The sequence below is a fragment of the Prosthecobacter sp. genome, from assembly GCF_044232965.1.
Lineage (GTDB): Bacteria > Verrucomicrobiota > Verrucomicrobiia > Verrucomicrobiales > Verrucomicrobiaceae > Prosthecobacter.
In genome coordinates this window covers 1-55215 of sequence record NZ_JBIIKX010000027.1, presented here as the reverse complement: position 1 = coordinate 55215, position 55215 = coordinate 1, and the positions used below count along the sequence as shown (strand labels likewise).

55 protein-coding genes and 1 tRNA gene (1 of these 56 only partly in view) are annotated in these 55215 nt (G+C 59.6%); 31 read left to right on the top strand and 25 right to left on the bottom strand.

Annotated features, from left to right (window positions below; genetic code table 11):
• Window positions 1-85, top strand: partial view of a DUF3313 family protein gene (locus tag ACILSI_RS13310; protein WP_395722371.1) — the end only. Its footprint begins 728 nt before the window's first position; 85 of the gene's 813 nt are visible here — the last part of the coding sequence; its start codon lies off the left edge, out of view; its stop codon occupies window positions 83-85.
• 321 nt (window positions 86-406) lie between these two features.
• Here the strand turns inward: ACILSI_RS13310 and ACILSI_RS13305 are convergent, their stop codons facing one another.
• Entirely contained in the window at window positions 407-751 is a 345-nt protein-coding gene (locus ACILSI_RS13305; protein WP_395722386.1) for a DMT family protein, read from the bottom strand.
• Between the two features lie 110 nt (window positions 752-861).
• On the opposite strand from ACILSI_RS13305, the gene ACILSI_RS13300 reads away from it, so the two are divergent.
• The 6 genes from ACILSI_RS13300 to ACILSI_RS13275 are packed head-to-tail and all read left to right on the top strand — an operon-like array spanning window position 862 to window position 7601.
• A complete protein-coding gene (locus ACILSI_RS13300) occupies window positions 862-1575 on the top strand; it encodes a hypothetical protein (RefSeq protein WP_395722370.1) in 714 nt (237 codons plus the stop codon).
• A complete protein-coding gene (locus tag ACILSI_RS13295; protein ID WP_395722369.1) occupies window positions 1572-3092 on the top strand; it encodes a hypothetical protein in 1521 nt (506 codons plus the stop codon). Before ACILSI_RS13300 ends, ACILSI_RS13295 begins: the two co-directional genes overlap by 4 nt.
• A complete protein-coding gene (locus ACILSI_RS13290) occupies window positions 3089-3826 on the top strand; it encodes a hypothetical protein (protein WP_395722368.1) in 738 nt (245 codons plus the stop codon). The genes ACILSI_RS13295 and ACILSI_RS13290 overlap by 4 nt, the downstream gene beginning before the upstream one ends.
• Before the next feature lie 5 nt (window positions 3827-3831).
• Window positions 3832-5151, top strand: coding sequence for a polysaccharide deacetylase family protein (locus tag ACILSI_RS13285; protein ID WP_395722367.1), 1320 nt, complete (start codon window positions 3832-3834; stop codon window positions 5149-5151).
• Between the two features lie 27 nt (window positions 5152-5178).
• Window positions 5179-6624, top strand: coding sequence for a signal recognition particle protein (ffh, locus tag ACILSI_RS13280; RefSeq protein WP_395722366.1), 1446 nt, complete (start codon window positions 5179-5181; stop codon window positions 6622-6624).
• Between the two features lie 20 nt (window positions 6625-6644).
• Window positions 6645-7601 (top strand): Gfo/Idh/MocA family oxidoreductase, encoded by a 957-nt coding sequence (locus ACILSI_RS13275; RefSeq protein WP_395722365.1) that lies wholly within the window; start codon window positions 6645-6647, stop codon window positions 7599-7601.
• A 19-nt stretch (window positions 7602-7620) separates the two neighbouring features.
• Here ACILSI_RS13275 and ACILSI_RS13270 read toward each other — a convergent pair whose 3' ends face one another.
• Complete coding sequence (locus ACILSI_RS13270; RefSeq protein ID WP_395722364.1) at window positions 7621-7869, bottom strand: hypothetical protein; 249 nt, start codon at window positions 7867-7869, stop codon at window positions 7621-7623.
• 138 nt (window positions 7870-8007) lie between these two features.
• Here ACILSI_RS13270 and ACILSI_RS13265 point away from each other — a divergent pair, with 138 nt between their 5' ends.
• The 5 genes from ACILSI_RS13265 (at window position 8008) to ACILSI_RS13245 (ending at window position 11519) form a co-directional block, all read left to right on the top strand.
• Complete coding sequence (locus ACILSI_RS13265; protein WP_395722363.1) at window positions 8008-8310, top strand: hypothetical protein; 303 nt, start codon at window positions 8008-8010, stop codon at window positions 8308-8310.
• A gap of 125 nt (window positions 8311-8435) precedes the next feature.
• Window positions 8436-9776: an MFS transporter gene (locus tag ACILSI_RS13260; protein WP_395722362.1), complete on the top strand. Its 1341-nt coding sequence runs from the start codon at window positions 8436-8438 to the stop codon at window positions 9774-9776.
• A gap of 46 nt (window positions 9777-9822) precedes the next feature.
• Window positions 9823-10287, top strand: a complete 465-nt coding sequence (locus ACILSI_RS13255) for a hypothetical protein (protein WP_395722361.1) — start codon at window positions 9823-9825, stop codon at window positions 10285-10287.
• A 19-nt stretch (window positions 10288-10306) separates the two neighbouring features.
• Complete coding sequence (locus ACILSI_RS13250) at window positions 10307-11005, top strand: CDP-alcohol phosphatidyltransferase family protein (protein ID WP_395722360.1); 699 nt, start codon at window positions 10307-10309, stop codon at window positions 11003-11005.
• A 70-nt stretch (window positions 11006-11075) separates the two neighbouring features.
• Window positions 11076-11519, top strand: coding sequence for a thioredoxin family protein (locus ACILSI_RS13245; protein ID WP_395722359.1), 444 nt, complete (start codon window positions 11076-11078; stop codon window positions 11517-11519).
• Window position 11520: 1 nt separating this feature from the next.
• Here the strand turns inward: ACILSI_RS13245 and ACILSI_RS13240 are convergent, their stop codons facing one another.
• A complete protein-coding gene (locus ACILSI_RS13240) occupies window positions 11521-12525 on the bottom strand; it encodes a phosphodiester glycosidase family protein (RefSeq protein ID WP_395722358.1) in 1005 nt (334 codons plus the stop codon).
• Window positions 12526-12630: 105 nt separating this feature from the next.
• On the opposite strand from ACILSI_RS13240, the gene ACILSI_RS13235 reads away from it, so the two are divergent.
• Complete coding sequence (locus ACILSI_RS13235) at window positions 12631-13908, top strand: acetylxylan esterase (protein ID WP_395722357.1); 1278 nt, start codon at window positions 12631-12633, stop codon at window positions 13906-13908.
• A gap of 7 nt (window positions 13909-13915) precedes the next feature.
• Here ACILSI_RS13235 and ACILSI_RS13230 read toward each other — a convergent pair whose 3' ends face one another.
• Together ACILSI_RS13230 and ACILSI_RS13225 are read right to left on the bottom strand one after the other, a co-directional pair.
• Complete coding sequence (locus ACILSI_RS13230; protein ID WP_395722356.1) at window positions 13916-15124, bottom strand: hypothetical protein; 1209 nt, start codon at window positions 15122-15124, stop codon at window positions 13916-13918.
• Between the two features lie 189 nt (window positions 15125-15313).
• The gene (locus ACILSI_RS13225) at window positions 15314-16750 is read right to left on the bottom strand and encodes a DUF1501 domain-containing protein (protein ID WP_395722355.1); all 1437 of its coding nucleotides are present in this window, start codon (window positions 16748-16750) and stop codon (window positions 15314-15316) included.
• Between the two features lie 140 nt (window positions 16751-16890).
• Here ACILSI_RS13225 and ACILSI_RS13220 point away from each other — a divergent pair, with 140 nt between their 5' ends.
• From ACILSI_RS13220 to ACILSI_RS13210, 3 genes are read left to right on the top strand one after another with little or no spacing between them, the layout of a single operon-like run.
• Window positions 16891-17649 carry a hypothetical protein gene (locus tag ACILSI_RS13220; protein ID WP_395722354.1) on the top strand — a complete coding sequence of 253 codons (759 nt, stop codon included), beginning with the start codon at window positions 16891-16893 and terminating at the stop codon, window positions 17647-17649.
• Complete coding sequence (locus tag ACILSI_RS13215) at window positions 17646-19151, top strand: NAD(P)H-hydrate dehydratase (RefSeq protein WP_395722353.1); 1506 nt, start codon at window positions 17646-17648, stop codon at window positions 19149-19151. The genes ACILSI_RS13220 and ACILSI_RS13215 overlap by 4 nt, the downstream gene beginning before the upstream one ends.
• A 10-nt stretch (window positions 19152-19161) precedes the next feature.
• Window positions 19162-19581 (top strand): secondary thiamine-phosphate synthase enzyme YjbQ, encoded by a 420-nt coding sequence (locus ACILSI_RS13210; protein ID WP_395722352.1) that lies wholly within the window; start codon window positions 19162-19164, stop codon window positions 19579-19581.
• A gap of 299 nt (window positions 19582-19880) precedes the next feature.
• Here ACILSI_RS13210 and ACILSI_RS13205 read toward each other — a convergent pair whose 3' ends face one another.
• From ACILSI_RS13205 to rpmJ, 5 genes are all read right to left on the bottom strand, one after another.
• Window positions 19881-20171, bottom strand: coding sequence for a gamma-butyrobetaine hydroxylase-like domain-containing protein (locus tag ACILSI_RS13205; protein WP_395722351.1), 291 nt, complete (start codon window positions 20169-20171; stop codon window positions 19881-19883).
• Window positions 20172-20292: 121 nt separating this feature from the next.
• A complete protein-coding gene (rpsD, locus tag ACILSI_RS13200) occupies window positions 20293-20907 on the bottom strand; it encodes a 30S ribosomal protein S4 (RefSeq protein WP_395722350.1) in 615 nt (204 codons plus the stop codon).
• 30 nt (window positions 20908-20937) lie between these two features.
• On the bottom strand, window positions 20938-21483 hold the full coding sequence (rpsK, locus tag ACILSI_RS13195; RefSeq protein ID WP_395722349.1) for a 30S ribosomal protein S11: 546 nt from the start codon (window positions 21481-21483) through the stop codon (window positions 20938-20940).
• Window positions 21484-21516: 33 nt separating this feature from the next.
• Entirely contained in the window at window positions 21517-21891 is a 375-nt protein-coding gene (gene rpsM / locus ACILSI_RS13190; protein WP_395722348.1) for a 30S ribosomal protein S13, read from the bottom strand.
• Window positions 21892-21921: 30 nt separating this feature from the next.
• Window positions 21922-22035, bottom strand: coding sequence for a 50S ribosomal protein L36 (gene rpmJ / locus ACILSI_RS13185; protein ID WP_133796336.1), 114 nt, complete (start codon window positions 22033-22035; stop codon window positions 21922-21924).
• A 192-nt stretch (window positions 22036-22227) separates the two neighbouring features.
• Here rpmJ and ACILSI_RS13180 point away from each other — a divergent pair, with 192 nt between their 5' ends.
• From ACILSI_RS13180 to ACILSI_RS13165, 4 genes are all read left to right on the top strand, one after another.
• Window positions 22228-22884, top strand: coding sequence for an SGNH/GDSL hydrolase family protein (locus ACILSI_RS13180; RefSeq protein ID WP_395722347.1), 657 nt, complete (start codon window positions 22228-22230; stop codon window positions 22882-22884).
• Entirely contained in the window at window positions 22881-23906 is a 1026-nt protein-coding gene (locus ACILSI_RS13175; RefSeq protein ID WP_395722346.1) for a quinone-dependent dihydroorotate dehydrogenase, read from the top strand. Before ACILSI_RS13180 ends, ACILSI_RS13175 begins: the two co-directional genes overlap by 4 nt.
• An 88-nt stretch (window positions 23907-23994) precedes the next feature.
• Window positions 23995-24234, top strand: a complete 240-nt coding sequence (locus tag ACILSI_RS13170) for a CDGSH iron-sulfur domain-containing protein (RefSeq protein ID WP_395722345.1) — start codon at window positions 23995-23997, stop codon at window positions 24232-24234.
• Between the two features lie 106 nt (window positions 24235-24340).
• Window positions 24341-26185, top strand: a complete 1845-nt coding sequence (locus tag ACILSI_RS13165) for a cytochrome c biogenesis protein CcdA (protein ID WP_395722344.1) — start codon at window positions 24341-24343, stop codon at window positions 26183-26185.
• A 70-nt stretch (window positions 26186-26255) separates the two neighbouring features.
• On the opposite strand, the gene ACILSI_RS13160 is transcribed toward ACILSI_RS13165, so the two are convergent.
• Window positions 26256-27563, bottom strand: coding sequence for a DUF1501 domain-containing protein (locus ACILSI_RS13160; protein ID WP_395722343.1), 1308 nt, complete (start codon window positions 27561-27563; stop codon window positions 26256-26258).
• 28 nt (window positions 27564-27591) lie between these two features.
• Entirely contained in the window at window positions 27592-30075 is a 2484-nt protein-coding gene (locus ACILSI_RS13155; RefSeq protein ID WP_395722342.1) for a DUF1549 domain-containing protein, read from the bottom strand.
• Between the two features lie 135 nt (window positions 30076-30210).
• Between ACILSI_RS13155 and ACILSI_RS13150 the strand changes: the two genes are divergently transcribed.
• Window positions 30211-31515: a S8 family peptidase gene (locus tag ACILSI_RS13150; RefSeq protein WP_395722341.1), complete on the top strand. Its 1305-nt coding sequence runs from the start codon at window positions 30211-30213 to the stop codon at window positions 31513-31515.
• Here the strand turns inward: ACILSI_RS13150 and lnt are convergent.
• Window positions 31505-33202, bottom strand: a complete 1698-nt coding sequence (gene lnt, locus ACILSI_RS13145; protein WP_395722340.1) for an apolipoprotein N-acyltransferase — start codon at window positions 33200-33202, stop codon at window positions 31505-31507. The genes ACILSI_RS13150 and lnt overlap by 11 nt on opposite strands.
• Window positions 33203-33349: 147 nt before the next feature.
• On the opposite strand from lnt, the gene ACILSI_RS13140 reads away from it, so the two are divergent.
• From ACILSI_RS13140 to ACILSI_RS13130, 3 genes are all read left to right on the top strand, one after another.
• Window positions 33350-36079: a PVC-type heme-binding CxxCH protein gene (locus ACILSI_RS13140; RefSeq protein WP_395722339.1), complete on the top strand. Its 2730-nt coding sequence runs from the start codon at window positions 33350-33352 to the stop codon at window positions 36077-36079.
• Between the two features lie 32 nt (window positions 36080-36111).
• Window positions 36112-37530 carry a DUF1501 domain-containing protein gene (locus tag ACILSI_RS13135; protein WP_395722338.1) on the top strand — a complete coding sequence of 473 codons (1419 nt, stop codon included), beginning with the start codon at window positions 36112-36114 and terminating at the stop codon, window positions 37528-37530.
• A gap of 119 nt (window positions 37531-37649) precedes the next feature.
• A complete protein-coding gene (locus tag ACILSI_RS13130) occupies window positions 37650-38123 on the top strand; it encodes a redoxin domain-containing protein (protein ID WP_395722337.1) in 474 nt (157 codons plus the stop codon).
• Window positions 38124-38190: 67 nt separating this feature from the next.
• Here ACILSI_RS13130 and ACILSI_RS13125 read toward each other — a convergent pair whose 3' ends face one another.
• The 3 genes from ACILSI_RS13125 to ACILSI_RS13115 form a co-directional block, all read right to left on the bottom strand.
• On the bottom strand, window positions 38191-40380 hold the full coding sequence (locus ACILSI_RS13125) for a polysaccharide biosynthesis tyrosine autokinase (protein ID WP_395722336.1): 2190 nt from the start codon (window positions 40378-40380) through the stop codon (window positions 38191-38193).
• Between the two features lie 190 nt (window positions 40381-40570).
• The gene (locus tag ACILSI_RS13120) at window positions 40571-41284 is read right to left on the bottom strand and encodes a polysaccharide biosynthesis/export family protein (RefSeq protein WP_395722335.1); all 714 of its coding nucleotides are present in this window, start codon (window positions 41282-41284) and stop codon (window positions 40571-40573) included.
• A gap of 80 nt (window positions 41285-41364) precedes the next feature.
• Window positions 41365-43056 (bottom strand): hypothetical protein, encoded by a 1692-nt coding sequence (locus ACILSI_RS13115; RefSeq protein WP_395722334.1) that lies wholly within the window; start codon window positions 43054-43056, stop codon window positions 41365-41367.
• A gap of 452 nt (window positions 43057-43508) precedes the next feature.
• On the opposite strand from ACILSI_RS13115, the gene ACILSI_RS13110 reads away from it, so the two are divergent.
• The gene (locus ACILSI_RS13110; RefSeq protein ID WP_395722333.1) at window positions 43509-43985 is read left to right on the top strand and encodes a deoxycytidylate deaminase; all 477 of its coding nucleotides are present in this window, start codon (window positions 43509-43511) and stop codon (window positions 43983-43985) included.
• A gap of 7 nt (window positions 43986-43992) precedes the next feature.
• Here ACILSI_RS13110 and ACILSI_RS13105 read toward each other — a convergent pair whose 3' ends face one another.
• Window positions 43993-45114: a Gfo/Idh/MocA family protein gene (locus tag ACILSI_RS13105; RefSeq protein WP_395722332.1), complete on the bottom strand. Its 1122-nt coding sequence runs from the start codon at window positions 45112-45114 to the stop codon at window positions 43993-43995.
• 26 nt (window positions 45115-45140) lie between these two features.
• Window positions 45141-46151, bottom strand: a complete 1011-nt coding sequence (gene gmd, locus ACILSI_RS13100) for a GDP-mannose 4,6-dehydratase (protein ID WP_395722331.1) — start codon at window positions 46149-46151, stop codon at window positions 45141-45143.
• A gap of 131 nt (window positions 46152-46282) precedes the next feature.
• On the opposite strand from gmd, the gene ACILSI_RS13095 reads away from it, so the two are divergent.
• Complete coding sequence (locus tag ACILSI_RS13095) at window positions 46283-46486, top strand: DNA-directed RNA polymerase subunit omega (protein WP_395722330.1); 204 nt, start codon at window positions 46283-46285, stop codon at window positions 46484-46486.
• A 77-nt stretch (window positions 46487-46563) separates the two neighbouring features.
• A complete protein-coding gene (gene smpB / locus ACILSI_RS13090; protein ID WP_395722329.1) occupies window positions 46564-47031 on the top strand; it encodes an SsrA-binding protein SmpB in 468 nt (155 codons plus the stop codon).
• Window positions 47032-47050: 19 nt separating this feature from the next.
• Here the strand turns inward: smpB and ACILSI_RS13085 are convergent, their stop codons facing one another.
• The 7 genes from ACILSI_RS13085 to ACILSI_RS13055 all read right to left on the bottom strand — a co-directional run bounded on the left by ACILSI_RS13085 (window position 47051) and on the right by ACILSI_RS13055 (window position 52282).
• Window positions 47051-47956: a DUF4159 domain-containing protein gene (locus tag ACILSI_RS13085; RefSeq protein ID WP_395722328.1), complete on the bottom strand. Its 906-nt coding sequence runs from the start codon at window positions 47954-47956 to the stop codon at window positions 47051-47053.
• Between the two features lie 44 nt (window positions 47957-48000).
• Window positions 48001-48087 (bottom strand) — tRNA-Leu (locus tag ACILSI_RS13080).
• Between the two features lie 20 nt (window positions 48088-48107).
• Window positions 48108-48716 (bottom strand): hypothetical protein, encoded by a 609-nt coding sequence (locus tag ACILSI_RS13075; protein WP_395722327.1) that lies wholly within the window; start codon window positions 48714-48716, stop codon window positions 48108-48110.
• A gap of 23 nt (window positions 48717-48739) precedes the next feature.
• Window positions 48740-49750, bottom strand: a complete 1011-nt coding sequence (gene floA / locus ACILSI_RS13070; protein ID WP_395722326.1) for a flotillin-like protein FloA — start codon at window positions 49748-49750, stop codon at window positions 48740-48742.
• A 36-nt stretch (window positions 49751-49786) separates the two neighbouring features.
• Window positions 49787-50257, bottom strand: coding sequence for an NfeD family protein (locus ACILSI_RS13065; RefSeq protein WP_395722325.1), 471 nt, complete (start codon window positions 50255-50257; stop codon window positions 49787-49789).
• Between the two features lie 66 nt (window positions 50258-50323).
• The gene (locus ACILSI_RS13060) at window positions 50324-51751 is read right to left on the bottom strand and encodes a hypothetical protein (RefSeq protein WP_395722324.1); all 1428 of its coding nucleotides are present in this window, start codon (window positions 51749-51751) and stop codon (window positions 50324-50326) included.
• 111 nt (window positions 51752-51862) lie between these two features.
• Window positions 51863-52282 (bottom strand): hypothetical protein, encoded by a 420-nt coding sequence (locus tag ACILSI_RS13055; RefSeq protein ID WP_395722323.1) that lies wholly within the window; start codon window positions 52280-52282, stop codon window positions 51863-51865.
• A gap of 189 nt (window positions 52283-52471) precedes the next feature.
• Between ACILSI_RS13055 and cysC the strand changes: the two genes are divergently transcribed.
• The 4 genes from cysC to ACILSI_RS13035 form a co-directional block, all read left to right on the top strand.
• A complete protein-coding gene (gene cysC, locus ACILSI_RS13050) occupies window positions 52472-52999 on the top strand; it encodes an adenylyl-sulfate kinase (RefSeq protein ID WP_395722322.1) in 528 nt (175 codons plus the stop codon).
• Window positions 53000-53088: 89 nt separating this feature from the next.
• Window positions 53089-53352 (top strand): 50S ribosomal protein L31, encoded by a 264-nt coding sequence (gene rpmE / locus ACILSI_RS13045; RefSeq protein ID WP_395722321.1) that lies wholly within the window; start codon window positions 53089-53091, stop codon window positions 53350-53352.
• A gap of 110 nt (window positions 53353-53462) precedes the next feature.
• Complete coding sequence (gene prfA / locus ACILSI_RS13040) at window positions 53463-54542, top strand: peptide chain release factor 1 (protein WP_395722320.1); 1080 nt, start codon at window positions 53463-53465, stop codon at window positions 54540-54542.
• 193 nt (window positions 54543-54735) lie between these two features.
• A partial coding sequence (locus ACILSI_RS13035) for a transposase (protein ID WP_395722319.1) occupies window positions 54736-55215 on the top strand: 480 nt, incomplete at its 3' end.

The following is a 55215-nucleotide window of genomic DNA, read 5'->3' as shown; positions in this document are numbered from 1 at the left end:
GGCTGTGCAGTTCGAGCAGATGACGCGGACCCCGAGCGGGCTGAGAATCAAGGACTCAAGCTCCATCACGCTGCGGCCGAATTGAGGGCCATCCGAGGAGTGATTGCGGCCTCTGCCGGGTCACACAGACGCGGCGACTGTCCCCTCACCTAACCTTTCGCTTCGCGGCGCTGCGCTAGCCCCGCAACCGATGGCAAAGCAAGCGCATGCACTAAGCGGGGAGAGGAACTAACAAGCATGCCTTGTGGCCTGAGCGCCCGCTTTTCAGTCCCTCTCCCCGCTGTGGATGACCCAAGCTCTGTAATGACCGGGCGGGGAGAGGTTAGGTGAGGGGCGCTTCGCCGTGTCGTTTGCTCCATGCATGCATCCACTCCCTGGATGAACCCGACTGAGCGGCTGGCAGAACTTACTTGCGGAAAACGAAGTACACCGCGCCGCACATGCAGAGGGCGGCCCAAAGGTAGTCCCATTTCAGCGATTCCTTCATGTACAGCACCACAAAGGGCACAAAGACCATTAGCGTGATGACTTCCTGGACGATCTTGAGCTGGGGCAGCGTCAGCGCCGTGCTGCCGATGCGGTTCGCCGGCACCTGTAGCATGTATTCAAAGAACGCGATGCCCCAACTGATCAGGGCGGCGATGAACCACGGTTTTGCCCTCAGGTCCCGCAGATGCGCGTACCAGGCGAAAGTCATGAAAATGTTCGACGTCACCAGCAGCCCGACGGCTTTGATCACAGGCCAGTTCATCGGCGCATCAGAGCGCGGCTTCCACATCGTGCCAAGCCTGACTTCGGGCTTGTTTCGCAGGTGGCTGCGGCTAGCATCCGGCGACATTTTTCTTCCTTCATCCTCACAGTGTGAAACTCGGTCTCGTCCTTGCATGCGCGTTCGTTTTTGCGGGGCCTGTTTTTTCGGCCCCGGCGGAGGAGCCGCGTGCAGACGATCCGGGTGCCAGCCCGGAGATTTCCCTGCTGCGCCTCGGCTACGAGCGCGGCCTCATTGAATCCAGCCTGGCTCCGGTCAAGCAGCAGATCACCACCCTGGCCATGCTGGAAAAACAGTTTGCCGCCGCACGCGACTACGATGCCGCCATCACCGCGCGTGACGAGCGCAAGCGCCTCCAAGGTGAGCTGACGCGTCTGGACAAGGATCTGTTGCTGCTGCAAACCCGTGAGCAGGCTCTTAAAACCGCCCTGCTGCCAGACCGGGTCAAGCTGCCGCTCGAATCAGCCACCTTGAAGGAACTTCGTTTTGAAGGTGGCGCGATCACTGGCTGGTCGAAGACCGGCGCCGCCGCCACCTGGAAGCTGCCGTCGCTGCCCGCCGGTGGTTACGAGGTGCTCCTGCGTTACCGCTGTGGAGCGGCGGAGGGCGGCACGCTGCTGGTCAAAGAAACGCGCTACAGCCTGACAGCCACCATCGAGTCCACGCTCAAAGGCCCGGAGGAGCGGAACGCGGGCACGCTCAAAATCAGCGATGGCTCCGGAACCTTCACGCTGGTGGTGGAGTCGCTCGTCACCAACAACCTCATGCAACTGCTGGCCGTGGAACTCGTGCCTGCGTCGAGATGATGAACTGCCGTCTGCCAATCTGGATCGCCGCTTTGCCTGCCTGGGCCTGCCTGGGCCTGCATGCCCAGACGCCCCTCCCCGCCCCGCCACCGGAGCCCGCCACGCTCATCACTCTTCGATCCGCGCTGCTGCGCCAGATCATGACTGACTCACAGCTCCTGACCGAGCAGTATGAGCGTGCCCTTGCCAAAGCGGAGACCGAAGTGGCGGCCTCGGGCGACTACGAAGAGGCGAGGGCCATTCGTCAACGTCGTGAGCAATTGAAGGCGCTTTACACCGGCACGGCCTCCAGCCTCGCCACGCCGCTGCTATTGTCCCAGGCGCGTCTGACGGGTTCCGCGCAATCCTCCGGCGAGATGCTCAGCGGCTGGCGTTCCAACGGCAGTGGTGCCGAATGGTTGAACTTCCGCCTCGTTCCAGGACGCTACCACCTCGAATTCGAGGCCAATATGAGCGACGCCCCCGTCGCGGGCAGCATCTACGCCTCCTCCAAATTCCAGCCGCAGCAGACCGCCATGTTTGAGTTTAACGAGGTCAACCTCCTCGGAGTCTCCTCGGAAAACCGCCGTAGTTTTGAGGTCGCTCGCAGCGCGGATGAGACGACCTTCACCACGGTGCGCGTCGGCCCGCTGACGTTTGCCCGCAGTCCGGTCACGCTGCGTTTCACCAGCACCGCCGGCTATCCTGCGAACATCATCCGCCTGCGCAATTTCCGCCTCGCTCCCATCACGGAAGAAGCCGCCGCCTCAGTGCCCGCGACCACGACCACGGCCAATGTGAGCGCCACCTTGCAGCAGGCCACCGCCCAGTTGCGCGGCTCTCTCGAATCCGTCCGCAAAACCGCCACAGACACCTATCTGGCCGATTTGCAGAAGCTGGCGGCCGACAAGCCTGCGCTGAAGGATCAGGCCGAGGCTGAGTCACGTCGCATTCGTCGTCTTTTGGACCAAAAAAGCGGTCCCACGGGCGTTCGCGCCATCGCCACCGCCGCCAGCGGGCTCAACGGCTTCGAGGACATCTCCGACGCACGGCTGGCCGATGCCGAGCCTGTCTCCGGCGACCGCTTCAAGGTCGTTCACGAAGGGCGTGAGCTGTCCATCCGTCTGCTGTGGGTCAAATGCGCCCCGCCGGATGAAAAAGACGCGGGCATGAAAAATCTCGCCCGCCACTTCAAGATCGCCGACGAGGATGTGATCTCCATCGGCCGCTTTGCGCGGGAGTTCACCTCTGGATACTTGCGTGACAAGTCGCTGCGCCTGCTCGTCCGCCCGGATCGTGACAAAGACGGCACGCTGGCAGCGCTGTTGTTCCTGCCAGATGTCGGTCTCTATCAAAGCGTGCTCGTCGATCACGGGCTCGCCGCCGTCGTCCCGCCGCCGCGTGATCTCAAGCGCAACGCCACGGAGAAGGCGCTCATCTCCATGCTTGAAGCGCGTGAAAATGACGCAAAACAGCGCAAGCCGCCGCCCGGAGCCTGGGCGTTGCAACCCGAAAACGCGGAAGGAGGCAGGCCATGACACCCCGCATTCTCGGCATCGTTGTCTTGCTGCACTCTGCGGTTGTTTGGGCGCAGCAGCCCGCCGCTCCCGCGGCCGTCTCGCGACTTCAGCAGATGGAAAGCATCTACCAGAAGGAATTGAGCGCGCGCCACATCCCGCTGCTGGGCAAATACCTCACCGAACTGCAAAGGCTGGCTGCCACGGCGGCAGATCGAAAGCTTTACGACGCTGAGATCGCCCGCATTCAGCAGGTCATCAGTTCCGGCGGTGCCCTGGATCTCATCGCCCTGCAAAAATCTCAGTCAGGAGAGATGCCCATGCCGGCCCCCGCGCCGATGGCTGTGCCGCTGGAGCGCAAAGAGGCGCTTATCGCGCTCTCCCCCGCTCTTGCCCAGAGCCTTGTGCCTGCCGCACCGCCCGACGCGGTCGCCGCCACGCTCGGGGAGGCGGAATGGCGCATCGCCGCCATCAATGCCGGCACCTATGACGTGCTGCTCCATTATTCCTGCGAGGAACTCGCCACACCGCTGGCCCTCAGTGTCGAGTTTGCCGGGCAAAAGATCGAAAAGACCTTGGAGTCGGACCGCGCCACCAAGGACGGCCAGACGTTTCGCATCTTGCGTCTCGGCAGCCTGACCTTGACCGGGGATCATCGCGGCGAAACACTGCGCTTCACCGCCGGTGACAAAAACGCCGCCAAGCTCGTCCTCAAAAGCCTTCTCATCACCAAACCTCGCCCGCCCGCGAACTGACCTGCATGCGCCACCTCACTCTCATCCTCCTCGCTGTCTTCGCCTTGGGCGCTTTGCCTGGCTGCAAGCGCATCGAGGACAAGTTGCGCCGCCTTGCCGAGCAGAGCGGTGTCACACCCAAACCACCACCGCCCAAGCCGAAGCCTGCCGAACCCGTTTTGACCCCGGAAGAGCAGGCCATCGAAAAGAAGCTGCAGGAGTCGGCCATGCTCACCGCCGCCGTCCCGGAGCCGGATGTGCCCAAGGCACCTGTGTTCGAGCTGAACAAATCCGCCGTCGTCTCCATCCTCGGCTATCACGACTTTCGTGACCGTGGCGGCAGTCCCATGCTCATCGCGGCCTCCAAGTTTCGCGAGCAGATGCAGGCCATCAAGGACTCCAAGATTCCCGTCATCACGCTCAGCGATGTCATGGCCTGGAAGAAGGGCGAAAAGAACATCCCGGAAGAATCCATTGTCATCACCATGGACGACGGCTGGGAAGGCGTTCACACCTTCGCCTATCCTGTCCTGCGTGACTTCGGCTTCCCCTTCACCATCTACCTCTACAAAAAGTATGTGAACATCGGCGGCCGTTCGCTGAGCTGGGATCAGATCAAGGAAATGATGCAGAACGGCTGCGAGGTCGGCAGCCACAGCGTCTCTCACGAGAGTCTCAAAAAGCGTCCCAAAGGTGCCAAAAACGACGCTGACACTCAGCAGTGGATATTGGCTGAGCTGAAGGACTCGCGTGAGTTTCTGGAGCAGAACCTCAAGATCAAATGCACCTCCTTCGCCTATCCCTTCGGCATTTTCGATGAGGCCGTCATGGAGACCGGTTTGCAGATCGGCTACGAGTCCCTCGTCACCGTCAACGGCCAGAAAGTCACCTGGGACACGCCGAACGGCAAACTCGGCCGCTACATCATCCATGGGGACAGCGACACGAACTTCAAGCTCGCCACCAGCTTCCGCGGCCGCGGCGATGTCGGCTCCAACAAGTTCCTCGTCGCCGACGCCAAGAACGACAAAGGCGAGCAGCTCATCGACCTCAGTCCCAAGCCCGACGCGGTCACTGCCAACCGCATGCCGCTCATCGAGGCCGGTTTGAAAAAGCTCGGCACCGTCGTGCCGGAGAGCATCAAACTGCGCGTCGCCGGCCTCGGCACCGTGCCCGCCACCTACGATCCCGCCACCATGACCGTGCGCTATCAGTTCCCCTACAAGCTGCGTCACGAGGAATGCGCCCTCAGCCTCAGCTTCCAGCGCGATGCCGCCCAGCCCGCCGAAGTCGTGAGCTGGCGCTTCAAAATCGACCTCAAAGCCTCCTATCTCCCGGCGCAGTGACGCCGAATACTTTTCTCATCAGTCCTCATGTTCTCCTCCCTCACCGAAAAACTCGAACTCGCCTTTAAAAAGCTGCGCGGACAGGCCCGCATCAGCGAATCCAACGTCTCCGACGCCATGCAGGACATTCGCATGGCCTTGCTGGAGGCGGATGTGGATTTCAAGGTGGCGAAGGAACTCGTCGAGGCCGTTAAAACGCAGTCTGTCGGCGCGGAGGTGCTGCGCAGCGTTTCCCCCGGCCAGCAGATCGTCAAAATCTTCCACGACGAGCTGGTCAAAATCCTCGGCGAGGCGGTGGCGCTCAATGTCGATCCGCCGCAGCGCATTTTGATGACCGGCCTCAATGGCGCGGGCAAAACCACCACTTCCGCGAAGCTCGCCTCCTGGCTCAAGAAGCAAGGCCGTCGCCCGCTGCTCCTGGCGCTCGATTTGTACCGCCCGGCGGCCATCAAGCAGCTCCAGGTGCTCGGCCAGCAGCTCAATGTGCCGGTGTTTGCTCCGGCGGAAGGCGAGACCGATCCGGTGAAGGCGGCGAAGGCCTCACTCATTTGGCTGAAGGAGCAGGGCAGCGGCGTGGCCATCTTCGACACCGCCGGTCGTCAGGATCTCGACGAGGAACTGCTCGCCGAACTGAAAAAAGTCCGCGAGATCGTGCAGCCGAACGAAACCCTGCTCGTGGCCGATGCCGCCACCGGCCAGCAGGCCGTGAGCGTGGCACAGAAGTTCAACGACGCGGTCGGCATCACCGGACTGATCATGACGAAGCTCGATGGCGACGCGCGTGGCGGCGCCTTGCTCTCCATGCGCCAGGTCACGGGCCGTCCGGTGAAATTCCTCGGTGTGGGCGAAAAGATCGACCAGCTCGAAGTCTTCCACCCGGACCGCATGGCCCAGCGCATCCTCGACATGGGCGATGTGGTCAGCCTCGTCGAAAAAGCCGCTGAGGAGATCGACGAGAAGGAGGCCATGAAGCTGGCCGAGCGCATGCAGAGCAACAAATTCGACTTCAATGACATGCTCCAGCAGATGCGCATGATGAAGAAGCTCACCTCCGGCGGCGGCATGGGCGGCCTGCTGGGCATGCTGCCCGGCATGAGCAAGATGAAGGATGCCATCGGCCCGGATGCCGACAAAAAAATGAAGCACACCGAGGCGCTGATCCTTTCCATGACACCGAAAGAGCGCCAGCGCCCGGAGATCATCAACGGCCAGCGCCGCAAGCGCATCTGCAACGGCGCGGGCCGCCCCGTGATGGAGATGAACCAGCTCCTCAAGCAGTTTGAGATGATGAAGAAGATGATGAAGAACCAGGGGGCGATGATGCAGATGGCCAACGCGATGATGGGCGGCGCGGGTGGCGGCGGCGGCATGGGCGGCATGGGCGGCCTCGGCAGCCTGCTCGGCGGCCTCGGCGGTGGCGGCGGCAAGATGCCGAAGCTGCCGCCAGGCATGAAGTTCCCAGGCAAATTCTAATTCATCTTCACGAGACCCACATGAGCAACACACCCTTTCGCATCGGAGTCGCCGGCGTCGGCGCCATTGGCAAAAATCACGCGCGCATCATGGCGGAGATCGCCGCGAACAGCGATGGCGCGATCACTTTCGCCGGTGTGTATGACGCGGACCCCGCCCGCGCCGCCGAGTTTGCCGCCCAGTATCAAACGCATGCCGCGAGCGACCTGGAGGACTTCGCCCAACGCGTCGATGCGGCCACCGTGGCTGTGCCGACCATCTTCCATCGCAAAGTGGCCGAGCCGCTGATGCAGAACGGCATTCATGTGATGGTGGAGAAGCCGATCAGCGAGTCCTATGCCGAGGCGCAGGCATTGATCGAGCTAGCCAAGGCCAAGAGCGTCATTTTGCAGGTCGGGCACATTGAGCGCTTCAATCCGGTGCTGCGCCAGCTTGAGGAGCGCATGGACAATCCGCGTTTCATCGAGGCGCACCGCCTTTCGCCCTTTCCGAACCGCAGCATCGACATCGGAGTCGTGCTCGACCTGATGATTCATGACATCGAGATCGTGCTGCATCTGGTGAAGTCCGAGCTCATCCAGATCGATGCCGTGGGCATTCCGGTGCTGACCAAGCGCGAGGACATCGCCAACGCGCGTTTGAAGTTTGCCAACGGCTGCATCGCCAACATCACCGCCAGCCGCATCAGCCCGGAGAAGATGCGCAAGATTCGCGTCTTCCAGAGCAGCAGCTACCTGAGCCTGGACTACCAGGAGCAGAGCGGCTGGATTTACCGCAAGGACGGCATGCAGATCGTGCGTGAGGAGGTGGAGGTGGAGAAAGGCGAGCCGCTAAAGCTCGAAATCGCCGCTTTCGTCGAATGCGCCCGTCATGGCCGCCGTCCGGTCGTCACCGGCCAGGAAGGCGCGGAGGCGGTGCGCATCGCGCTGGAGATCACGGACCAGATTGAACGCAACGCCTCGCTGGGAACGAAGTGAGCCGCGAAATGGGGCGGCCTTACTTTGGTGGCGTGGTGGCTTCCTTAGCCGCCGCCTCCTTCAATGCAGCGGCCTTGAGGAGTGCCGCTTCATTTTGATCCGCGATGATTTTGTCTGCCGCAGCCCTCACCGCGATGGCTTTTTGATCCGCTTCATGCTGCGCGGCAGTTTTAGCTCGGGCCTCCGCAGTCTTTTTGCCGCATGAGGTGACGCCGCAGGCGAGCAACCCGAGGAGCAGCAGCAGGAGGATGATGGTGTGTCGTTTCATTAGTGAGGGCATCATCATGCGATGGTTTCACGCTGGATGACAGGTGGGTATTCACCCCATGGCGCGGGCCGGCCGCATGGCGCAATATCCTGCTGCGCGTTCCATCACTGGGTGAAACCGCACCAACCCAAGCACACCATGAAACTCACCGCCTTCGCACTCCTCGCCCTCACCACCCTTGCTGTCAGCAGTTGCAACAAACAGAAAGCCGCCATCGACGCCCGTGCCGACGCCACGCAAAACGCGATCGATCATGAAAAAGAGGCCGTGGACGTTGCCGCCAAAGAGGCTCTGAAGCAGACCAACACCAATGCCGAAATCGACAAGGCCAACATCGAGGCCGGCAAGGTCACTGACCAGGCCCGGCTCGACGCTGAGAAAGTGAAAGTCGAAGCCGAGGCGGCCGCCGCCAAGGCGCGTGTGGACGCTGAGAAGAAGTAGCCGCCGCGTTCGCGCTGACCTGCGCCTGCTGATGCGCCAGCCTTTTTTGAAGGCAGACAGTGCATCAGCAGGCTTCATTCTTGGCATTTCTTGCCCGGAGTCTTTTCCAGACGTATTCACGCGTCATGTCCGAGCATTCCAACGCGCGCCTGTTTGTCTGGTTCCGCATCCTGTTCAACTGTCGGTTCTATTACCCGGTGTTCACGATTCTGTTTCTCGACCTGGGGTTGAGCATCGGAGAGTTTGCGGCGTTGAATGTGGTGTGGGCGTTGACCAGCGTGGTACTGGAGGTGCCGTCAGGAGCGCTGGCGGACCGGTTTGGCCGCAGGCCGCTGGTGGTGGCGGCAGGTGTGCTCATGGTGTTGGAAATGGCAGTGCTCTGCGCCATGCCGCCGGGCCGGCATGACATCGTGCTGTGGCTGTTTGTGCTGAACCGCGTGCTTAGCGGCGCGGCGGAGGCTTGTGCCAGCGGAGCGGATGAGGCGCTGGCGTATGACTCGCTGCCCGAGGCGGAGCGCTCAAAGTTGTGGCCGCAGGTGATGGCGAGGCTGTCACGCGGGATGGCGCTGGGCTTTGTGGTGTCCTCAATCACCGGCTCCGTGGTCTATGATCATCACAGCCTGACAGCCGCGATGCAATTCCTGGGCTTGAATGTGGTCGTGGCGAAGAACGTGGCAATCAAGTTGCCGCTGTTTTTATGCCTGGGCACGGCGCTGGCCTGCCTCATGGTGACTTTGCGAATGACGGAGCCGCGCGTTCCCGTGGTGGCAGCCTCTTTTTGGCAAAGCGTGGGCGAGACCTGGGCCTCGATCTTGAAAACAGGCGGCTGGATCTGGCGCACGCGGGCGGCGTTCGCGCTGCTGCTGTTCGGCGTGGTGTTTGACAGCGTGATCCGGCTGTTCCTGACGGTGGCGAGCAATTTTTACCGGCTCGTGGGCATCGAGGAGGCCTGGTACGGCGTGATCGGTACCGGCGTGTCGCTGCTGGGGCTGGTGACGGCGGGCTTGATGGAGAAAAGCACGCGGGTGATGAACTCGTGGCAGAATCTCCTGTGGCTGGGCGTGGCAGTGTTCGCTGGATTGATGGCGGCGGCGCATCCGCAACCGGGCTGGGCGGGCATCGCGCTGGTGGTGCCGTTGTTCATGAGCATGCGCTTTTTGCAGTTCTTCCTCTCGCATTACCTCAATGAGATCGTGAGCTCGGAGCAGCGGGCCACGGCTCTGAGCTTTCGCGGACTGACCACGAATCTGGCTTATGGCGTGCTGACGCTGCTGTTTGGCTGGCAGACGAGCTGGGTGGGCGGGAATCTGGGCCTCAGCGCGGATGATCCGCAGGTCTTTGCCAAAGCGCTGACGCTTTGGCCGTGGTGGTTTGTGGGTACACTGGTGGTGGCAGGCCTGTGGCTGGCCCTGCGGCAGTTTTCCTCTGATGCGGATGAACAACCGGAGGGCCATGGCCGTCAGTAGCTTTACTCGACAGTTGTCAGTTTCACGACGTATTAAGGACACAACCATGAATCATTCGATCCTCCGCTTTTTCACAGGCCTTGCGGCTGTCGTGCTGCTTTCGCAGTGCGCTGTCGGTCCACAGAGCCGCATTGAACGCAATCCGCAGATGTTCAACCAGCTTAGCAGCCGCGAACGCGAACTCGTGACCAGCGGCGTCATCCGCGAGGGCATGAACCGCGACGCGGTCTTTCTGGCCTGGGGCAGGCCGGATCAGGTCTCGGTGGGCACCAGCCGGGGCAAGGAAATCGAGTCCTGGACCTACCTCGGCGAGCGCCCGGTGCGCAGCTACAACATGAACATGGGCTTTGGTTTTGGAGGCTGGGGTTACGGCGGCTGCGGCCCGTATGGCTGGGGGGGCGGCTATCCTTACATGGGCGGTGGTCCCACCGTGATGTATGTGCCCTACACGGCGGGTGTGGTGGAGTTTACGCGGGGACGCGTGACGCACTGGAGCGCGTCGCCACGCTGAAGCCTCTCTCGCATGCTTCATGAGCGTTCCTGAAGAGCATCTGGCCTCACGTCGTGCGCTTAAATCCCGCGACACACGCTGGGCGCATGCGCTGGCTGGAATGCTGGCGCGATCAGGCCAGTCTCCAAACGTGATCTCGGTGTTGAGCGTGCTCTTTTCCGCTGGCGCGATGGCTTGCTTCCTCGTGGCAGGAGATCAAACGAGCACGGCTGGCATTCTGGGCGTCTGGCTCGGAGCTATCGCCTGCATCCAAATGCGTCTGGTGTGCAATCTGATGGACGGCATGGTGGCGGTGGAAGGTGGCAAAGGATCGCCCGTGGGCGCGATCTACAACGATGCACCGGATCGTGTGGCGGATGTTTTGATTCTGGTCGGCGCCGGTTACAGCGGCGCAGGTGATCCAGGTGTGGTGAAGCTCTTTGACGTGATCCCGCTGGGCTGGTGCTGCGCCGTCGTGGCAGTGTGGGCGGCCTACATTCGCGTGCTGGGCGCTTCATTGACCGCGAAGCATGATTATCGGGGGCCGATGGCGAAACAGCATCGCATGGCGGTGCTTTGTGGCGGCGTTTTGATCGAAATGATCCAGCATCTCGCGGGATGGGACCGAACAGGCATTCTGATAGCGCTGACACTCATCTTTTTCGGCGGCTTGTGGACCTGCTGGCGTCGTCTGGCTGTGCTGGCGCAGGAGTTGTGTTCGAAGTCAGCGGCAAATTGATTCCCACTGGAATAATTCACGGCACGGCGCGTCTTAGTCCTGCCCATGCGGCGTTTAGCTTTTGCACACCATGAAAAAAACCCTCCTTATTCTCGCCACTGCCTTTGCAGTCACTCTCCACGCGGCTGATTTCCCCGAAGGCAGCCCGAAATTCGCCACTGCCAACGATGTCGTGACCAAGGCGGCCAAGGAAAACGGCAAGCCCACGATTCTAGTCTTCTCCGCCTCCTGGTGCGGCCCGTGCCAGGAAATGAAGAAGGAAGTCTATCCCAGCGCGGCGGTGAAGCCCTTCCATGACAAGTTCAACTGGGCCTACCTTGACATCGATGTGGATGCCAACCTGAAGCTGTTCGAGAGCCACAAGCTCGAAAGCGTGCCGCACCTGCTGTTCCTTGATGCGAGCGGCAAAACCATCGACCAGCAGGAAGGCGGCTCTTCTCCGAAGGAATTCGCCAAGAAGTTGGAGAAAGTGCTGAAGAAGGTCGAGCCTGCCAAGACCGCGAGCGCGAACTGACTCAAGGCGTGCCGGTGACAATCAGTGGTGCCTTCCGGCGCGCGCCGATGTACACCGGCGAACGCTGCCTCTCCAGCCACTTGTGCTGGAAGGGCAACTCGGTGTTAAAGGCATGAAAGTGCCACGGTCCGTCGTCGGTGCGGATCGAGTATTGCAGCGCACGTCCTCCATCCAGCAGCGTGGCATGCTGCACATCGAGCTTGCGGGCGATTTCGGTGACCTCGCTCACATTCATCACACCGCCGTCACCGGAGAGCACGAAGACGATGGTGCCGTCCTTGCGCATGCCGCCGAGGGCACGATAGCTGATCTTGGAGCCGTCAAAGAACTCATCCGGCTTCATCTCCACATAGGAAAAGGTGGTGTGGTTTTTCATGACGGAGGGATAAACCTGTGATCCTTCCTGAATCAGGCCGGGCACTTCATTGAGCAGCGATTTCGGTCCGAACCACGGACGGCCGTCTTTGACAAAAAAACAGCCGCTCCAGTCGCCAAAGGGCGAGTTGACCTGTTTCCCTTCGTGATAGACCCAGCCCATGGGCCGCCCCTTGGGATCGCGAAAATTGGCCGTGATGGCGAACCACAGGTTTTCCTCCCCAATGCGCTCACGGGCCGTGGTGAGCGCGAACTTGGGCAGGAAGGTGGTCATGAAATCAAAACGGTCGGGCGCAAGCGTGACCACATGCACCTCCGCGCCGAACACACGCTGTGCCATGTCCGCGAAGGAGCCGCCAGTGCGCCGCACTTTGAGTGTGTTCCAGCTCATGCCGGGTTCATCGTGCCGTTTGATCATCGCGGCGGCGAGGTCGGCGGTGGTCAGGGCGTTGGCGGATTTCCACTCGCCGCGTTTGGAGAGGATTTGCAGGGGTTGGGTGGAGTTCCGCACGCTCAGGGCCACCAGATTGCTGTTCACATTGAAAAACACCTCGGCGACAAGCCACACCAGCAGCAAGCTGAGTACAGCGAGCAGCAGCAGCGTTTTTAAGCATCCACGTTTTCCAGCCATGATGAGGGTGGGGCAGAATGGAGCACTCAGAATGACGATCAAGCGCGATATGTCCGCCCGCAGATGAAGATTGATTCATTCGTCACTTTGTCCGAGCATCGCCTCATGATGAAGACTCTCGCCGCCGCTCTCTTTCTCGCCGCGTTCAGCCTGCATGCGCAGACACCTGTTCTCACGCTCAAGGCCGCCACGGATCGCCCTGACGCGCTCTACAAAACTGGGGAGACAGTCACGTTCACCATCGAGGTGACGCAGGACGGCAAGCCGCTGGCAGACGGCAAAATCTCCGGTGTTTTGTCCAAAGACGGCGTGCAGCCCCAGCCGCCGCAAACGCTGAATGTGAAGGGCGGGAAGGCGACAATCATCGGCAAGCTCGACGAACCCGGCTTCCTGCTGCTGCGTGCAAGCAGTGGCAAGACATCGGCGATGGCTGCCGCAGGTTACGATCCGCTGCAACTCAAGCCCAGTATGCCGGTGCCGGAGGATTTTGACTCTTTCTGGGCCGCGCAGAAGGCCGCGCTCGCCAAGGTGCCGATGAAATCAACGCTCACGCCTGTGACAACGACGGTGAAGGGCGTGGACGCGTTTGATGTGCAAGTGGATTGCCTCGGCAAACCGGTTTCCGGCTATCTGGGCCGCCCGAAAAACGCGAAACCAAAGTCGCTGCCTGCCATTTTGCACGTTCATGGCGCGGGCGTGCGCAGCTCAGGCCTGGCCAGCGTTTCCTGGGCAGCGAACGAGGGCGGCATGCTGTCGCTGGACATCAACGCTCACGGCATTCCGAACGGGAAGCCCAAAGAGTTCTACGACGCGCTCACAAATGGAGAGCTGAAGGGCTATCCGCAGTTTGGCAACAAGGACCGCGAGCAGTGCTACTTCAAAGGCATGTTCCTGCGCCTGATCCGCGCCATCGACTTTCTCACCGCGCAGCCGGAGTGGGATGGGAAGACGCTGATCGTTTATGGCAGCAGCCAGGGCGGCTTCCAAGCCTTTGCCGCAGCAGGACTCGATGGGCGTGTGTCGTTCATCTGCGCTGGCGTGCCTGCAGGCTGCGATCACACCGGCAGCCAGGCCAATCGCATCAGCGGCTGGCCGAAAATCGTGCCGAATGACGCCGAGGGCAAACCGGACGCCGCCGCGTTGCAGGCGTCACGTTACTTCGATTGCGTGAATTTTGCCGCGAAGGCGAAATGCCGTGGCGCGGCTGTGACCGTCGGCTTCATCGACACGACCTGCCCGCCGACGAGTGTCTATGCGGCCTACAACGCGCTGACGATGACCAAGTCCATCCACCCCGATGTTCTAGCCGGCCACACCAACACACCTGCCGCCTCCAAATTCATGCAGGAGTCGGCTTTCAAGCATGTGCGGTCAATGAAGTGAGTATCGCCTACTTTTCCTGACCGGAGGCGATGGGCATGATGCCGAGCTCACGGGCGTCAGAGATCGAGATCAACTGTATGTTGGGGTCTTCCTCGCTCTCAAATGCCTCCGCATGCTCTTCCAGAGCCTCGTTCCCGGTCTCGACCGCGCTGCTGAAGGTCTTGTAGGAAGCCTGGAACTCCTTGAGGCGGGCTTTTTGCGGCAGCTTGGGCAGGTCTTTCACGGGGTTGAGCTCATTGTCACCCAGCATGGTGGTTTCGAGGCCGATCGTCTGGGCGTCCTCGCCCTCGCCTGTATCGAAGGCCAGGAAGCAATGGCCTGGAACCATGACGAGGTAGGAGTTGATGCCGATCTTCTGCAGGATGGAGGACATCAGCACGGAACCGTCCACGCAGTTCGCCTGGGTGGCCGCGACAGAGTCATCGATGAACCGTACAGTCTGGCTGACGACGAACTTGCTCGGCGTCGTGGTGGAAACGTCGCTGTACTTGATGCCTCGGCGTTGCAGCACATTCCAGATGGCAAAGACCTGCATCATCACTTCCTTGGGATCATCGGACTGATAGCCTGTGAAACCCGACACGAGCCCGCTTTGCAGCGCTTCTTTGAGGATGCTGTCCACCAGCGGGTGGTTCTCGTTCACATAGGCGGCGAAGAGCCATGAGAAGTCGTCGAAATCCTCGCCATCCTCATCCATCAGCACATAAAACGGGCATTCGTTGATGGACTTCAAAATACAGGTCTCAGTTTGATCCGGCAGCTCCTCGCCGTTGACCTTGACCTTGAAGATGACATTCACCGGGCGCTGCTGACGCACCTTGAGCAGGGCCTCGTAGTCCCAGGCGGCTTTGGGGAAAATAAGAGCCTCACCATCGCGGGTGGTCTTGCTGACCGTGCCTTTCCACTTTGACGGCTTCATGTAGCCATCGACAGCGATCTCCACCTCGACCGCCGCCCCTTTCGGCAGACCGGTCATTTCCACAGCGAGCCAGGCGTTTTCATCACCATAAATCGGAGTTTCCTGCTTTTTGAGCTTGGGGTCCTCCTCGGTTTTTTTATCCTCCGCGTTTTCTTCATCTCCATTCCAGTCCACCGTGGCGGTGGAAATGATGGCGCTGGGGAAAAGATCTTTTTCCGTGTAGGACCAGGGGACAAAAACAGGCTCAGCCGAAAGCAACGAGGCTGAAAGTAACAGCAGGGAGGTGGGGATCTTCATGTCGTGATTGATTGGGAAAGCACGTTCAACGCTGACCGTGAGAGTGCGTCATAAAGCCCTGATTGGGCGTGGAGTAAACAAGCAACAAGCTTGAATGCACAGGAGGCCATGGAAATGCCAAATCGTGGCGAGGCTCAGCTATCGCGGCATCAAATCTGCGCTCGATAACCAAATGTGCCTCGCAGAATGTCACGCCAGGATCTCGCTCACCACCCGGGCTTGCGGGTTTTCCACGAGGATCTGATCGACGCCGTTGCGCTTGTAGCTGAGCTTTTTCGGATCGAGGCCGAAGAGGTGAAGCAGCGTGGCGTGGTAGTCGTAGTGGTTGACCACGTCTTTGACGGCGTGGTGGCCGAATTCGTCGGTCTCGCCGTGCATGTGGCCGGCTTTGAAGCCGCCGCCAGCCACCCACATGCTGAAGCCGTAGGTGTTGTGATCGCGGCCGACGGACTTGCGGTCCTTGGCACCGGCGCGGTTTTGAATCACGGGCAGGCGGCCCATCTCACCGCCCCAGTGAACGATGGTGGTGTCGAGCAGGCCGCGCTGCTTCAAATCCGTGACGAGGGCGGCAGCGCCTTGATCGACGTAAAGGCAGGAGGCGGGCAGCGAGGAGAGAATGCTGGAGTGGTGGTCCCAGGTTTGATTCCCGGTGAACAATGACACGCAGCGCACGCCACGCTCGACAAGACGTCTGGCGATGAGGCAACGCGTGCCGAACTCGGCAGCGGCGGGATTGTCGATGCCGTAGAGCTTCTTGGTGGCGGCGCTTTCTTGAGAAATATCGAGCGCCTCCTTCGCGGCAGTCTGCATGCGGGCGGCGAGTTCAAAAGACTGGATGCGGGCTTCCAGATCAGCCTCGCCGGGGCGGGCTTCGAGGTGCTCGCGGTTGAGGCGCTGCACAAAGTTCAGGTAGCGGGCCTGAGCATCGCCTTTGAGGCTCAGAGGCGCGTCGAGATTCGGAATACGCGGTTCTTTGGGGCGGATGACGGTGCCCTGGAAGAGCGAGGGCAGCCAGCCGTTGCTCCAGTTGTCCACACCGAGCACGGGAACGCCGCGTGGATCGGTGAGGGCGACGTAGGCGGGCATATCCTGGTTTTCGGAGCCGAGGCCGTAGGTCAGCCAGCTTCCGAGCGTGGGGCGACCGCCGGTGACCTGTCCGTTGAGCAGGGCGTAGATGGACTGGCCGTGATTGTTCACGCCGGTGTGCATGGAGCGAATGAGTGTGACGTCATCCACGATGCGGGAGAAGTGCGGCAGCAGTTCGCTCACATCCATGCCGCACTGGCCGTGCTTCTTGAACTTCCATTGCGGCCCCATGACCTCGCGGCTGGCACCGGCGGCATCGTCGTATTTGACCTCGCCGGGAAATTCCTTGCCATCGAGCTTCATCAGCTCGGGCTTCGGGTCAAACAGGTCCATGTGGCTCGGCCCGCCCTGCATGAACATCGAGATCATCGCCTTCGCCTGACCGAAACCGTGCGGCATCTTCGGCTTGAGGTCGAAATGCTGCGCCGCGGCGCGTTCCGAAGTCGCCAGCAGACCTTGCTCTTGCAGCAGCGTGGCCAGGGCAATGCCACCGATGCCGTAGGCGGAGCGATGAAGGATGGAGCGACGGGTTTCGAGCATGGGTTGTTTACGCGGGATGGAACGTGAGTTTTGCGAAGCGTCGCAGGGAAGAAGGTTCAAAGGCTCAGAATCACGGACTTCTCACGCCTCCCATCTTCGCCCTTCGCTTTCTGCCGAATCTTGCTATGAGGTGAGCGACCATGACCGAAGCCACCCAACCGAACACCGCCCCTGGACGCTGGATTCGCTTTGCCCTCGTCATGCTGCCGCTGGGCACGATTCTTCTGGGCATCGCGAGCTTTGGCATCTGGCAGTGGAAGAAGGACCAGGCGGCGGATCGCTCCTTCAAGTATGCGATGGCGCTGCGGCGCACGATCAGCCTCGAAGGCATCCAGAGGCATGCGGGCATCATCCGCGAGGCATTGGGCAAAGAGGACCGACATCTGAGCATCCCTGGCTATCTCGAATCGACCATGGGCGCGGAGAACATGGGCTACACGGTGCGGCGGGCGCGCTTCGGGGCCGAGCAGTCGAACATCGACGCGGAACTCACGGGCAAGACGCGGCCGCGCGAGATCGTGATGGCGCTGGCGCTTTACGACGCGGACAAGACGCGGCTCGAAAGCAGCACGCAGGCCATCGCTGAGCTGCTCAACGTGGCGCATGAAACCACGGGCGAAGCGGTGGCGAGGTCATTGCGCTACGCGGTGATCCCGAATAGCGAGGAAGCGCTCAAGCAACTGAAGGAAGGCATGCGGAACGAGGAAGAACGTCTGATGCACCTGCTGGTGCTAGGTTCTCCCAACGAAGCCACGCTCAACCAAATCAACACCGTGCTGGAGACGAAAGCCCGAGGCACGCGTGTGCTCCCCTGCCCTGCGGGCGAGAACGCCGAGGCCACGCTCACCCACGCCCGCACACTCAAAGAAATGCTGCTGCAAGCAGCCGAACGGCCATGATCACCACCTGCCGCCAGATGCAGCAATGCGAGGAGGCCGCGTTCACACGCGGCGTGAGCGCGGCGGCATTGATGGAGGAGGCGGGGCGAGGCATCGCGAACGTGGTGCGGCAGTTTGCACCGCGACCAGGATCGCTGGTGCTGTTTCTCGGCAAAGGAAACAACGCGGGCGACGCGCTCGTCGCGGCGCGGGAACTCATCGCGGATGGTTGGAAGTTGCACGCGCGGCTGTGCTGCGCACCGGAGTCGATGAAGGAGCTGCCGCGTGAGCATTTCGCCGCGCTGGGAGGCCGACTGCGCGTGGTTGAAGACGCGACGACCTTTGATTTCCCTGCCGGACCGCTGGTGAGTCTTGATGGCCTTCTCGGCATCGGCGCGCAGGGACCGATGAAAGCGGAACTGCAGGTGCTGGCGCGTGAGATGAACGCACTGCGTGAGCACAAGCACGCGCTGACCATCGCGATGGACATTCCCTCCGGCCTCGACGGTGATCATGGCGATGCCAGCCAGGACGCAGTGGAGGCAGATGTGACCGCCGTGGTGGCGCAGATCAAGGCGGGCCTGCTCGAAGACGGCGCGGATCACCACGTCGGCCGCATCGCGCTGGTGCCGCTGGCAGAATTGTCGAAGTGCGAGGGCGATCCGACGGCGCTGACGCTCACACCGAGTGTTTTGCGCACCTGGCTGCCGCGACGAGCGAATGACATGCACAAGGGCGAGGCCGGACGAGTTGGCATTCTGGCCGGATCACGCGGATTTCTCGGCGCAGCGGAACTGGCGTGCCGAGGCGCGATCCGAGCGGGCGCGGGCCTGGTCACGCTGCTGGTGAAAGAGGGAGTTTATCCGCTCATCGCGCCGCGTGTGCCTGCGGAGGTGATGGTGATGCCGGTGGATGATTACCGCGACGTTTTAGACATGCGCTTCGACGCACTCGGCATCGGCCCCGGACTGGGCTTTGATGACGAGAAGGAAATCATCGAGGTCTTGAGGCAGTCGAAGACGTCGACTGTCGTCGATGCGGACGCGCTGACGATGCTGGCCCAGCATCCCGAGGTACTGGACCAGACGGCCAAGCTGCCGCGCCTGCTGACGCCGCATCCCGGCGAGTTGGACCGCCTGCTGCGCAACTTTCCCGGCTGGCACGGCATGAGCCGCCGCAAGGTCGTCGAATCACTCACCGACCAAGCGTCCGGACGCACGCTGTTGCTCAAAGGTGCGCGCACGGTCATCGCCACCTGCGGCCAGCCGACGCTGTTCAACACCACCGGCCACCCCGGCATGGCCAGTGGCGGCATGGGCGATGTTTTGACCGGTGTGTGCGCCGCTTTCGCCGCCCAGGACGTGCCGTTGCATCGCGCCGCCGGTCTTGCCGCGTGGTTATGCGGTCGTGCGGCTGAAATCGCGCTTATACGCGATTTCATCGCCGCCGAGGCCGTCTGCGCGAACGATGTGGCGGCCCATCTCGGCGCCGCGTTGCTTGATTTAAAAGAAGGCCGCTTCTAACACTGCCCCCATGGCCGCTAACGCCGATTCATTCACGATTCCGACCCGAGGCAAAGGCACTTACGAGATCACGGAGCGCTGCCAGCAGATCGTGAAGGCCAGCGGCATCCGCACCGGGACCGCCACCGTCTTCGTGCAGCACACGAGCGCGAGCCTTGTGATCTACGAGAATGCCGATCCGTCCGCGCGCACGGATCTGCACAGCTTCTTTGATCATCTCGTGGCGGAGGACACGCCCTACTTCGTCCACACGCATGAAGGCCCGGACGACATGCCGAGTCATCTACGCATGGCGCTGACAAGAACTTCGGAGGTGATTCCGGTGGTGAACGGACAACTCGCGCTTGGCACCTGGCAGGGCATTTTCCTTTTCGAGCACCGTCGCGCTCCGCACACGCGGAGCATCGTCGTCAGCGTGGTGGGAGAGTGATCACGGAGGGATCAGAAGATGGTAGCCAGGGGCAAGTCTGCGAAGCAGATGCCGCCCCTGGAACATGGCAAAACATTCGCCCGGTGATGCCCGCATGCCGGAGGCATGCGAGAGGCGTTCATGAATCATTCGAGAACGAAGAATCGTTGGACGCTTCTTGCATTCCTCCGGGATGCGACCTTGAACAAGGTGTGGCTTTTTCGTACTCTCCAGGGGTGGAGCTCGCTGCGCGAGCTTACCCCTGGCTAATTTCTCTGATCCCTTCGGGATCAACATCACAACGTGAAGGCATGGCTTGTTCAGCCGAGCGCCTTCAGGTAATCAAACGTGTACAGGCCGGTGTTATGGCCGTCGCTGAAGTCAAACTGGATGGCGTAGCCGCCGACCATGCGCCAGTCCTTCACGGTGACGCCGGGGAAGGTTTTCTGGTTGGTGCCGCCGATCTTGTTGCCGAGGAGATCGCGCTCGCCGGTGTTTTCGGCGCTCGGTGAGGCAGCGCGGAGTTTTTCCATGGCGATGTACTGCTCCGAGCCGTCACTCCAGACGATGGCGACTTCGGTGCCGATGAGTTCGAGACGTGTTGGGGACATGACGGAGTGAGATGTTAGAGGTGAGCAGTTAGATGTTCCGATCGACGAATAACGAGGCTGAAAAGCAAAAGGGACGCCTTTGGAGCGTCCCTTTTGAAGATTTAAGCTGATCCGTGAAGGATTAGCGGGAGTAGAGTTCGACGACGAGCTGCTCGTTGGCGATCGGGTTGATCTCCTCGCGCACGGGGACGCGATTGACGACGCCGCTCATCTTGTCGCGATCAACAGTCATCCAGTCGGAAGCCGGGGTGCCCTGGGTCATTTCGAGGAAACGACCGATGAGCTGCTGGCTGCGCTGGCTGGTAGTGCGGGCGGCGACGACGTCACCGGGCTTGCACTGGAAGCTGGCGATGTTCACGACCTTGCCGTTCACAGTGATGTGGCGGTGGCTGACGAGCTGGCGGGAGGCGAAACGGGTGTTGGCAAAGCCCATGCGGTACACGACGTTGTCGAGACGCAGTTCGAGCATTTGAAGGAGGTTTTCACCGGTCACGCCCTTGCGGCGCTGGGCTTCGGCGAAGAAGCGGCGGAACTGCTTCTCCATGAGGCCGTATTGGAAACGCAGCTTCTGCTTTTCAGCGAGGGCGGTGCCGTATTCCGAGGTCTTGCGGCGGGTGTTGCGCGCACCGTGCTGTCCGGGCGGGAAGTTGCGGGTTTCGAGAGCCTTGGAGGGGGCGAAAATAGCAATGCCGAAGCGGCGGTTGATTTTTTCGCGGGGACCAGTGTAGCGAGCCATAGTGAGTGAGTAGAAAGAGGCTGAAAAAGATTAGACGCGGCGGGCTTTGGGCGGACGGCAGCCGTTGTGCGGCACAGGAGTCACATCCTTGATGGTGGTGACTTCGACACCAAGGGCCTGGACAGCGCGCACGGCGGACTCACGACCCGAACCTGGGCCACGAAGACGAACTTCAGCCTCGCGGAGGCCATGTCCCATAGCTTGACGGCAGGCGTCCTGCGCCACGACCTGGGCGGCGTAGGCGGTGCCTTTGCGTGAGCCACGGAAACCCATCTTACCCGAGGTGGACCAGCCGATCACGCCGCCATTGCGGTCAGTGATGGTGACGATGGTGTTGTTGAACGTGGCGTAAACGTGAACAATGCCAGCCGAGACGTTCTTGGAACCCTTGGCCTTGACGACCTTTTGCTCGGCGGCCTCGCCACCGATTTCGAGCCAGACGCTCTGGGAAACCTGCTTGTCACCGCTGGTGGAGGGACGCTGGTCTGCGGGTGCGGCAGGGGCGGCGGGGGTAGCAGGCGCTGCAGGGGCGGGGGCCGCTGCGGCAGGTGCGATGGGGGTCGTTTCGTCAGCCATAGTAGGGGGAACGGATCGTTGCGTGAATTGGAATTACTTGGCCTTCTGGGCACCGACGGTCTTGCGCGGTCCTTTACGAGTGCGGGCGTTGGTGTGGGTCCGCTGGCCGCGCACAGGCAGGCCACGGCGATGACGATGAGCACGGTAGCAGTTGATGCCAAGGATGCGCTTCATGTGAATCTGAATCTCACGACGAAGGTCGCCTTCGATCGCGATCTTCATGCCCTGGATGGCCTGCGTGATGGCGGAGATCTGCTCGTCGGTCAGCTCGCCCGCACGGATGTTAGGGTCGATGTTGGTGGCAGCAAGAACTTTGCGGCTGAGGGAAAGACCGATGCCATAAATGTAGGGCAACGAGTATTCGATCTTTTTTTCGTTCGGGATTTCGACTCCAAGCAGGCGGGCCATAATTCAGTATTAGGTGGTGAGAAAAGTGGATTAACCCTGACGCTGTTTGTGGCGTGGGTTTTTGCAGACAACACGGACAACGCCTTTGCGGCGGATCACGCGGCAAAGTTCGCAGAGGGGTTTAACGGAGGTACGGACACGCATACTTAGGAGGTAAAGAAGGTGAGTCTGGGGGAACTCAAAACCCCGCTTTGGCGGCGGGGGGCGTGATGTCTAACACAGTCGAAAACTCGCGCAAGCTGGATTTTTGCAGTTTTACACCGGTTTTTGAGGGCCTTCTGAACAACTGCGGAGAGCAGTTGCCGTGCATGCGATGAACGGCATCATAGGCGCTTCATGAAAAACATCCTCTGCTTCGGTGACTCAAACACCTGGGGCTTCATCCCTGAAAGCATCACCGCCCCCTTCCCTGTCCGCCACCCGCATGATGTGCGCTGGACCGGAATTTTAGGCCGCGAACTTGGCCCGAACGCGCATGTGATCGAAGAAGGTCAGAACGGTCGCACTACCGTGCATGACGACCCTTTTGCCACCGCCCGTAATGGCAAACTCGTGCTGCCGGCGATCCTGGAAAGCCACAAGCCGCTCGATCTCGTGGTGCTCATGCTGGGCACGAACGATTTGAAGAATGTCTTCGGCGTCTCCCCAGGTGAGATTGCGATGGGTGTTAAAATTCTGGCCCAGATGATCCTCGGCAGCGATGCCGGACGTGCGGCGAAGTCACCGAGGCTGCTCCTCCTTTGCCCGCCCGCCATCGGCCAGCAGAATCACCTGCCAGACATTGCGGCCAAATTCCCGAACGCCTTCAAAGACAGCCGTGAGCTGCCCCGGCACTACGAGGCGCTCGCCGCCGCACTCGGCTGCGCATATTTGAACACGCAAACACTCATCACCGCAGGAAGCGACGGCATCCATCTCGACGCGACGGCGCACGCCATCCTCGGCAAGGCGGTCGCCACGGCGGTGAAATCCCTGCTCCCACCCGACGCATGACCTTGATCGAAAAATTCTACCCAGTGATGAAGCCCTGGCTATTTCGCATGGATGCGGAACGTGCCCACACGCTCACGGTGAAGATGATGGTCATCGCTCATCGTCTGGGCATGCTCAAAAGCGTGGTCAGCACGCCGCAGCAGCCGCGCAAGGTGATGGGCCTGACGTTTCCAAACGTGCTCGGCCTCGCCGCCGGCATGGACAAGTCCGCCAGCGCTGTCGATGCCTGGGGTGCGCTCGGATTTGGCTTTGTCGAGGTCGGCACACTCACACCGCGCCCGCAGCCGGGAAATCCCAAGCCACGCCTGTTCCGCCTGCCAGAGCACGAGGCTTTGATCAACCGCATGGGCTTCAACAACCCCGGCATCCACTCCGCCGTCAAAAAACTCAAGAGCCGCCGAACGAAGGCCGTGGTGGGCGTGAACATCGGCAAGAACTTCGACACGCCGAACGAGAAAGCGGTGGACGACTATCTGCACTGCCTCAAGGCCGCGTACGCTGTGGCCGATTACATCGCGGTGAACATCTCCTCGCCGAACACGAAGGGACTGCGTGATTTGCAAGCCGAAGGAGCCGTGCGGCAGTTGATCGCTGAGTTGAAGAAAGAGCAGGCCTCTTTGCAGAAGGAACATGGCAAAACCGTGCCGCTGCTCGTCAAGATCGCCCCGGATCTCAATGACATGCAGATCGAGGCTCTGGCCCGTGTCTTCAACGAGCAGAACATCGACGGCGTCATCGCCACCAACACCACCATCGACCGTGAAGCTGTCACAGGTCACGCTTTGGCCCAGGAAACCGGCGGACTTAGTGGCGCTCCGGTGCGCGAACGCTCCAATCTCGTGCTCCAGGCCTTCCGCATGCTGTTGAAGGAATCCGTGCCCCTCATCGGCGTCGGCGGCATTCTGAGTGGTGCTGACGCGGTGGAGAAAATGAAGGCAGGGGCCGCATTGGTGCAGGTTTACAGCGGACTCGTTTATCGCGGCCCGGGTTTGGTGCGGGAAATCTTGGGACAAGTTAAGTAGTCAAGGATTCGTCAAGGACTGTTCAAGACGCACGCCATCACCTCTTGACCACCTTGACGCTTCACTCATCTCTGCCAAACTCGCACCCATGGAAACACTCCCCAAAATTCACGAGAAACAGCCCGTCGCCGTCGAACTGCCAGCCGGAGACCATTGGTGGTGCGCGTGCGGCCTGAGCGGTCACCAGCCCATGTGTGATGGCAGCCACAAGGGCACCGGATTCGGCCCGAAGAAGTTCAACCTGCCCGAGGCCAAGAAAGTCTGGCTGTGCAACTGCAAGCACAGCAAGAACCCGCCCTTCTGCGACGGCTCGCACAAGGCGCTGTAAACAAGCCCTGACATCGCCTCGCCGGCACACAATCACGCTGAACGCGTCGTGATGGGAATATCCCGCACGACGCGTTCTCTCATCCGCACTTCAAAGCCTGTCTGATATGAGTTTCCGATCCTTCCCCGTCGCCCTTGGCCTTTTCCTGGCCGCAGTTTCATTGAATGCGCAATCCATCGGCCTGCCGGGCCTGGATGACGGGCCAAAGACTCAGGTCAGCGCCTCATTGCTCTCGGAGGTCAGTGCTGCCGCGCCGGGCGAGGCATTTCGTGTGGCCGTGAAAGTGGTGCATGCGGCAGGCTCCCATACTTATGGCAAGGTTCTGCCACCAGAGATCATTGGCAAACCCACCAAGCTGATCTGGATGCTGCCGGAGGGCTGGAAGATGGAGGAACTGCCCTGGCCTGCCGTGCATCCGTTCAAGGGGCTCGATGGAACGGCCAGCGAGGGCTATGAGGGCACGGTTTATCTGCCAGCGAAGATCATTCCGCCTGCCAATGGTGCCATCGGCTCAACCGCAGAACTTCAGGTGAAGGTGGACGGGCTGGTGTGCGATGACAAAAGCTGCATGCCCTTCAAACAGGAGGCCAAAATCAATCTTGCCCTTGCCGCCATGCCGCAGGTGAACGCGGAACAGGCCGCGATCTTTGACAAGCTGCCAGCCTTGGAGAAAACGGCTGCTGAAACACCTCCAGCGAAAGCAGCCGGCGGCGAAGCAGCGGCAGCAGTGCCTCCGACCTTTCTCTTCATCATGTTCTCCGCCTTTGTGGGCGGTTTGATCCTAAACATCATGCCCTGCGTGTTTCCCGTGCTCGGCATCAAGGTCGTCGGCGTCGTGCAGCAGGCAGGCGAGGACCGCAAGCAGGTTGTGCTGCACGGCCTCGTGTACACGCTGGGTGTCCTGGTCATGTTTTGGGCGCTGGGCGGCCTCGTCGTCGCGCTGGGCAAGGGCTGGGGCTTTCAGCTCCAATCCGCCGGGTTCAATTACGCCCTCGCCGCGTTCTTCCTCATCTTCGGCCTGAACATGGCCGGCGTGTTTGAGATCGGCGCGTCCGCCGTCGGCGTGGGCGCGAATTTGCAGGCCAAGCACGGGCTGGGCGGCTCGTTTTTCTCCGGCCTGCTGGCCACGGTGGTCGCCACACCATGCTCCGCGCCATTTCTCGGCACCGCGCTCGGCTTCGCGGTGAAACTGCCAGCGCCACAGGCCATGCTACTGTTCAGTTTGATCGGCCTCGGCCTCGCCAGCCCGTTCCTGCTGCTCTCGGCGTTTCCCAAGCTCGTCTCCGTGCTGCCACGGCCCGGCGCATGGATGGAAAGCTTCAAGCAGGGCATGTCCTTCCTGCTCTTCGGCACCGTTTGCTACATGCTGTGGGTGCTGACAGGCATGGTCGAGGGACTGCCGATGCTCTGGCTCATGCTTAGCCTGGTGCTGGTGGGCCTCGGCTGCTGGATCTACGGGCGCTGGTCGCTGCCGCACAAGCCAGCCCGCACACGACTCATCGCGGTCCTGCTGGCGCTGGCGGCGATTGGAGGCGGCTTGCGGCTCGGCTGGCCGCACATCGAAAAACAACCCGCCGGAGCGCATGGCGCGAAGTTTGAAAATGGCCTGCTATGGGAGCCTTGGTCCGAAGCCAAGATCAAGGAACTCACCGCCGCAGGCAAGCCGGTGTACATCGACTTCACCGCCAAGTGGTGCCTGACCTGCCAGGTGAACAAGCGCGTCTATCCAGACGCGAGGATTCAAGAACTCTTCAAGAAGTACGGTGTGGTGGCCGTCAAAGCCGACTACACCAACGAGGACGAGCCGATAAAGCAAGCCTTCACCGCCCTGGGTCGTGGTGCCGTGCCAGTGAACGCGTTGTACATTCCCGGCGTGAAGGAACCCCTCGTCCTGCCGGAAATCCTGACCGTGGACAACTTGTCCGAGGCTCTGGGCAAGCTGCAGAAGTGATCTGTACGCAAAAAAACACACGACGCTGGTGAGGCGTCGCGTGCTTGTGGTGAAGATTAAGTTCCGTCGCTTACGCGAAGAGTTTGGTGATCGGCTGGCCCTTGTCGGCAATCGTGAACGGACGCTTGCTGGGGCTGTAGATGACCTGATCGAGCGGCAGACCGAGGGCGTAGGCGATGGAGGCGTTGAAGTCCATGATCTTAACCTTGTCCTCGACGACTTCGCGACCTTCCTTGTCGGTCTTGCCATAGGTGAAGCCACCTTTGACACCACCACCGAACATGACGCCGGAGAAAGCCTTCGGATAGTGGTCGCGACCAACGTTCTGGTTGATGTCTGGTGTGCGGCCGAACTCGGAGGTCAGCACAATGAGGGTATCCTCCAGCAGACCACGGTTGTGCAGGTCGCTGACAAGAGTGGCGAGGCCCTTGTCGAGGGTTTCGCAGCGCTCAGGCACGGCGACGAAGTTGGCGTTGTGCGTGTCCCAGCCGCCAAGAGAGACTTCGACGAAGCGGACACCACGCTCTACGAGACGACGAGCGAGAAGGCAGCCCTGGCCGAAGGCTTCGCGGCCATAGGCAGCGCGGAGTTCGCCGGGTTCCTCGGTAAGGTCGAAGGCCTTGAGGTCTTCGGACTTCATCATGGCCATGGCATCGTCATACATGTCGGCGTAGGCTTTCACGTTGCGATGCGGGAAGGTGGTGCGGAAATCCTTGTCGAGTTCATCGGCAAGCTTCATGCGGGCCTGGAATTTGTCCTCAGGAGCGCCGTTTTTGATGTTCTTGAGGCCGTTCTCAGGATTGCTGACGAACAGCGGTGCCTGCGCGGCGGGGAAGAAGCCCGCGCCGGGATGGCGGCTGTCGTTGCCGATGAAGACGAAGTTTGGCAGGGTGCTGTTGCCACCGCCCTGGAACACGTTGAGCCAGGCTCCCATGGCAGGATGACGGATGGTGCCACGCAGCTCGTAGCTGGTGTGCATCATGTAGTTCCCTTGCTCATGCGCACCCTGAGTGGAGGTAAGGGAGTTGATGACCGTGGCGTGGTGCATCTGCTTCGCGGTGAGCGGCAGATACTCGGAGATGCGGACGCCGTCGGCGCTGGTCTTGATCGGCTTCGTCGGACCGGCAGTCTCGACGCCTTCCTTGGGATCCCAGGTGTCCATGTGGGACTGACCGCCGCTCATGTAGAGGTAGATCACGTTTTTCGCCGTGGCGGCCTGCTTGAGCTTCGAAGAGCCTTCAAAGGCCGCGAAGGACTTGCTGGTGAGCGAGTTGCCGAGAAGGCCCACCCCGAGGAGGGAACTGGCGGTTTTGGCGGCGAAGTCGCGGCGGGTGATTTCGCCGGAACGGAGGAGTGAGGATGCGAGTTCCTGTTTCATGGATGCGCGTGGTGTTGTTGGTTGTGTCTTACTGAATGAAAATGAACTGCTGGGTGTTCAGCAGGGAGAACACGAGGTCTTCCATCGTGTTGAGACCGCTATCCTGGGCCTTGAGCCAGACTTCCTTCTCACGCGCGGAGGGCTTGCGGGACAGGATCGTCTTGTATATCGCCTCGACCTTGTCATCGGGATACTGGGCCTTGTTCACCGTGAGCATGAGCTGGCTGTAACGGCTGGTGATCTGAGGAAGAAGGCTGCCGTTCATCATCGCAAGCGCCTGGGGCACGCTGGCGTCGTTGTTGGCGTTTTCGATGGTCTCACGATCGCTCTGGCCGAACTCACGGAGGTAGTGGCCGCGTGGAGCGGGGCTTTCAAGCTCGGCGGCACGCAGCGTGCTGCGGGCGACCTGCTCCCGGGCGTTGATGTAATTTTTGCGATCTTTGCCTTCGGGAATGCCAAAGTACTCGGCCTCCTCGGCATAGGCGGCGCGGGCTTTTTCCGCCACGGCCTCTTTTTCCTCCTTGGTCAGCTCCTTGCGGTCGTAGCCGGGGATGTTGATCTTTTCCGTTCGGACGCCGCTGGCCATCATCATCATTTCCCCACCACTCATCATGGCCGGAGCGCCTGCTGAACCGCCAGAGGTGTTCATCGCCACAGTCTGGTAGGGTTTTCCGGTGACTTTCTCGAAGAGCTTCTTCTGACCGCTGGTGATGACCTCGGCGTAAGTGACGCGACGACCTTCGTTCTGGATGCGGTTCACCTCACTGCGGATGGCGTCGGATTTTTTCTTCAGTTCGTCCGCCTTGGTCATGGCTGCCACCTTGGCAGGGCCGTCGGGCATCGCGTCAGCGGCATCACGCGCATCTTTGGCCGCGGTGCGGGCTTCAGCGTAGAGCTTCTGCTGCACTTCGGTGCGCTCACGATTCTTGCCATAGATTTCCGCGGCTTTCTTGAGACCCACGAGAGCTTCCTCAGGGCTGAGAGCATCCACACTATCGGCAATCTTCTTGGCCTGAAGGATGCGCTGCTCCATCTGCTCGCGATTGGCCTGATTGATCATGTCCGGGCTGGGATTGATGAGCGTGACGAAGGAATCCCACATCTGCTCGGCACTCATGCGGCGGAGCATCGGCCCGGTGAAGTGATAGACATTGCCAGGGGAGTGCTCCTGGCGCGTGGCCTGTGCTTGATAGGTCTTGGTGTTGTAAAGCACGCGGAGGACGGCCTTCATGTCGTATTTCAGGTCCACCACGAGCTTTTCGAGATGCTTCTCCATCTCAGGAATCATCGGCACGGTCGTGTCCATCAGCTCGTCCAGCGGCTCGATGAGCGCGAGGCCGAAGACACGCTTCCAGAGGCGGTTGGCAATCACCGTGGTGAAGCGTGGGTTTTCAGCGCTGGTCATCCAGCGGGCGTAGGCCTGCAACGGAGTCTCGCCGGGCTGGGTGATGCACTCGTGTCCCATCATCGCTCCGGGTTCGACGGCGGAACGGGGTTTAGCGTCGCTGTATTGATAATCATGCGGCAGGCTCGGCTTGCGGTCACGGCTGCTGACGGAAGTGTAGCGCATCGTGTCACGCACATCGTTCATCGACTCTTGGTAGCCGCGCTGCTCACGGCGAATCTTCTCACGCGCCTCGTTGCGCTGCTTGTTCACCAACTTCATCTGCTCCTCATAAGCCTTCTGCTGGCGCACATATTCCTGCTCGGCCTTGACCCTTTCCTCCTTGGTCATTTTGCCATTGTTCTTCAGGCGTTGCGGTCGCTGTGGCTCTTTAAAGGAGGTGCGGATTGCTTCTTCTTGCTCGCGGAGCAGGTCACGCACCCCCGTCATCGTGCCGCCATAATAGTCCTGCGTCTCAACGCCGTAGGTGAAGGCCGCCATCTTGTAGAACTGCATCTGCGTCCACTTGTCGAAGGGGTGGTTGTGGCACTGGGCGCACTCGATGCGAGTGCCGAGGAAGACACGCACGGTGTTCGCCATGTTGTCCAGAGGCATGCCACGGTCGCGCATGTAGTAGCCGATCGCCCCATTGTCCCAAGCTTTGCCTTGGGCGGCGACCATCTCGCGGACAAACGCGTCATAGGGCTTGTTCTCGCGCAGGCTTTCCTTGACGAATTCCGCATAAGCCGCGCCGGTGATCGGACCGGTCTGGTTCCCGGCCGAGGTCACGCGCAGCACATCGGCCCAGTAGTTGAAGAAATGCTGCACATAAGCCTCGGAGGCGAGCAGCTTGTCGATCAATTTGGCGCGCTTGTCGGCGTCCTTGGATGCCAGGAACTCATCCGACTCACGCGTCGTCGGGATGCGCCCGATGATGTCGAGGTAGATGCGGCGCACGAAGGTGTTGTCATCCGTGGCAGGATTGCCCTGAAGTTTGTGTTTCTGCCAGTCGGCCTCAAGAATAGAGTCGATCTGACGTGCGGACGAGGTGATGTCCGTTTTGCCAGCAGCACGCGCAGAGGAGATCAAACACAGCGCAAGCAGAGGGTAGGCGAAGAGGTTCTTCATGGGCGCACAAACGCCATGGAAAGGAGCCTTTTTCACAATCCATGCACAAAAATCAAAATAGCCTAACCGGCCGGCACAGGAGATTTGCCTAACCTTGGGGTGCAAAGAACGCTCGCTGTGTTAAATACCGCGCTCATGAAACGCCGACTGCCATGGATCATCTTCAGCGCCTGCTTTGTGCTCATGATGACATCACTCGTCTGGCTCATGGTGGAATCGCGGCGCTCCCCTGCCCTGGTTGTCACGGCTTCGCCTTCCATTTCACGCAAGCCCCCGGCCACCACCCAGATGCCGCAACCGAGGCCCTTGTCAGTGCCCAGACAGCCAGACGCAGCACCGGCCGGGGCATCCGCCGCTCCCGCCATCGCCACGCTCAACGTTCCCGGTTCTCTGCCGAACGAAGCCTTGCTCACCTTCCGCACGCCAGAAGCACTCGCCGCGTTTCGTGACCGTGCCTCCGCCCTCGGGCTCGAAGTGCTCGGTTACGATCTCAAACTGCGTAGCGCACGCATCCGCTTTCGCGACACCAGCGGCCTGGAGAGCGATCTGAACGCGCATGCCGACGATTACACCCACGTCGGCCCGAATTACCTCGTTCGCATCCCCGGTCTGCCGGAGCCGACCGCACAGCCCGACACCGCCAATGCCGGAGGCCGTGAGCCGTTGAGAAGCCAGGGCCTCGACATGATCGGAGCCGCTGCCAATCGCTCCGGCTGGGGCCAGGGCATCACGGTTGCTGTCATCGACTCCGGCATTGCAGCCCATCCTTCGCTCAAAGACGCGCAGATCACCCACATCGACCTCGTGAACGACGGCAGCGCGATGAACGGCCACGGCACCGCGATGGCCTCGCTCATCGCCGGAAACAGCGAAAGCGTCGGCGGTGTCGCTCCCGCCGCCAAGCTGCTCGACATCCGCGTCGCCGACACCCACGGCGACAGCAACACCGCCCTGCTCTCCAGCGCCATCGTCAAGGCCACCGATCTCGGTGCTCGTGTCATCAATATCAGCCTTGGCTCCGCAGGTTCCTCACCCGTGCTCGAAGAAGCCGTACGCTATGCGCAGAGCCGCAACGTGCTGATCGTCGCGGCGGCGGGAAATGAGCAGCAGAGCAGCCTTTCCATGCCCGCAGGCATGCCTGGTGTCCTCAGCGTTGGTGCCGTCGATGCCACCGGCACCCAGGCGTATTTTTCCAACTCCGGCCCCGGCCTCACCCTCGCCGCCCCAGGCGTCGGCATCGTCTCCGGCTACGCGGAAAACAAGCTCGTCATCGGCAGTGGCACCTCCCAGGCCACGGCGATCACCAGCGGTGTCGTCGCCTCACTTCTCGCACGCGGCTATTACGGCCCGAACATCATCCCTCTGCTCACGCGCACAGCAAAGCCGCTCAGCGCTTCCAAAGAAGCCGTGGGCGCAGGCTTGATCCAGATCACAAAGTAGCTTTGCGGGCAAAACGTGCCACCAACCAAGCGGCGGCGCAGCTCACCGACATCGTCAGCGCGAACCAGTCTCCAAACCGCGCATAGAGTGTCAGCTTGCCAGAGCGTGGCACACTCACCTCTCCGGGTAGCACGCCTTCGAGAAACGAGGTGCCGGTTTCAGGATCGTTGAGGCGGGAGGTGATGCGACCGTGCGTGTCGATGAAGCAGGTAACGCCGCTGTTCGTGGCGCGGACCATGGGACGACGCAGTTCGATGGCGCGGAAGAGCGCGTTAGCCAGATGCACCTCGGTTTCGATGCTGTTGAGGAACCAACCGTCGTTGCTGAGGTTCACGATCATCTGCGGCGCTTCGCGCACAAATTTCCGCGCCACGCGGCCCACCGTGTCTTCAAAGCAGATGAGCGGGATGAGTTGTACCTCGGGCTTGATGAGTTGCAGTGGCTCGGTGCTATCGCCAGGAGTGAAGTCGCCCGGCAGCACGCCTTGCAGCAAAGAGAACGGCGGAATGTCGCGCAGCGGCAGGTATTCGCCGAACGGAACGAGGTGAACCTTGTGATGCTCCTGCCGGTTCGCCGCATGACCGTGAAACAACACGGCGGACACATGGCTCTTGCCATCGTCACGCAGGATCTCGGTGCCAGTGAGCAGGCTGAACTCACCGCTGTGCAGCAGATCGTCAAAGTAGCGTGTGTGCCAGCCCTTCGGCAATTGCTCGAACTTGTCATGCAGGTTCACCGGCAGGGCGCTCTCAGGCCAGATGACGAGATCGACGGGACTCTTGCCCTCCCGCGCCGAGGCATACATGCGGGTGAACTTGTTCAGCCGCTCGTAAATCTGCTGCGCCAGCCTGCCGGTCCACGCGTCCGCCTGCGCCACATACGGCTGCACCAGCACCGTGCGCACCTTGAGATCGCCTTTGCTGCCTTCCGTCAGCTTCAGCATGCCATACCCGGCCGTGACGAGCATGAGCACCAGCGCCACCGTGAAGTCGAGCCGCGTCTTGCACGTCCCTTCCCCGCGATACGCGAAAACGAGGCGCATGAGCGTGTTCCAAGCCGTACAGGCCGCGAACACAGGCAGAAACGACAAACCCATCACGCCCACCAGATCCGCCGCCTGGATGAGGACCAGATTGCGATGCATCGCCGTGCCGAGACCGTTCCAGCCGAAGCCGGTGAAGACCGTGGTGCTGCGCAGCCACTCGCACGCCACCCATGCCGCCGCCGCAAGGAAAGCGCACTTCAACGAATGCATCACACTCACCTGCCACAGGTCCTGCGTCAGCGTCTTCACATTGGGCCGGGCAAAGCGATGCGTGAACCAAGCCCACAGGCCGAAATACAACGCGCAATAGCCCGACAGGCCGATCACCGCGCCAAATCCCATCAACTCCGGCCCCCACCCCACCCACGAGTCATCCACCGCGCCGCCGATCACACGCGAGGAATGCCGCACCCAGAACAGATTCGGCAAAAAGAACGCCAATCCCGCGAGATACCCGCGCCAAAACGGACGCACCTGCACGCCCTCCGCATCCCGCCACGGCCACAGCACCGCAAGCAGAGGAAAAAGCCAGACCCACATGGCCAGGTCGGAATTCCAGCCTGGAAACGCAAAGACCAGAATGATCCCGCTGAGCAGCGGGGCGAGGAACAGAAACAGGCGCAGTTTTTTCGAGTCGGTCACGGGCTGGGACGATGCCGTCATCACCCGAAAAGCCAACCTGCAATCCATCATTTTATCATCATTGGCTGTGGCCGATTCCTCCCAAAAGTTGTCAGCACAGCAGCCTCGCCAAGCCGCGTTGTTTTCGGCGACACTGATCTCACAACCATGAAAGCCGCCATCCTCGTTCTCTTCGCCGCCATCACGGCCCACGCCGCACCTACCGGCCCCATTCGCGTGCTCTACCTTGATCCTGAAGGCAAGGAACAAACCGCCGTCGGCAAGTTGCATGAGGCCATGCGTGATCTCGGACGCGACGCGATCTGGTTTGACTACGCGAAGGAGGAACTGCCCGCCGAGAATTACGACCTGATCGTCAAGCCCGGCAGCGACTTGAGCCGTGAAGCGCTGCTTTCCAAAGTCTCGCCCGAACGCAAAGCCGAGCACGCCGCTTTCTTGAAACAGCGCGAGGCCGAAAAGCGCGAAAAGCACCCACAGGTGGCCAATTACGAGAAGCGCAAGGAACCGCTGACCTTTCAGAAGCCCTTCAGCGTGAAAGGCAGCATGGAACGCACGCAGGCGCCTGCCGACTGCGAATTGAAACTCTTCGCCAGTGAGCCGGACATCGCCAAACCCATCGCATTTGCCTGGGATGCTCGCGGGCGCTGTTGGGTCGTGGAGACGCGCGACTATCCGCACGGCGTCAGCACCAAGGGCGAGGGCCAGGACAGCGTGAAAATCTGCGAGGACACCGATGGCGACGGCAAGGCCGACAAGTTCACCGTCTTCGCCGACAAGCTCAATCTGCCCACCGGCATCGTGTTTGCCCGCAAAGGCATCATCATCGCCGCACCACCGAAGTTCATCTACCTCGAAGACACGGATGGCGACGACAAGGCGGACAAGCGCGAGACGATCATCGACTGCTGGGGCATCAAGGACACGCACGCGCAGGCCAGCAACCTGCACTACGGCTTCGACAACTGGATCTACGGCTGCGTCGGCTACAGCGGCATCGAAGGCCTGGTCGGCGGCAAAAAACAGCAGTTCTCGATGGGAACCTATCGCTTCAAACCGGACGGAAGCGTGATCGAGTTCCTGCATCAGTTCACCAACAACGCCTGGGCGCACAGCACCAACGACGCGGGCGATCAATTCGGCGGCACCGCGAACGGTGCCCCCATTTTCTTCGGCGGCATCCCTGCCACGGCTTATCCCGAAGGCTCACGCGGCATGACCGCCAAGAAGATCAACGTGGTCGATACCTGCCACACCATCACCCCGAACTTCCGTCAGGTGGATGTCTTTGGCGGCTACACCGCCGCCTGCGGCAGCAGCTTTGTTTACAGCGATGCCTTGCCAAAGCGCTTCCAAGGCAAGGCCATGGTCTGCGAACCCACGATGAAGGTTGTGGCGCTCTTCGATGTGCAACCCGACGGCGCAGGCTGGAAGGCGCTCGACTACATGAACCTCTACGCCAGCAGCGACGAGTGGAACTCGCCCGTCTATGCCGAAGTCGGCCCCGATGGTGCCGTGTGGGTGGCCGATTTCCAAAACTTCATCATTCAGCACAACCCCACGCCCAGCAAAGAACGCGGCGGCTTCGTAGCCAAGACCGGCGTCGGTGGAGCACATGAAAATGACCTACGGGATCACTCACGGGGGAGGATTTATCGAATCGTGAGCAAAGGAGCCCCCAAAGCCACTGACTCGCTGTATGGACGGCTCACAGCTCAGCGTTTGGCCGTCGAGAACAAATCCTATGAGGCCCATTCGACCTATGGAGTCCATGATCTTTGGACACAACACGCTCTCGGCAAACTTGACGCCAAAACCCACCAAGCAGCCCTCATCACCAAAGACGCCAAACTCCGCCGCAACGCCGTCCGTGCCCTCGGCAGTGACAAAGCCGCGCAGGATCTTTTCTTCGGCTCCGGCGTGTTTTCTGATCCCGATCTCCACACGCGTCTCGCGGCCTTCGTGAAGCTCGCGGATTTCCCCACCACGCCGGAAATCCAGACGCTCGTCAAAAAACTCGCGGCTGATCCCGTCGTCAAAGCGGACGAATGGCTGGCAGAAGCCGCCAAGATGCTCGGCAAGAAACACAAGGCCCTGAATTACAAGGAAGGGCCAAACCTGCTACCCAATCCCGGCTTTGAAGAACTCGCCGCCGACAAGAAAACGCCTGTGGGCTGGAAGCGCCGTGATTACGGCACGAAGCCCGGCAACAAAGGAGCCTCCTGGGGCATCGTCATCGACCCAAAGATGGTTCACAGCGGCAAACACGGCTTCCGTGTCATCACGCGAGAGGATGGAGACACCAGTTTCTTCGCTGACGTGGCTTTGAAGCCCAACACCGAGTACAAACTCAGCGCTTGGGTTAAAACGCACGCATTCAAAGGCAAAGCCAGCCTCAACGACCACATCGGTCGCGCCGAGACGACCAAGCTCACCCGTAATCAGGACTGGACCGAAGTCGAAGTGACTTTCAACAGCAAGGACCGCCCCAAGGCCAGCATCAACCTGCTTCAGGTCGGCAAAGGCGACACCTACTTCGATGACGTGAAGCTGTGCGAACTCATCATGGAAACCGAGGACGATGAATCCAAGCTCATCGGTGATGTGAAGACCGGCGAAAAGATCTTCTGGGAGCATCCCGTGGCCGCCTGCAAGAACTGCCACATGCTCAAAGGCCAGGGAAGCGCCGTGGGCCCCGCTCTCGACGGCATCGCCACGCGCAAAGATGCCGCCTACATCCTCGAAAGTCTCATCAACCCGAACGCGAAACTCGCCGAAGGCTACACCGCCACGCCGATCTCCCCGATGCCGCCGATGAACCTCATTCTCAAACCGCAAGAGTTTGCGGATGTGAAGGCATTTATCCTGAGCCTGAAATGAGGCCTCGCCCGCAGGCGTAATCTCGGCGTCTCATGTCTCCCGTGTCCCCACATCGCTGCTCAGGTCCGCTTTCACGCCGCAGTTTTCTCAGCCTGGGCTCGTTAGCCCTCTCTGGATGGTCGCTGAGTGACACGCTGCGCGCTGAAAGCATCGCCAAAGCAGCGGGAAGGAAGCTGAAGGACAAGTCGGTGATCTTTGTGTGGCTGCCAGGCGGCATGTCGCACCTGGAGAGCTACGACATGAAGCCGAATGCGCCGGTCGAGTATCGCGGCGTGCTCAATCCCATCCGCACCAACGTCCCCGGCACGCACCTCTGCGAACTGTTCCCAAAGCAGGCGAAGATGGCGGACAAGTTCAACATCATCCGCAGCGTGCATCATGAGTTCTCGGATCATGGCGGCGGGCACAAGCGCTTCATGACCGGGCGTAATCCCGCGCTGCCTGTGGGTTTTGTGAATGACGCGCCCTCGGTGCAGTCGATCATCAGTCGCAAACTCCAGCGCCAGGGACAGGCCATGCCCACCTGCGTCGCTGGCGTGGATCGTGGTCGCAGCGGCATTGACACCTTTTCTCTTGGCTCCGCCTATCTTGGACCATCGGCCTCGCCCTTCATGGTCGTCGGCGATCCAAGTGCGAAAGACTTCAAAGTCGAAAACATCGGCCTCACGCCGGACATGGAGTCTCGTCTCGATGACCGCATGCATCTGCTGCGTGGCATGGACAATCTTAAACGCGAGATGGACCGCGGCGGCCTCATGGAAGCCATGGACAGCTTCAGCCAGCGCGCCTTCGGCATGCTCACGACACCCGCCGTGCGAGATGCCTTTGATCTGAGCCAGGAACCCGCCCAAGTGCGCGAGCGCTACGGTTACAGCACCTACGGCCAGCGCGGCCTCATGGCGCGTCGTCTCGTCGAAGCGGGCTGCCGTTTCGTCACCATGGTTTGGGAGAACCCGTTCACGACGCAAATCCCCAAAAACTGCACCTACAACTGGGACAGCCATGCGGTGAACTGCGACATGTATGCCGACGCCCGCTGGCGAATGCCCGTTTATGACCAGGCCGCCTCCGCTTTGATCGAAGACATCCATCAGCGCGGCCTCGACAAGGACGTGCTTGTCATCATCACCGGCGAATTCGGCCGCACACCGAAGATCAATACGCAGATCGGCACGCAAACCGGCGTGAGCCAGCCAGGACGCGACCACTGGCCCAGCGCGATGTCTTTCATCGTCTGCGGCGGCGGCATGCAGACCGGGCAGGTCATCGGTGCCACCAATCCGCGCGGCGAATTTCCCATCGAGCGACCGCTCAGCCCGAACGACCTCTGGGCCACCGTGTATCAGCACCTTGGCATCGACCCCAACGACACGTTTGATGATTTCCAAGGACGTCCAATGCCCATCCTGCCTTCCGGCGAACCGATTCGAGAGCTGATGGCCCTGGCATAGTCCAGAAGGGCATCCCTTGAAGCTGAAGCAACGTTAGATTGACCCGAAGGCCAGTCTGGCCTTGATAACAGCACTCCAGGCCGCCCAGGCCTGAACGCAACCCACCAACAAACACTTCTATGGCACTCACCGTGGGCTCCAAAGCCCCCAGCTTCACCCTCAAGTCTAAATCCGCCTCCGGCCTGGCCGATGTCACGCTGCCCGCAGGTGGCAAGAACACCGTCATTCTGTTCTTCCCGCTCGCCTTCACCGGCGTCTGCACCCAGGAGCTTTGTGACATCACCGCCGGCCTCAGCAGCTACAGTGATCTGAATGCCGATGTCATCGGCATCAGTGTGGACAGCCCCTTCGCTCAAGAAGCCTGGGCGCAGAAGGAAAAGATCGGCATCACGCTGGTCAGTGACCTCAACAAGGAGGCCACCAAAGCCTACGATGTGCTGTTCCCAGGCTTGGCTGGCATCGGTGATACCTCCGCCCGCGCTGCTTTCGTGGTCGATAAAAACGGTGTGATCCAATACGCCGAACAAACCGCGACCCCGAAGGATCTGCCCAATTTCGATGCTGTTAAAGCCAAGCTGGCCACATTGGCCTGAAACTGAATCCATCTAAAATCAAAAAGGCGCGGGAGATGCTCCCGCGCCTTTTTTGTGACTTTTAAGCTCAGGACTTCGCGGCGGCAGGCTCTGCCGAAGCAGCAGCGCCTTTGACCGGAGCGTAGTAGTAGCTGGCGTAGTTGTAGTAAGTGTATTCTTTCAAGTTCGAGCTCGAACGGTTGAGGATGACACCACCGATGTTCACTTGGCGTTCGTAAAGCAGGTCGAGCGCCTTACCCGAAAGGCGAGCCATGGTGGAGGACATGCGGACCACAAACAACACAGAGTCGAGCTTCGGAGCAAAGCTCGCGGTGTCGTCGGCCACGAGAACCGGAGCACTGTCGAAGATGACGTAATCGTATTCTTCGCCCATCTCCTTGAGCATCTCCTCGGCGGTCTTTGAAAGAAGCATTTCCGAGGTCTGGTCAAACACCTCGCCACGGGCCAGCAGATCCAGATTGCGCGTGCTGGTTTCCTGAACGGCATCACGCCAGTGGAGTTTGCCACGCAGAGCCTCACTGAGCCCAGGAGTGGCTGGCAGCTTGAATAACTCGCTCACACCGCCGCGACGAAGGTCACAGTCGGCCAGGAGAACGCGTGCTCCAGCCAAGGCCATGGTGACCGCAAGATTGGAGGTGACGGTGGTCTTGCCCTCGTTCGGCACGGCACTGGTGATCAGAATGGTCTTTGGCGGCTTGCCCTGCCAGTTCTTGAAGAGAATGGAAGAACGCACGTTACGGAAAGCCTCGGCATAGAGGTGACGATCATCATTAGGACGCAGTAGCGCCACATCGCCACGATTACGTTGCTCCGGCACTTGCCCGAGCACAGCCTCGCCGGGAAACAATGCCTGAAACTCGCTGAAGGAGTTCATTCGGTCATCCAGACGGTCAAAAAGCAGTAGAATGATAATTCCCGCTCCAATACCAGCCACCAAGCCCACGACGATGGGCATGACCCAGTCTTCGACGTTCTCAGCAGCGGCGGTAGCACGCTCCTGGATGGCCACATAGTCAGCCTGCGTGTTGGCCGAGATGGTGAACTGCTCCACTTTCTCGAACATTTTTTCCCAGGCCAGCTTGGCCGCCTTGGCGTCTTCCTCGAGCTGTTTGTATTGCGCGAGCTTGGCACCCAAATCGAGGGCTTCTTTTTCCTTCTCGACAATCTGTGCTTCCAGCACTTGCACACGGCGCTCAACATCAGCCATTTGTGCCCGCATTTCGTCCTGGATTTGCTGAGAGTAAGAAGCCAAGAGAGCCTTCTGAGTCGTCAGCTCCTCCGTCACATCCTGCACCATCGGATGTTGCTCTTTAAATTGAAGCAGAAGAGAATCCAATTTGGTGCGCAACTCAGTGATTTTTGATTTGGTGCGCAGGTAATCCTGCTCGGCCATGGTCATGCCCATGCCGCCAGGTGAATTTTCCGACTTCACCCCGCCTGGAGGAGCTGCCTCAGCAGGCGTCGGGACGGCTCCCGGAGAAGCTGCCGCAGCCGAACTCAACAAGCGCTCGCGAGACTGCATCGCGGCATCGACATTTGCCAGAGCCAGCTTCAACTCAGCCTGAATGGTGCGCTGAGTTTCACGCTGTGCTTGCAAGTTGTTCAAAAACTGCGCGGCAGTGTTGTTGCTGTTGCTAATGGTAATCACGTTATTAGCCGCGCTGAACTTGGTCAGCCGGTCGTTACGCTCCTCCATGACTTTTTGTTTGTTCACCACCTCCTGGAGGAACTGCTGCAGCACCTTGCCCTGCGCCTGCTCCCGGATGCTCTGCCGGAACGCGATGAACTCGTCCAATAGAGAGTCGAGGAAGATTTTGGTGTATCTCGGCTCGGAACCGGTGGCGAGAATGTTGAAAATCGCCGACCCCTTGGTTTGTGCGACCCGTATATCGACTTCGGAATCCTTCAGGTCAGGATTGAGCGCACGCACACGCTCCAACGCACGGCGCTTCATTTCCGCACTCTCCACGGTCTCAATGATAGTACCGTAAAAGTCCGCCTGCTGCTCCCTCCATGTGTAGTTGTCGTTTGCCACCATCTGCCCGCCTGCCACAAGTTTGGCAAGGGACCGGAACTCCTGGGGACGACCAGTGATGCGTAGTGCCTGAACGCACACACCTATGCTGGCGGTCAGCAACAGAAACCACCAACGACGGCGCAGCAAGATTTTGTAACGCTGAAACTTGGCCGAGGCCTCGTGAATGCGACTCAGCGTACTCGATTGTGCCTGACCTGGGAGATTGAGAGTGTTTTCCATGTTGGGGGAATTAAAGGGCGGAAAATATCGACCACACGCCTTGCTACTGCCTGGGCCCCGTGAGGCACACAGAATCGTTCAAAGCGGCGGTTAAAGCCATTGGATTTTTAAACAGGCCGCATGTTCGATATTAGGCGGGGGACGGTTATTTTGAGATCGTCTCGGCTGTTTCTCGCAGCGCCGACAATGCTCAAAAGTTCCAATTCAATTCCTCAACAATGATCACGTCATCCTTACGAATGAAAATATCGCGCTCCAAGTCGCCTTTGCGCATGATGCCATCCACATTCACCAGAATGGTTTTGTTTCCCTGAGGTGTCTTGCGAACGATTTTCACTCTTTCCTTGTTCGCAAACTGGGCAAACCCCCCGGCGCGCAAAATGGCCTGGCTGATGGTTATATCCTCATTAGTCGGTAGATCGTATTTACCCTGTTTGGCAACGATGCCAAACATCACATAAAACTCCAAATCTATCGCGCCTTCCGCAATCTGATCCTTCTCGTTGAGTTGGTCGATGGCGATGAGAACAGTGGCAGTCTTGAAGAAGTTTTTCTCCAACTCCCGTTTGATCGTGTAGGCCAAGTCGCGGCTGGTTTTGCCCCTGGCATTAACTAAACCCACATACGGAGCCTGGACCTCGCCCGTCACGGCGACTTTCTGCTGCAACGCCTCACGACGATCTTCCACGATCCTAATGCTGACAGTGTCCCCGACGGAGATAGGACGGTTGTTGTCCAAAACCTCCATTGATGTTAAAACAGTCGCCCCGGCGTTAACTGCCCCCGTCTGCGCGGTTGGACGGGAAGACTTCGATGGCTCCGCAGATCGAAAACCAGCATCTTGTGCATTGGAGGAAGCCAATGAAGCCGCTAAAAGGATGAATAGAGTATAAAGTTTTTTCATGGAAAGCAGCAGCCAATATGAGGGACTGCATGTTTGGATGCAAACCCAGTCTGTCTTGAGACAGTCTTGAGTCCCAAACGTTAGAAATTGTAATTGAACCCAATGATGAGGCGGGTTTGCGTGGAATCCGTGTTGGCACCTTTCGCATCTGTGATGAAGTAACGATACCCCAGATTCATACCCGCTTTCGCAGAAATAATGTAGTTCAAATCGACAGCAAAACCATGCTGATCGGTGTCTTGACCGACAGCCCTTGAATCCGAGCGGCCAAAATGGTAGCCAGCCCCCGTCCTCCACTTGGAAGATATTTGGTGCGAGTAATAAAAATCGTAACCGTACTGGGTAACGTCGGCCTGTGCACCAGCAAAAGCGGGATTGAAGAACGATGGCTCCGCTCGTTCAAAGTAGCCCGACACTGAGAAGCGCCCCCCCTTCCAAGCCACCATGGACATACCGTAATTGACAAAATCAGCGGTAATAAAGTTGGAGGACAGGTTGATCGACGACTCATGCCCAACTGTCATTGTGTGGCTGAAACGTGCGTTGAGCTGATTCGTAATGCTCAAGTTGTAATAGTAGCTGCTCAGGTCGGTAGCATCTCCGGGACCCAACGGCGCCAAAACGGTGGGATCTTTAAATTCGAACATCTGCACGCCACCCGAAAGCTTTATGGTGGTGGATTTGCCAATCGGCATACTGATGAATGTCCCCCAATTGAAGAGAGTTGCGTCATTCAGAGTGGGCTGGGCATATTCAAGTAGGGAAACGCCACCTTCTGTGCCCAATATCCATGTCGCTGTGGGGCTATATGTCAGCGATGCATGAAGCGAGTTCATGGTACGATCAAACTGGTTGTTGTTATTCCCGAGCGCGTTCGACCATGTGTTCGTATAATTCAGCAACAGTGCCCATGCGGAATTGATCTGCCAATTAGCTGCAATCCCAAAATCATTCTGAAACACACCAAAGCTGCCTGTGCTTGCACCGCCAACGAAAGCATTGTTAACAGCCGGACGAACAGAAACGCGGTCATAAATGGTGATATAAACAGGCCCAGCTTTGATATCGAAGGCCAGGGTACTTCCAGGCAGGATGTTAAACAGGTAGCCGCCGTTCCCGTAAGCAGCGAACTCAGGATGATCAAAATAATGATCGACTCCAATGCCCGCTGTGACGCTCAGTACATTGTTTTGTGTGAGCCTATAATTGGCGCTGACATTCAACATGGTGCTGCTGATGAAATCAGAGACAGGGACAGGAGCGCGCTGAACATTGCTGTTGTATTCAAACCCTTGGTATAGACCCAGTCCAATATTGACCGGGCCCAGCTTCATGTTGCGTTTGCCAGAGAGAAATGGGTCCGAGGTGTAACTCGGCGCAAAGTAGCTCAAAGACTGGGAATACTGGCCAGAGTAGCTCGTGTAGTCACCAACCGCACGCGCAGCGAAAGCAGAACTGCCACTCCGGATAGATGGCTGTGAAATTTCACGATCGGATCGAAGAAGCTGCTGCAGGCTTTGGAAGCCCTCTTGGTCTTCCTGGCTCTTGTAGGCACCGCTTTCATAGTCATAAACCACATCTCCGCTGCGGGCGGCAGGGGCATTGGCTTTCATTTTGCTGGAACGCCCACGAAAATCATTGAAAAAATTGCTAGTCTGGGAAGGCGAGACCCCAAACTGAGCGCTTGCGGTTTGCGGTGACAAGGCCGCCACGAATAATAGCAGCAATGAACAAACACCAAAATGAGTGGGTCGGGAGTGGCTGATCAGCATGGCAGGAGAGCAAGGTCGGGAGGTTAATTTGCGATAGAAGCAATTCCAAACACCTTTGTCCATCCTAAAATACATTCCTTTTCGACACATTTATTCCCTCAAAATCAATCATCTGGCACTAAATTGCGAGAAAGACGTCACCTTGTAGCGCATACCTTCACTGCCCGCCTAGATGAAGATTGGAACTCTTTACAGCAATTACTCAGGTCAAGTTCTAGTTGAATTTCTCGTGTCGAAGCTTTTTCCCATGACCTGCGAGGGCTGTTTGGATCAGAAGGTGCCAGGACGATGTTGCGCAGCTTACTGATAAGCTTTCGAAGCGAGGGGGGACACGAGCAATTGTTCATCCAGCTTATTACTGTTCATTATAACATGTTCAAATGATTTAACTCTGTTCGTCTCCTTCTTGGAGCAAAACTTGACGATGCCACTCCCTAAGGGCATGTGCGGCCATGACTGAGAATCAATGTTCGGCAGATGCCGTCAGCCGCCTGACAATACCCGAATACGCCATGGCACTCGCTCATGTGGCCAGTCTGCGTTCCGAAGACCCGTTTCGTAAAGTCGGGGCAGTTGCAATCGACTTTGACAACCGAGTCATCGGCACCGCCTACAACGGTCTCGCTCCTGGTTACGACGCCGATCCCGACTTCTGGGCAGATCGTGATGCCCGGCGGAAATACATGCTACATGCTGAAGTGAACCTTTGCAGCCTTTTCACTCGTGGTAACGTCCGTCTCGTGGCTTGCACCACAAAACCCTGCACCAGTTGCATGCAGATGCTCTGTGCCTACGGCGTGAAGGAAGTTTATTTTCGTGAAGATTACCCGGAATCCGAAGCAGACGCGATTGCGAAGCGCTACGGCATTCAGTTGATCCAACTGGCGAACTACCCCCAGATCATCCAGTCCGGCGAAATCACCGCCTGATGAAGTATCATAGAGTTATGACGGCTCCATTGGCGTGGGATTCCAACGCTGCGGCGAAGAATTCCTGGGTGGCGACAGCCTCCTCCACTGTGGCGCAGCCGAAACGACTGTTGAGCAGACCAGCACGCTCCATCAAGTAGGCCGCCCACATCTGCTGGATCACATCTGGGAAACCGGGTTCAAAAATGCTCCCTGTAACGGCCTTGAAGGGCATGCCAAAGCCGAGATCGGTCTTTTTCCAGAACTGTTCTTTGCCGTTCTCGAACATCCACAGCGTCTTCGGCTCCTTGGTGCTGTAGCGCACCCCGCCCTCAGTGCCTAGCACTTCGATGAACCAAGTGTTCGTCTCCCCTGGTGCCATGCGCTTCATTTCCAGCCGCAAAGGTACCTCATGGCCGCCGATCTGTGTCCAGCAGTTCAGCAAGGCGTTGTCCCAGGTGTCGCAATCCGCCATTCCTCCTTTACCGTCTGGACGCTGAGGATAGCCTTTCTGGAGTTGGGCAAACACCCGCTGCGGACGCCAGCCCAGGCGGAGTGGAATATGGCAGGCATGCATGCCCAGATCACCGAGCACTCCGATCTCACCACAGAAGGCTGATTTGCGCTTCCAATTTGCTGGTTTGGTGGCGTCTAGGTCGCTGCTGTGATGGAATCCTGAAACCACCTCCAGAACTCGGCCCAGCTTCCCTACGGCGACCGCCTGGATCACACGCTGAGCGCCTGGCATGTAGGGAAACTCAGAACTGCAACGCACAAAGCACCCCGAAGCCTTCACCGCGTCCGCAATGCGGCGTGCCGAGGCTAGATCGATGCCAAAGGGCTTCTCCGCAAACAGATCCTTCCCTGCCGCCAGCACATCGCAGTATATCGCCTCATGCAGGTGATGCGGCACCGCCACATAAACCACATCCACCGCCGGATTAGCCAGCAATGCGTGATAATCCGCCGTGATCTGTGCGCAGGATGGAATGCGTTGGAACCAGTTCCGCACATCTTCCACGAGGTCGGCCACCGCCACCAGTTCCGGCTGTACCTCCACGTCCGTCAGGGAGCACCAGCGGGCGAAGGCGCTGGCCATTTCGCGGCCCATGAGGCCGCCTCCGATGATACCAATACCGATCTTTTTCATGTCTTTTCGGGCAAAAGGTTCTCGCTTCAGTCAGCTACCCTGGTGTTCTTCACTGCCAGTTCGTGCTGCGCCAGCTTCAAGTCAGCATCTACCATGATTTTGACCAGTTCCTTGAACTTCACCTTCGGTTCCCAGCCCAGCTTCTTACGGGCCTTGGCCGGATCACCGATGAGCAGGTCCACTTCCGCCGGGCGCTCATAGCGGGCATCGTATTTCACAAATTTCTCCCAGTCCATGTCCAGCAGGCCAAAGGTCTCCTGCACGAACTCCTTCACACTGTGCGTCTCGTTCGTGGCGATGACATAATCATCCGGCTCGTCCTGCTGGAGCATCATCCACATCATCTCCACATAGTCCTTGGCGTAGCCCCAGTCGCGCTTCGCATCCATATTGCCCAGCAGCAACTTGTCCTGCAGGCCCACCTTAATACGGGTCGCCGCACGCGTGATTTTGCGCGTCACGAAGGTCTCCCCGCGTCGTGGGGACTCGTGGTTGAAAAGAATCCCACTGCTCGCATGCAGGCCATAGCTCTCGCGATAGTTAACCGTCAGCCAGTGGCCGTAAACCTTCGCGCAGGCATACGGTGAGCGCGGCCAGAACGGCGTCGTCTCCACCTGCGGCACCTCCTGCACCTTGCCAAACATCTCCGAAGACGACGCCTGATAGAACCGAACTTTGCCCACCAGTCCTGTCTCGCGGATCGCCTCCAGAATGCGCTGCGTGCCCAGGCCAACGATGTCTCCGGTCGATTCCGGCACGTCAAACGACACCCGCACATGGCTCTGTGCCCCCAAGTTGTACACTTCGTCTGGTTTGAGATCGTATAGCAGTTTCACCAGCGCCACCGAATCCATCAAATCACCGTAATGAAGGTGCAGCGGCTTGCTGGTGTCCTGGTAGATATGCTCCAGCCGCCCCGTGTTGAAGGACGACGCCCGGCGGATGATCCCATGCACCTCGTAACCCTTCTCCAGCAGCAGTTCCGTGAGATACGAGCCGTCTTGTCCTGTGATGCCGGTGATGAGTGCTTTCTTCATGGTTGAAATCGAGCGCCGATGAGACAATACCACCCCCGCTTCCGCAAGGGGAAAACCAGGAACATATCAGTTGCGCCCAGCCCCGCTTCCCTTATTCTCCGCCCCCCAATCCCAGACCCCGTTTTCCTGCCATGAGAGCTGACCTCGTCGAACAAGCCGCGCAAATCATTAAAGACCCGCCCATCCTGATCAACATGGTCTCCAAGCGCGTCCGCCAGATCGCCCAGGGCCGCGCCCCGCTCGTCGAGCGCCGCCCCGGCCTTCGCGAGGCCGATCTCGCCCTGCTGGAAATCATCCAGGGCAAGATCACCGTGCAGACCATCGACAGCCTCTGATCCACCCGGCAGTCTGATCCTTTTGTGGGTTCCATGCGACACATGGAACCCATTTTTTGTACCGAGCGCCCCTCCGCATGACCTCCACCGAGATCGCCACCAACCGCAAAGCCGCGCGCGATTACCACATCCTCGAAAAATACGAGGCTGGCATCGAACTGCGTGGCACCGAGGTCAAATCCATCCGCCTCGGTAAATTGAACATCTCCGACGCCTTCGCCCGCGTCGATCGTGGTCAGGTCTGGCTCTACGGCTGTGACATCCAGACCTACGACAAGGCCAGCCACGAGACCCACGAGCCGCGCCGCACCCGCCGCCTGCTGCTGCACAAGAACGAAATCATGAAGCTGCTAGCCCAGACGCAGCAGAAGGGTCTCGCCCTTCCCGTTCTCCGTGCCTACTGGAAGGGCCACCGCATCAAATTTGAAATCGGCGTCGGCAAAGGCAAGAGCCACGGCGACCAGCGCCAAGATCTCAAAGAAAAGGCCGAAAATCGCGAAGCCGCCCGCGTCGTGGCCCATTTCAACGACAAGAACCGCCGCTGACACAGCCCGAGCCGCAGGCTCAATGCGTCAGCGCGTAGAAGATGATGTTGATGCCGAGCGGATAAGCGTACTTCTCGGAGAACTCGCGAAAGTACCACGGATCGGTGCCTTCCTGCTCCCAGCCTTCGCCGGTGTCCGTGTTCCAGCAGATGACCATCATCAGGCGACGTTTGTCGTCGAACACGCCACGATAATGGACATGCTCTGAGCCAGGCTTGTCGAACTCCCAAGTGATGCCCTGCTGGATGACGTACTCGGCGTAGCGGATGTGCGGGATCTGCGGTTTCACCTTCAGCGGGAAGACCATGTGGAAGATCTCATGCTCCAGGGGAATTTCCTCAATTTTACGATCCGGCCAGATCTGCTTCAGCGCGGCCTCAAAATTCTCCCAGGCCTCGGTGCCCCAGAAGTCATCGACCATGATGAAGCCACCGTTGAGCATGTAGTCACGCATCGTTTTGGCCTCCTCATCGGTGATGTTGATGTGCCCCACCTCGATCATGTACAAAAACGGGTAATGCCGCATCTGTTCGGGGTCGATATCCACGACGGCTCCGTTTGGATTCACCTGGAGTGATGTGAGCTGTTGGAGCCGGTAAGACATGTTCAGATCCGAATCTGGATAATCCGTGGACCACTGCCGCCCACCGCCACGTCCGAACCCACCACGCCCGCCATAAGCGGAGTTGTAGCGGATGCGGGCGAAGGTGAAGACATCGTTCGGCAACTCCTTGCTCACCGGCCAAGTGGGATAGGCATCATAACCATTGCGGCGGTATTCACGCGGATTCTCGGGCATGCTGCCGTCCTTGATGCCGAAATTTGCGGGTGTTCCGCCAATTTCCTCATTTTCCACAGCCACAACGAGACAGCCAACCAAGACCAGGGCTGCGACGAGGATTTTGGCGGCGCGGGGAGGTTTCATGCGGGAGTAAAACGTTGCTCAGCCCTGTCTCCTGCGAGCTTCTTTGGTACCGGTGGTCGGACTCGAACCGACACGTCCTCACGGACACAAGATTTTGAGTCTAGCGCGTCTACCAATTTCACCACACCGGCTTGTCTCAAAGAAGCGACTTTTAAATAGCGAGATCGCCGGAGGTTTGCAAGGCTTTTGGCGGTCCAAGTATCTCCTGCATCAAAATCGCCTGCCGCATCAGGGCGGGATCTCGACGTAAATTGTGCAAAGCGGCCAGCACGGAAACGGAAGTGGTTTTCTGCTGCGGAAAGTAAGTTTCCTTGGCCACCGCCGCAGGCGCAGGCGTGGCGGCGATCAGGGGGGTAGAGGCTGGCACTGTCGGGCTGCGGACAGGCTGGGCACGTTGCTGCGATACCAGGGGCGGAGACGGCGCGGACCTTGCAGGACGCGCCACCGGAACAGGTGGAGCCGGTTTGGCAGCCTCCTGCAACTCTTTCCAGGCCTTGCGCAGCTCTTCCCACGGCGAAGCAGCGACCACAGGAGGCGGAATCGGCGGCGGCTGACCGCCGCTCTGGCCGGCCTGCTTGCGCCAGGCGGCCTCACGCAGCCGCTGCTCCTCGGGATCGGCTGGCAGATCACGCTTGGACGCATCACGCTTCAACTGCCAGTTCTCCCAGAGCCACTTGATGAAGCTGGCGAGCACAAAAATGACGATGATTGCGATCTGCAAGGGATCGAAGTCACCACCGCGCATCAGAAAAGGCTGCATGGGAAGAATGGTGGAGCGCTAAACTACTTCGAGCCGGGCGAGTCGCCGGCGATCTTGCTGCGCATGTCGGTGTCGGCGAGGACGTTCTTGTACTTCGCGTAATCCATGACGCCAAGCTGGCCGTTGCGGAAGGCCTCGGCGATGGCCAGGGGAACCAGCGCCTCGGCCTCGACCACCTTCGCGCGCATTTCCTGAGTTCGGGCGGACATTTCCTGTTCAAGGGCGACAGCGGCGGCGCGGCGCATCTCCGCCATGGCTTGGGCGATTTTTTTATCAGCCTCGGCCTGCTCGGTCTGGAGCTTGGCACCGACGTTTTCACCGACGTCGATGTCGGCGATGTCGATGGAGAGAATTTCAAAAGCGGTGCCGGCATCCACGCCTTTGTGCAGCACGAGCTTCGAGATGCTGTCGGGATTTTCGAGCACGGCCTTGTAGGAGTCGGAAGAGCCGATGCAGGTCACGATGCCTTCACCCACACGGGCCACAACGGTTTCCTCGGTGGCACCACCGACGAAGCGATCGAGGTTCGTGCGGACGGTCACGCGGGCACGCACACGCAGGGAGATGCCGTCCTTAGCGACAGCATCGATCTTACCGCCCCGACCCATGTCCGGGTGCGGACAGTCAATGACCTTGGGATTGATGCTGGTGCGCACGGCTTCGAGGACGGTCTTGCCCGTGCCTTTGCAGGCGAGGTCGATGGCACAGGCGCGGTTGTAGTCCAGCGGGATACCCGCCTTGTCCGCAGCGATGAGGGCGAGCACGACATGCGTAACTTCGCCACCGGCCAGGAAGTGCGCCTCAAGCTGGTCGGTGTCGATGGGGATGCCCGCTTTGGCGGCCGTGATGCGTGTATCGACGATCAGCGCATTCGGCACACCACGCAGCCACATGGCGAGCAGAGTGGTGAAGCTGACGGGAGCGTTGGCGATGCGAGCACGCAGCCAGAGATTGAAGAATTTGGCGACGATCAGGAACAGGACGAGCGCGAGGATGATTACGACGCCTGTGATGAAAATTTCGAGGGTGGACATGGCTGGAGGGATGCGGGGGTTGGTTAAAGGGATGAATTAAATAGTACGAACGAGCAAATTCCCAGGTTCGGTAGAAATAACCTCCACCTGAGCTCCGGCAGCCGCCGGACCGTCCTGGCAGCGCACATCGTAGCGCTTGCCGGCGATCTCAGCACGCCCCAGCGGCCGCAGTTCAGTCAATGCAATACCCTGTTTGCCAACCGGGACATCGGAGACCGGGGTGCCTCCCACCGTGGCAGAGAGAGTCAGCGAGCGGTGAAAAAACTTCACGGCAAACCAGCGCAGCCAGGCCATCAAAACAGCGGCGGAAAATACCACGATCCCCAGGGCCAACGCCAGCCGCAGGCCCGAAGACCAGCCTGCCAGCTCATCCGAAAACAAGGTGATGCCCAAAGCGGCAAGAATAGAAATGGTGCCCAATACGCCAGCCACCCCTCCCGGCAGAAATGTTTCCAGCATGAGGAGAAAAACACCGAACAACGTGAGAATGGCGATGCTGGCGATCATGCCGTAATGCTGAACGTGACGCGAGAAGGCGTCAACCTGTCATGTGGGTGCCGCATTCTCCGCTTTTCAAGGCTTGCGCAAGGGCATCATCGTCTGCGTCCAGTCTTTGGCACCGGGCGGGATGTCCCCAAGATTGAGAAACGTCGGGGAGGCCGGGCTGGCGAAGCTGGTGCGAGCGAGACGGGAGGGATCTGCTGTGGCTGAGGCTTCCAACAGATTCTTAGACACCGGTTTCAGCGGTGTTCCAACTGGCGAACGTGTCAGAATGGGATCGCCGCCCAGCTCAGTGCGCGGCTCAATGCGCGTCCAGGTGTTCGCAGACCAATAATCCCCTTTCCAGGCACGGTTGGCGCTGACCGGCACATAAAGAGCGAAACGGTCAAACAGCACTTCCGGCACATAGCGGCTGCCCACGCGACTGGCCAGCGGCGGATCGGTCGGATCAGGACGACTTTCGGTGGATTCGATGAGGTACTCTTTGTCGTCGATCTTCACCACGCACCAAGCATGCCCGCCCAGGTCGCCATAACGGCCCAGGGCCACCCGCACTTGGAAGCCACGGGACATGAGCCAGTCAGCCAGGAAAATCGAGGAATCTTCACAGTCTCCCCGCTGCAGCCGCTGTGTCTCATCGGCGAACTGCCAACTGTCCATCTGGTCTTTTTTGGCAAAGCTGCTGCCAGCCTTCGCACCAGGGTCGTTGGCGTAACGACAGTTGGCGTTCACAGCAGACCAGATGGTAAAAAGCTGCTGCACACGGGACTGGTTTTTGGAGAAGACCGCAGGCGGCGCGTAGCCGGTCAGAAACTCGTTCACATAGCGAAATTTGCCGGCGCTGTCGGCGGCGATCACGGCGTATTTGCGGCGGCATTTCGGGCACTCCAGCGCCATGCTGCGCCGGGCATTGGACAGCTTCATGAAGTGCGGCTGGCGGCAATGCGCACAACTGCTGAAAAACGGCTCGTCCGCCGATTTTGACAACGCCTCAGGAGTAAACTCTCGCAACCGCTGCCCCATGACAAGGAGTGCCTCATGCATCAGACCACTGGCACGGGGGCGAAGTGCCACAGCCATGTGGGTCATTTCCGGCTGGGCACGATGCGCATACTCATGAAAGCGCTGCAGAAGTTCCCGCAGACTGGGGCTACTGGCGGAACACACAGATACGCGGTAGTAGCGTGGCATGCCATTTTGCACCTGTTCCGTGACCTTGTTCAGGTCTGCGGTGTCGATCTGAGGAAACTCCCGTTCCAGCCAAGCTTCCATCTCGGGATCCACCCGCAGCATGGGCGTTTTCGCAGCCATGCGAGCGTAGTTAAACTGATCCACGAGGTCGATGCGGAACCTGGGCACTGAATACTGTGAGGCCGGGCTGGCTGTCATCTCTGAAAGGCGCATTTTCCAGCCCTCCAACCAGCCCTCCTTCATCGCGGCGACTCCTCCTGCCAGCAGAACGGCAGAGGCGATGGACCATGTGATGAGGCGGCTATTCATGAGGTTGGAATTATAGTTTTTATAATCCCTCGCGCAACAAAAACCCCTCCCGTGACAAAGTCCTTACGATTTGACCGGTTTTGCCAGCCTAAGAACTGAACAACCTACTTCCTACTTTTTTGGGGTGTATGGGATGCGCGGCTTGTACGGCCAAAGTTTCGGTGCGCTCAGTCCGATGGCCCCAAACAGGGTGCCCGGGCTTTCATCGACCTCATTCTTAGGATCGCCAAACCATGCAGCCTGCGGATGGCCTGCGGCATTCGACACGAAAATGCCGCCATCTTCAGAGCGCCCGATCAGGACACCCAGTGTGCGCAGACGTTTCGGCGCTTTGTAGTAGGTGCCTTCGGCGGAAGCCACCTCGGCCTTGTATTCACCAGCAGGAAACAAAATCCGCCCCTGACCGCACTCACGCTCCTCATTCTGGCCCACCACGATACTGGGAGCGCCGGAGGGTGCCATGGTAACGGAGCCACAGGCAGCAAGCAGCAACGGCATGATCAAGGCGGAAAGCGTGGAGGAGAGTTTCATGAGTAACTAATGTTAGGTCTGCATGGGGTAGCAGAACACAAGCCAGCAGAGAAACACAAAATGCTTCAGGCACCATTTTGTCTCCCTGTTATCAGGATATCGCCCTAATAAATGTGGCGTTTCACGCCACATTTATTACTATAGTCTACGATATGAATTATGCGTTAGTCGGGTTTGATTAAAATTCACATGAAACCAGTTTTTTGGCTTTTTGGCCTCCCATGCTCAGGTAAAACCACCTTGGCGGCTGCCTTGCGCGGGCATTTTCAAGCCTCAGGTGAATCCATCATCCTTCTCGATGGCGATGAACTCCGCTCCGGCCTCTGCGCAGACCTCGGATTCAGCGATGACGACCGCTGCGAGAATCTGCGCCGAGCCGCCAGCCTCGCCCAATTGCTCGCCAGGCAAGGCCAGAGAGTCATCTGCGCTTTTGTGACTCCGAAAGAGCATCACCGCGACCTTGTGCGGCAGATTCTCGGCACAAACGTCCGCCTCATCCACATCGACTGCCCGTTGGAGGTCTGCATGAAGCGCGATGTGAAAGGCCTCTACGCCAAGGCTGCGAATTCGCAAATGACTGGCATGACCGGCCTGCAGGACACCTTTGAACCACCCTTACAGGCAGATTTCTCCATCCAAACCAGCCGGGTCAAAATCAAAGAAGCAATTTCAAGTCTCCTGACTTGGGCGACAAGCCCCCCTCAAAGACGCTCTTGACCCTCCGGCAAAAGCCACTACCCTCCGCGCCCCACGCCCCGCCGAAAGCAGCCTCATGCGCCTCGTCTGGTCACGTGGCCTCCAATATCATGAAAGCTGACATCCATCCAAAGACCTCCGAGACGACGATTACCTGCACCTGCGGTGCTGTGTATAACACGATCTCCACCGTGCCAAACCTCCGCATCGGCATCTGCTCCGCCTGCCACCCTTACTTCACCGGTGAACAGCGCTTCATCGACACCGCCGGTCGCGTGGACAAGTTCGCCCAGCGCTACGGTTCCACCCGCGCCCGCCGCACCGCTCCGAAGCTCGGTGCAGCCGAAGCTGCTCCTGCCGCCGCCGAAGCTTAGCTCTCAAATTTCTCACTTTAGACCAACGGTGCCCACGCCTTCGTGCTGGGCACCGTTTTTCTTTGCCTGCTTCCATTTTCCCGCCCTTCGCCCTCAGCTCTTAGCCACCCATGGACTACTCCGCCGTCATCGCCGGCAAACGCACCCGCTTCGCCGACCTCGAAGACATCATCGGCCGCCCCAATTTCTACGACGACGCCAAAAAGGCTGGCGACATGCTGCGCGAGCACCGCAGCCTGCAAAAACTCCTCACCGATTGGGCCGCGTATGAGAAAACGCAGACCGAACTGGCCGAGAACCGCGTCATGGCCAAGTCCCAGGAGGACAAGGAACTCGCCGAGATGGCCGCCGCAGAAATTCCCGTGTTGGAGCAGCGCCTCGTCGATCTCGAAAAGGCTATCCAAGAGTCCATCCTGCCGCCCGATCCGCTCGAAGGCCGCGATGTCATCCTCGAAATCCGCGCCGGCACCGGCGGCGATGAAGCCAGCCTCTTTGCCGCCGATCTGCTGCGCATGTACAGCCGTTTTGCTGAAACCAAGGGCTGGAAAATCGAGCAGCTCGACTCCAGCCCCTCCGAAGTCGGCGGGTTTAAGGAAGTCATCGTCAAAATCAGCGGTGATGACGTGTACCGCGTCATGAAATACGAAAGCGGCGTCCACCGCGTGCAGCGCGTGCCCGCCACCGAGGCCCAGGGCCGCATCCACACTTCCGCCGCCACTGTCGCCGTGCTCCCGGAGGCCGAGGAGGTCGATTTCGAGCTCAAGCCTGACGAGGTTCGCATCGAAGTCTGCCGCTCCTCCGGTGCTGGCGGCCAGGGCGTGAACACCACCGACTCCGCCGTGCAGGTGCTCCACATTCCCACCGGCACCATCGTGCGCTGCCAGGACGGCCGCAGCCAGATCAAGAACAAGGAAAAAGCCCTCAGCATCCTGCGCTCACGCCTGCTCGAAAAGAAGCAGCAGGAAGAGGCCGCCAAATACTCCGCCAACCGTAAGAGCCTCATCGGCGGCGGCGGTCGCGAGGAAAAAATCCGCACCTACAACTACCCGCAGAACCGCGTCACCGACCACCGCATCGAGCTGACCCTCTACAACCTCGACCAGTTCGTCGAAGGCCGCATCACCGACATGCTCCAGGCCCTCCTCGCCAGCGACCTCAAGGAGCGCCTCTCCGAGGCGGGGCTGAATTAAACGCGAGTTCAGGCAGAAGTGCTTAAAATGAAGGTTCAGTGATGGGCCTCCCTGGACTCGGACACCGTGACAAAGTGACTGCCGCCCGCTCCCTGCACCCGCTTGTTGAACCCTGATCATGCAATAGAAGACAGGCCAATCGGCGTGTCGCATGTCAGATTAAGGGATTGACGAGTATGCAAGAATCACCGGGATGGTGAACCTACCGATTGAATACTCTGACAAGCTGGTGACGCCCTTTGGCGGCATGGCGCTGATGAAACGCTTCATCGACCAGACCGGCATCCGGGAGCATCTGGCCACCCTGGATTTGCCTCAAGGTGGATCGAACCGTGCCTATGATCCGGTGCAGATCATCGAAAGCTTTTGGCTCGGCATCTGGACGGGAGCCAGCCGCTATATCCACTGCGACTGGTTGCGCCAGGATCAAACGCTAGCGGCCATTTTTGGCTATGAGAGCCTGCCGAGCCAAAGCACCTACCGCCGGTTCTTTGGCAAGTTCTCGCAGGCACGCAACACCGCCGTGTTCCCGCCATTGCAGAGGTGGTTCTTCTCGCAGATCAACGTGGGCGCGGTGACGGTGGACTTCGATAGCACGGTCATCACGCGCGATGGCAGTCAGGAAGGCTCGGCCAAAGGTTACAACCCCAACCGCAAAGGGCGCAACTCGCAC

Excerpts from the sequence above, each read along its gene's own strand:
- ACILSI_RS13075 (WP_395722327.1), bottom strand. The coding sequence starts at position 48,716 with ATGCAGCCTTTTCTGATGCGCGGTGGTGACTTCGATCCCTTGCAGATC.
- ACILSI_RS13120 (WP_395722335.1), bottom strand. The coding sequence starts at position 41,284 with ATGAAAAAACTTTATACTCTATTCATCCTTTTAGCGGCTTCATTGGCT.
- ACILSI_RS13245 (WP_395722359.1), top strand. The coding sequence starts at position 11,076 with ATGAAAAAAACCCTCCTTATTCTCGCCACTGCCTTTGCAGTCACTCTC.
- rpmE (WP_395722321.1), top strand. The coding sequence starts at position 53,089 with ATGAAAGCTGACATCCATCCAAAGACCTCCGAGACGACGATTACCTGC.
- floA (WP_395722326.1), bottom strand. The coding sequence starts at position 49,750 with ATGTCCACCCTCGAAATTTTCATCACAGGCGTCGTAATCATCCTCGCG.
- ACILSI_RS13175 (WP_395722346.1), top strand. The coding sequence starts at position 22,881 with ATGACCTTGATCGAAAAATTCTACCCAGTGATGAAGCCCTGGCTATTT.
- ACILSI_RS13095 (WP_395722330.1), top strand. The coding sequence starts at position 46,283 with ATGAGAGCTGACCTCGTCGAACAAGCCGCGCAAATCATTAAAGACCCG.
- ACILSI_RS13180 (WP_395722347.1), top strand. The coding sequence starts at position 22,228 with ATGAAAAACATCCTCTGCTTCGGTGACTCAAACACCTGGGGCTTCATC.
- ACILSI_RS13305 (WP_395722386.1), bottom strand. The coding sequence starts at position 751 with ATGAACTGGCCTGTGATCAAAGCCGTCGGGCTGCTGGTGACGTCGAAC.
- prfA (WP_395722320.1), top strand. The coding sequence starts at position 53,463 with ATGGACTACTCCGCCGTCATCGCCGGCAAACGCACCCGCTTCGCCGAC.
- ACILSI_RS13240 (WP_395722358.1), bottom strand. The coding sequence starts at position 12,525 with ATGGCTGGAAAACGTGGATGCTTAAAAACGCTGCTGCTGCTCGCTGTA.
- ACILSI_RS13285 (WP_395722367.1), top strand. The coding sequence starts at position 3,832 with ATGCGCCACCTCACTCTCATCCTCCTCGCTGTCTTCGCCTTGGGCGCT.
- ACILSI_RS13055 (WP_395722323.1), bottom strand. The coding sequence starts at position 52,282 with ATGAAACTCTCCTCCACGCTTTCCGCCTTGATCATGCCGTTGCTGCTT.
- ACILSI_RS13130 (WP_395722337.1), top strand. The coding sequence starts at position 37,650 with ATGGCACTCACCGTGGGCTCCAAAGCCCCCAGCTTCACCCTCAAGTCT.
- ACILSI_RS13110 (WP_395722333.1), top strand. The coding sequence starts at position 43,509 with ATGACTGAGAATCAATGTTCGGCAGATGCCGTCAGCCGCCTGACAATA.
- ACILSI_RS13160 (WP_395722343.1), bottom strand. The coding sequence starts at position 27,563 with ATGAAACAGGAACTCGCATCCTCACTCCTCCGTTCCGGCGAAATCACC.
- ACILSI_RS13290 (WP_395722368.1), top strand. The coding sequence starts at position 3,089 with ATGACACCCCGCATTCTCGGCATCGTTGTCTTGCTGCACTCTGCGGTT.
- ACILSI_RS13125 (WP_395722336.1), bottom strand. The coding sequence starts at position 40,380 with ATGGAAAACACTCTCAATCTCCCAGGTCAGGCACAATCGAGTACGCTG.
- ACILSI_RS13060 (WP_395722324.1), bottom strand. The coding sequence starts at position 51,751 with ATGAATAGCCGCCTCATCACATGGTCCATCGCCTCTGCCGTTCTGCTG.
- ACILSI_RS13260 (WP_395722362.1), top strand. The coding sequence starts at position 8,436 with ATGTCCGAGCATTCCAACGCGCGCCTGTTTGTCTGGTTCCGCATCCTG.
- ACILSI_RS13265 (WP_395722363.1), top strand. The coding sequence starts at position 8,008 with ATGAAACTCACCGCCTTCGCACTCCTCGCCCTCACCACCCTTGCTGTC.
- ACILSI_RS13115 (WP_395722334.1), bottom strand. The coding sequence starts at position 43,056 with ATGCTGATCAGCCACTCCCGACCCACTCATTTTGGTGTTTGTTCATTG.
- rpsM (WP_395722348.1), bottom strand. The coding sequence starts at position 21,891 with ATGGCCCGCCTGCTTGGAGTCGAAATCCCGAACGAAAAAAAGATCGAA.
- rpmJ (WP_133796336.1), bottom strand. The coding sequence starts at position 22,035 with ATGCGTGTCCGTACCTCCGTTAAACCCCTCTGCGAACTTTGCCGCGTG.
- gmd (WP_395722331.1), bottom strand. The coding sequence starts at position 46,151 with ATGAAGAAAGCACTCATCACCGGCATCACAGGACAAGACGGCTCGTAT.
- smpB (WP_395722329.1), top strand. The coding sequence starts at position 46,564 with ATGACCTCCACCGAGATCGCCACCAACCGCAAAGCCGCGCGCGATTAC.
- ACILSI_RS13085 (WP_395722328.1), bottom strand. The coding sequence starts at position 47,956 with ATGAAACCTCCCCGCGCCGCCAAAATCCTCGTCGCAGCCCTGGTCTTG.
- ACILSI_RS13205 (WP_395722351.1), bottom strand. The coding sequence starts at position 20,171 with ATGTCCCCAACACGTCTCGAACTCATCGGCACCGAAGTCGCCATCGTC.
- ACILSI_RS13270 (WP_395722364.1), bottom strand. The coding sequence starts at position 7,869 with ATGAAACGACACACCATCATCCTCCTGCTGCTGCTCCTCGGGTTGCTC.
- cysC (WP_395722322.1), top strand. The coding sequence starts at position 52,472 with ATGAAACCAGTTTTTTGGCTTTTTGGCCTCCCATGCTCAGGTAAAACC.
- ACILSI_RS13235 (WP_395722357.1), top strand. The coding sequence starts at position 12,631 with ATGATGAAGACTCTCGCCGCCGCTCTCTTTCTCGCCGCGTTCAGCCTG.
- ACILSI_RS13215 (WP_395722353.1), top strand. The coding sequence starts at position 17,646 with ATGATCACCACCTGCCGCCAGATGCAGCAATGCGAGGAGGCCGCGTTC.
- rpsD (WP_395722350.1), bottom strand. The coding sequence starts at position 20,907 with ATGGCTCGCTACACTGGTCCCCGCGAAAAAATCAACCGCCGCTTCGGC.
- rpsK (WP_395722349.1), bottom strand. The coding sequence starts at position 21,483 with ATGGCTGACGAAACGACCCCCATCGCACCTGCCGCAGCGGCCCCCGCC.
- ACILSI_RS13230 (WP_395722356.1), bottom strand. The coding sequence starts at position 15,124 with ATGAAGATCCCCACCTCCCTGCTGTTACTTTCAGCCTCGTTGCTTTCG.
- ACILSI_RS13065 (WP_395722325.1), bottom strand. The coding sequence starts at position 50,257 with ATGATCGCCAGCATCGCCATTCTCACGTTGTTCGGTGTTTTTCTCCTC.
- ACILSI_RS13165 (WP_395722344.1), top strand. The coding sequence starts at position 24,341 with ATGAGTTTCCGATCCTTCCCCGTCGCCCTTGGCCTTTTCCTGGCCGCA.
- ACILSI_RS13140 (WP_395722339.1), top strand. The coding sequence starts at position 33,350 with ATGAAAGCCGCCATCCTCGTTCTCTTCGCCGCCATCACGGCCCACGCC.
- ACILSI_RS13275 (WP_395722365.1), top strand. The coding sequence starts at position 6,645 with ATGAGCAACACACCCTTTCGCATCGGAGTCGCCGGCGTCGGCGCCATT.
- ACILSI_RS13135 (WP_395722338.1), top strand. The coding sequence starts at position 36,112 with ATGTCTCCCGTGTCCCCACATCGCTGCTCAGGTCCGCTTTCACGCCGC.
- ffh (WP_395722366.1), top strand. The coding sequence starts at position 5,179 with ATGTTCTCCTCCCTCACCGAAAAACTCGAACTCGCCTTTAAAAAGCTG.
- ACILSI_RS13295 (WP_395722369.1), top strand. The coding sequence starts at position 1,572 with ATGATGAACTGCCGTCTGCCAATCTGGATCGCCGCTTTGCCTGCCTGG.
- ACILSI_RS13150 (WP_395722341.1), top strand. The coding sequence starts at position 30,211 with ATGAAACGCCGACTGCCATGGATCATCTTCAGCGCCTGCTTTGTGCTC.
- ACILSI_RS13170 (WP_395722345.1), top strand. The coding sequence starts at position 23,995 with ATGGAAACACTCCCCAAAATTCACGAGAAACAGCCCGTCGCCGTCGAA.
- ACILSI_RS13255 (WP_395722361.1), top strand. The coding sequence starts at position 9,823 with ATGAATCATTCGATCCTCCGCTTTTTCACAGGCCTTGCGGCTGTCGTG.
- ACILSI_RS13225 (WP_395722355.1), bottom strand. The coding sequence starts at position 16,750 with ATGCTCGAAACCCGTCGCTCCATCCTTCATCGCTCCGCCTACGGCATC.
- ACILSI_RS13250 (WP_395722360.1), top strand. The coding sequence starts at position 10,307 with ATGAGCGTTCCTGAAGAGCATCTGGCCTCACGTCGTGCGCTTAAATCC.
- ACILSI_RS13155 (WP_395722342.1), bottom strand. The coding sequence starts at position 30,075 with ATGAAGAACCTCTTCGCCTACCCTCTGCTTGCGCTGTGTTTGATCTCC.
- ACILSI_RS13105 (WP_395722332.1), bottom strand. The coding sequence starts at position 45,114 with ATGAAAAAGATCGGTATTGGTATCATCGGAGGCGGCCTCATGGGCCGC.
- ACILSI_RS13220 (WP_395722354.1), top strand. The coding sequence starts at position 16,891 with ATGACCGAAGCCACCCAACCGAACACCGCCCCTGGACGCTGGATTCGC.
- ACILSI_RS13210 (WP_395722352.1), top strand. The coding sequence starts at position 19,162 with ATGGCCGCTAACGCCGATTCATTCACGATTCCGACCCGAGGCAAAGGC.